A 55,478-nucleotide genomic window follows, 5' to 3' on the forward strand; every position below is an offset into this window, starting at 1 on the left:
CTGGGCGAGACCGGCGAGCCGCAATATCTCATCAAGACCTATGAGGACGTCACAGACCGGCGCCAGACCGAATCGCGGATGGCGCACATGGCCTATCACGACGGCCTGACCGATCTGCCGAACCGCGCCGCGTTCCTGCAGGCCCTGAGCCAGATGATCGAGGCCTGCGCGGATACGGACGAGGAGTTCGCGGTCCTGAACGTCGATCTCAAGGGCCTGAAGGACGTCAACGACGTCTTCGGCCACGCCATCGGCGACAAGCTGTTGATCGAGGTCGCCCGTCGCGTCCATGCCGTTGCCCGGGGCGGGGTGGTCGCGCGGCTCTCCGGCGATGAGTTCGGGCTGATCATCGACGGCAAGCAACCGGAAACGGGCAGGGCGCTGGCCGAGCAATTGGCGGCGGCGATCGCGGTGGACTTCCAGATCGAGGGCAAGTCGATCCGCACCGCGCTGACGACGGGCATCTCGGTGTTCCCGCACAATGGTTCGGATCCGGCGTCGCTGCTCGCCAATGCGGGTGCCGCTCTGTTCCGCGCCAAGGCCAAATCGCGCGGCAGCATCACCTTCTACGAGCCTGAAATGGATCAGCAGATTCGCGACCGCCGCGTTCTGCATCAGGAGCTGTCTGTCGCGATCAAGCATGGCGAACTGTCGCTGTACTTCCAGCCGCAGGCCGTCTCCGGCCGCACGGTCGACGCCAGCGAGATCATCGGCTTCGAGGCGCTGGCGCGCTGGCAGCACCCGGTCCGGGGTTTCGTGCCGCCGAGCGACTTCATTCCGCTTGCGGAAGAGAGCGGCCTCATCGTCGAGATGGGCGAGTGGATCCTGCGCGAGGCCTGCCGCGAGGCGGCGTCGTGGCCCAAGCCGCTGCAGGTCGCGGTCAACCTGTCCCCGGCCCAGTTCGTCCATGGCGACCTCGTTGCGCTGGTCCACTCGATCCTGATCGAGACGGGGCTCGCACCCGGCAGGCTCGAGCTCGAGATCACCGAGGGTGTGCTGATCGAGGATTTCGATCGCGGTGTCGCGCTGCTGCGCCGGCTGAAGGCGCTCGGCGTTCGCGTCTCGATGGACGATTTCGGCAGCGGCTACTCGTCGCTGAGCTACCTGCAGGCATTCCCGTTCGACAAGATCAAGATCGACCGCGCCTTCGTCATGAACATCGGCCGCAATCCGCAATCGGCGGCGATCATTCGTGCGGTCATCGGTCTGGGTCACGGCATGAACATGTCGATCGTGGCGGAAGGCGTCGAGACGCCCGAGCAGCTTGGCTTCCTCGCCGAGCAGGGCTGCGACTCGGTTCAGGGCTATCTGCTCGGCAAGCCCCTGCCGATCAACAAATACGACGGCATTGTCGGTCGCGCTCACGACGACGACGTCGCGTCCGTTCGCAAGACGGGCTGACCAGGCACGCCGGTCAGAGGCTGTTGCGCAACAGCGCGAATTTATCCGCGCGCACGACAGCTCGGCCGCTACGAGAATCATTTCCGCCGGTCTACGATCATTCGCCCTGGCACGCTCGAAGACCTTGCGTATGGCGGACTACGATCTTGCGATCATCGGCGGCGGTCTGAACGGCGTCAGCCTGGCACGCGATGCGGCCGGCCGCGGCTTGCGCGTGATCCTGATCGAGCAGGGCGATCTTGGCGGCGCCGCCTCGTCGGCCACGTCGCGGCTGGTGCACGGGGACCTCGCGGCGCTGGAGCGCCGCGGCTTTCTGCGCGTGCGCCGCGCGCTCGCCGAGCGCGACGTCTGGCTCACGGTCGCGCCGCATCTGGTGCGGCCGATCCGCTTTGCGATTCCGGCTCACGCCAATGAGCGGCCGCCATGGCAGCTGCGCGCAGGGCTCTGGCTCTACGATCGCCTCGCTACGCGCAACCGGCTGCCGGCCGCGTCGGTGCTCGACGTCACGCATCATCCGATCGGCGATGCCCTGAAGCGTCCGATCGGGACGGCGTTCGACTATTCCGACTGCGTGGTCGACGATTCCCGCCTGGTGGTTCTGACCGCGATGGATGCCGCCGAGCGCGGCGCAGAGATCCGCACCGGCGCCCGCTGCGTGCGAGCCGACCGTGACCATCTATGGCGGCTCGCCATCATCGACCGCGGCCATCGCCGCATCGTCACTTCGCGCGCGCTCGCCAACGCCACCGGCGCGTGGAGCGTCTCGACGGCGGAAACCGTGCTGCGTCAGCCGCCGCCGCGGGTCACCGCGCGGCAGGTCAGCCAGATCATCGTGCCGCGGCTGTTCGATGTCGAAGCGGTCTACGTGTTTCAGAATTCGGATGGAAGGCTGATCTTTGCCCAGCCCTACGAGCAAGATTTCACCCTGATCGGCACGGTGGCCCACGGCTTCAAGGGCGACCCAGCCGTGGTGGCGGTGCCGGCGGCAGACGTGGCCTATCTCTGCAAGGCGGCGAACCGCTATTTCCGCTCGGACGTCCAGCCCGCGGATGTGGTCCGGAGCGTGTCCGGCGCCAACATGATGGTGCTGCGTGCTGCCGACAGCGGGGAATTGGAAACGATCGTGAGCCTTGATGCCGGCCGCGCCAAGGAGCCCGCCAAGGCGCCGCTCCTGACCATGTGCGGCGGCGATGTCACGACAGCCCGGTACCGGGCCGAGCGGGCGGTCTCGCGGCTTGCGCGCTTCTACCCGATGTCGCCGCGCTGGACTGCGAGCGCGCCGCTTCCGGGTGGCGATTTCGCCTGGGATCGGTTCGAGGATCTCGTCGACGACGCACGGGAGCGCTGGCGCTTTCTCGGCGAAGCCGAGGCCCGGCGGCTGGTCGGCGCCTATGGCACCCGGCTGGCGGAGATCCTCGGCGGGGCGAGATGCCGGGCCGATCTCGGACAGGCGTTCGGGCCGAAGCTGACGGAGGCGGAGGTCCGCTACCTCATGACGCGCGAGTGGGCGCGGTTTCCCGACGACGTTCTATGGCGGCGGACCAAGCTGGGCCTGACGCTTCCCGCTGCCGAACGCGATGCGCTCGCCGCGTTCATGGCGACGGTCGCCTGTGGCCGGGGCTCGCCGCAGGCCGCTGACGCGAGCGGGGATAGTCCGGCCCGTGCGGTTGAGCTGCAATCCATGGGCGGCTAGCTTGCCGACCGGCCGGGCGTTGTGGCCGGGCAGGGTGATTTGATCAGGACATGGCTGACGACATCGCAAATCCAGCGCCCGCCGAGGAGTCGGCGGCATCACCACTGCCGGAACCGCGCCCCGATCCTCAGCCGCCGATCCTGCGGATCGAGAACGTCGTCAAGACCTTCGGCAGCTTCCGCGCCGTCGACGGCGTCTCGCTCGACATCCGAGCCGGCGAGTTCTTCGCGCTGCTCGGCCCCAGCGGCTGCGGCAAGACGACCTTGCTGCGCATGCTGGCCGGCTTCGAGACGCCGGATGAAGGGCGCATCCTGCTATCGGGCGAGGAGATCGCGCAGGTGCTGCCGCATCAGCGGCCTATCAACATGATGTTCCAGAACTACGCGCTGTTCCCGCATCTGAACGTGCGCGACAACATCGCCTTCGGCCTGAAGCGCGCCGGCATGCCGCGCGCCGAGATCGCCACCCGCGTCGCGGAGATGGTGGCGCTGGTCCGGCTCGAAGGCCTGGAGAAGCGCAAGCCCGATCAACTGTCCGGAGGACAGAAGCAGCGCGTCGCCCTGGCACGCTCGCTGGCGCGCCGGCCGAAGGTGCTGCTGCTCGATGAGCCGATGGCGGCGCTCGACAAGAAGCTGCGCGAGAGCACGCAGTTCGAGCTGATGGAGCTGCAGCGCAAGCTCGGCATGACCTTCATCATCGTCACCCACGACCAGGAGGAGGCGATGACGGTGGCGAGCCGGATCGGGGTAATGAACGCGGGAAGGCTCGAGCAGGTCGCTGCACCGCGCCGCCTGTATGAAGAGCCCGTGTCGCGGTGGGTCGCGGAGTTCGTCGGCGACATCAACCTGTTCGAGGGCGAGGTGACCGCGCGTGAGTCGCACCGGCTCCGGATCACGACCGCCGCTGCCGGCGAGCTCGCCGCAGCGCAACCCGTCACTCCGATCAGCGAGAGCAAGGTCGCAGTCGCGATCCGTCCCGAGAAGATCCGCCTCGCGCTTCGCCGGCCGGCGGCTGATGCCGCAGCGATCAACTGTGTCGAGGGCGCCATTTCCGATGCGAGCTATCTCGGCGGCAAGACCGTGTACAAGATCAAGCTCGACGGCGGCGCTGTCCTGCACGCGTCGCAAGCCAACACGGCCCGGCTCGACGCCGACGGCTATGGGCTGAACCAGCGCGTCGTGGCCTGGTTCACGCCCGATGATTGCGTGGTGCTGGAGCGATGAGCGCGCGCCGCATCTTCTCGCGTCCGGCGCGATTTGCGGCGATCGCGCCTTACGTCTGGATGGTGCTGTTCTTCCTGGTGCCGTTCGCCTTCGTCGCCAAGATCAGCCTGTCGCAGACTGCGATCGCGCAGCCCCCCTATACGCCGGTGTTCTCGCTGGCTGATGGTTTGTCGTCGCTTCGGGATGCATTTGCGGCGCTGTCGCTCGACAATTTCCGTCTGCTGCTGTCGGACGATCTGTATCTCGCGTCCTATCTGCGCAGCGTCGTCGTCGCGGCGACGTCGACCGCGATCCTGCTCCTGATCGGCTACCCGATCGCCTATGGCATGGCGCGGCTGCCCAGGCGTTGGCAGGGCATCGCGATGATGCTGGTCATCGTCCCGTTCTGGACCTCGTTCCTGATTCGCATCTATGCCTGGGTCAACATCCTGCAGCATGACGGCCTGTTGAACCAGATCCTGCTCGCGCTGCATCTGGTGTCCGCGCCGGTGGTGTGGCTGTCGACGGACAGCGCGATGTATGTCGGGATCGTCTATTCCTATCTGCCCTTCATGATCCTGCCGCTGTTTGCGACGCTGACGAAGCTGGAGCCGGCCCTGGAAGAGGCCGCCGCCGATCTCGGCGCCTCGCCGCGCCAGACCTTCTGGCTGGTGACGTTTCCGCTGTCGCTGCCGGGTGTCGGCGCCGGCGTGCTGCTGTGCTTCATTCCGATCGTCGGCGAGTTCGTCATTCCCGATCTGCTCGCCGGCTCGAAATCGCTGATGATCGGCCAGACGCTGTGGCTTGAATTCTTCACCAACAAGGACTGGCCGGTGGCCTCCAGCATCGCCGTGGTCCTCTTGGTCGTGCTGTTGCTTCCGCTTCTGCTCTACGACCGGCTGCAGCGCCGGCAGTTGGAGGAGAGCAGGTGATGGATGGCGTACAGCAAGGCACGTTCTCTCGCTCCCCTCCCCCTTGCGGAGAGGGGTTTGGGGGTGGGGGTCCGCATCGGCGGTCTTTGCTGGGTGCCCCCCTCCCTGACCCTCCCCCACAAGGGGGGAGGGAACGGAGAGGGTTTCACTGGGATTGAGGGAGGAGGAGATCGTGCCTAATCCCTCCCGCCTGTCGCGCTTCAACGTCGCCTCGCTGACGCTTGGGCTCGCCTTTCTTTACCTCCCGATCCTGATCCTGGTGATCTATTCGTTCAACGCCTCGCGGCTGGTCACGGTCTGGGGCGGCTGGTCGCTGCGCTGGTATCACGAGTTCTTCAACGACCGCGCGATGATCGATGCAGCCTGGATGAGCCTGCGCGTCGGCGCCACCTCGGCGACGGTGGCGACCTTGCTCGGCACCCTTGCCGCGGTGGCGCTGTCGCGCGGCCAGGGATTTCGCGGCCGCATGCTGTTCTCCGGCATGCTGTATGCGCCGCTGGTGATGCCCGAGGTGATCACCGGCCTGTCGCTGCTGCTGCTGTTCGTGGCGCTGGAGGCCGAGCGCGGCTTCTGGACGGTGACGCTCGCCCACACGACCCTCACGATGTGCTTCGTTGCGGTGATCGTACAGTCGCGGCTGGTCTCGCTCGACCGCAGCCTGGAGGAAGCCGCGATGGACCTCGGCTGCGATCCCTTGCGCGCGTTCGTGATGGTCACCTTGCCATTGATCGCCCCGGCGGTGGTCGCCGGCTGGATGCTCGCCTTCACGCTGTCGCTCGACGATCTCGTGATCGCGAGCTTCACCACCGGCCCGGGCTCGGCGACATTGCCGATCCGGATCTATTCGGAAGTACGGCTCGGGGTGAAGCCGGAGATCAACGCGATCTGCACGCTGGTGATCGGGCTGATTGCCGTGGTGATCGTCGTGGCGTCGTTAGCTTCAAAGCTGTCGAGTGATCGCGGCGAGAGCGCTGCGCCATTATAGAGGTCGTCATTGCGAGCGTAGCGAAGCAATCCGGGCCGCGCCAGGACTCTGGATTGCTTTGCTACGCTCAAAATGACGGAGAATGCTGCGGCAGCGTCGCTCAGGCCTCGAACAGCCGCAACGCGGCGGCCACAACCGTGCGGTGGATCGCGCCGCGGTCGACCGACGGCGGATCGACGCAGCACGCCGGGTCGGCGCTGCGTCCGAGCGCGGTGCTCTTCGGCAGGAACACATAGTGGCCGGCCTCGTCGGCAACGACATCAAAGGTGCTGCCGCTGAGCCGCTCATGCAGCCAGCGCGCGGATGGCAGCAGGGCGTCCCCACCGCCGACCATGATGCGTGCGGGTACGCTGATCGCGGCGACGCTCTCGTCGGAGAAGCCCTGCACCGATCGGCCCGGCGCCAGCAGCAGCGCGGCCTTGATGCGGGGATCGCGATAGGAGGCCGACATCCGCCCCCAGGAGTCGCGGAAGATCTGGCTCTTCTCCATCAGCCGCGGCAGATGATCGACGAGATCGGGAAACTCGCGCGGTCCGCGGCCCAGATTGGCGCCCGGCTCGAACGGCGAGCGGAGCATGATGGCGCCGAGCAAGGCGGTGGCGGTGACGCCGCCGAGCGAATAGCCGACGGCGTAGATGCGGTCGGGGTTGATACGGCCTTCGAAATCGGGATGAGCGGCGATGTGGTCGATCAGCGAGGACACGTCGCGCGGGCGTTCCCATGAGCAGAGGAAGCCCTCTGCCCGGTAGGGTTCAGCGTTGCTGTTGCCATGATGATTGACGGCGACCGCGACAAAGCCGCGGGACGCCAGCTCGCGCGCCAGCCATTCGAACTGCAGGCCGTTGCAGCCGGTGCCATGCGAATACACGACGAGCGGGCAAGTCCCGTTGGGACCGAGCGGCGCATCCAGCGCCGCAGGTCCCGCCTCGAACCATCCTTGCGGCCATGGGGCGACCGGAAGCGCTGCTTCGATCGCGCTATCCGCGGCCGGATACCAGGCGAACCAGTCGATGGGCCGCGGCCCGTCGTCGTCCCAGTTCGGCCGCGAAGCGTCGGCGAACCGTCCCTGACGAAATCCGACCCTCATCGCTCCGTCACGACTTCACGGCGCCGGCGGTCAGGCCGCCCACCATGTAGCGCTTGAAGGCATAGTAGACCGCCGCGGGCGGCAGCGCGTAGATGAAGCCGGTGGTCATCAGGAGCTCCCACGGCGAATCGTCGGCGGCCAGGAAGTTGCCGAGCGCCACGGGCAGCGTGATATCCTTGTCGTTCGACAGCAGGAGGAACGCGTAGAGGTACTCGTTCCAGGCCAGCAGCACCGCATAGGTTCCGATCGCGACCAGCGAGGGCATCATCAGCGGCACATAGACGAGGCGGAAGATCTGCAGCGGGCTGGCGCCATCCATGACGGCGGCCTCGTCCAGCTCGACCGGCAGCTTGTCGGAGGCCTGTTTCAGCACCCAGATCGCGTAGGGCGAGGCAATCGTCACCATCGCCAGGATCAGCGACCAGTCGTTGTTGAGCAGGCCGTATTTGCCCATGGTGCGATACATCGGCACCGCGAGGAACGCCGCCGGGATGAAATAGGTGAACAGCGCGAGGTTCATCACCACCCGGCTGCCGGGCACGCGCAGGCGCGAGATGGCGTAAGCCGCGCAAGTCGCGATCACCAGGGTCAGCGCGCCGACGGCGGCGGCAATGATGACGGAGTTGCCGAACTGGATCCAGAAGTCGCGCAGGAAGTAATGCTGCTGATGGAACACGATCGAGAAATTGTGCAGCGTCGGATGGTCCGGCCACAGCTTGCCCGAGAACGCGTCCTCCTTCGGCGAGATCGCGAACAGGAACATGTGGTAGATCGGGATCATCGTCCAGATGAAGACGGGGATGCCGATCAGCAGCAGCCGGGCCTCGGTGCCGACTTCGCGCAGGGTGGGGAGCTTCATCGCGACAACCGCTTCATCATGAAATAGACCAGGGGGAGCACCAGCGGCATCGCGCAGACGATCGAGGCCATCGCGAGGCTGAGCTGATCGAGCCGGAGATAGCGGATGCCGAGTGTCGCCAACACGTGGGTGAGATCGGCCGGACCGCCGCCGGTCAGGAGATACACGCTGTTGAAGTCGCCGAGCGTCCAGATCATCGAGAGCAGCGTGCAGGTGATGTAGAGCGTCTGCATCGACGGCCAGGTGATGAAGCGGAACTTCTGCCACCAGGTGGCGCCGTCGACCTCGGCGGCCTCGAACAGGTCCTGCGAGATCGCCAGCCGCCCGGTCATCAGGATCAGGGTCCAGAACGGCAGCGATTTCCAGATGTGCATGCCGATCGCCATCGACAGCGCGACCGTCGGATCGTTCAGCCAGTTGGGGCCATCTTCGCCGGTGAACTTGAAGATCAGCTGGTTCACCACGCCCCATTCGGGATTGAGCATGAAGCGCACCGACAGGATGGTCGGGATCGAAGGCACCGCCCAGGGCAGGATGAAGATGACCGACAGCCATTTGATCCAGCCGCGCTGCTGAATGAAGAATCCGGACAGGAACAGTGCGATCACCATCTTCAGATTGATGCCGACCACAAGGAAGATCAGCGTGTTGACGGCGGCGCGCGCGAAGATGGGGTCGTTATACAGCGCGACGTAGCTGGCCGGCTCCCGGGCGAGCCACAGGCCGTAGCCGACGGGATAGACGACGAAGGCGAGGAAGACGAGCAGATAGGGGGCAAGCATGACGATGCCCCACACCTGTGACGGTGTCAGCAGCACCGGGCGCGGCGCCTCCGCGAGTGCGGAATCGGAAGCTGAGAGCGTGATCGCCATGGTCGTTTTTCCCGGGTCGTCTCTTCCCGCCTATAAGCCATCCCGGCCGCATGCGCTGCGGCCGGGTTTTGTTGTCGTTGTCAGGATCTCGAGCTAGTGCCTCGCGAGGCGAGAGACTAGCCGGCGACCTCCTTCAGCCGCGCGATCAGCTCGTCGACGGCCTTCTCGACCGGCACCTTCTCGCTGACCACGCGGTTCATCGCCTTGGCCCAGACGTTCTCATTGTTGAGGATCGTGAACTTGTAGTTCTTGGTGAAGTCGAACGGCGTCGTGCCGCCGGTGAACTGGGTGTACACGGCCTTGCGATGGCGGTCGGCCTGCCAGAACGGGCTCTTCTGGCCTGCGGTCGTCACCGGGAACCAGCGGCCCAGCGCGCCCTCGATGTAGGGGCCGAGGTTCTCCTCCTGCATCAGGAACTTGATGAATTCCTTGGCCTGCGCCTTGTGAGGAGCATTGGCGAAGATCAGTCCGGTCTTGACGTCGGAGCGGTACTTGATCGGCGTGCCGTCCGGCTTGTTGGGGAAGGACGCGGTGATGATGTCCTCCTCATAGGCCTTCTTGCCGGCCGCGCGCTGCTCGGGCGTCAGCGCCGGGTTGGTGGAGTCCTCGAACCACTTGGCCGCGATCGAGATCGTGAAATTGTGGGTCATCACGATCGTCTTGTTGTGGAACGCGACGTTGTTGTCCGGATCCTTCCAGGTCGTGGACGAGGGCGGCGTGCAGCCCTTGATGTAGGTGTCGGTATAATCCTTCATCGCCTTGACGAGGCCGTCGCGCACCTTGGGGTCGTCGACCAGCAGCTTGCCGTCGTCGTCGACCAGCTTGACGTTGTAGGCGTCCATGAAGGTGTAGAACGACTGGAACGAGTCGGTGGATTCCACGCCCATCGGCTGACCGACGCCATACATGCGCTGGCCGGTGGCCTTGCGGACCGCCGGCTGCACCTTGTCGCACCAGAACGTCCAGTAGTCTTCCCACTTGGTGGGGATGTCGCTCTGCTTGAAGCCGGCCTTGCTCAGCAGGTCGCCCCAGATCTGGACGTGCATGCTCTGCTGCTTCAGCGGGAAGCCGTAATAGGCCTTCTTCTTGGTGACGTTGTTGTAGAGGTAGGCGGTCTCGAGCGTGTTCGGAGCGAATGCCGACTTCATCGGCTCCAGGATGTCGGTGAGATCCTCGAGCTTGCCTTCGTAGGCCCACTTGCCCTGGGCCTGAACGTCGTAGGTGTCGGCGTAGGCCACGTCGGGCACGGTGCCCGAATCGAGCGCGGCGACCGTCTTCGGAATCATGTCCTGGATCGCGTATTGCGACAGCTCGACCTTGATGCCGGTCTTGGCCTCGAACTTCTTGACGACGTTGAGCAGCGCATCGTCCTCGGACTTGTAGAAGCCCTTGCTCCACCAGATCGTGATGGTGTCCTGAGCGATGGCTGGTGCTGCAGCGCAAAAAAGCCCGGCGGCTGCGACTGCGATCGAAAGCGCACCCATTCCCCTGGATTTCACGTGTCTCTCCCTGATCCGCCGATCTTGCTTGATCGGTTGCGGCCGGACACTAGCCCAGGGACCCGACGTGATCCAGAAGTAATATATCAGACATAGGTCGTGACGGCGGCCGCGTATCGGCACGCGAAGCAAGCCGCGTCGGTCAGTTCTGCTTGGTGGGAGGGTCGCCCGTCGGGGCGTCAGCCGGCGGCGCAGTGTCCGGCTGCGCCGGGCGCAATCCGCCGCCGGTGAATCGTTCCAACACCGAGCGCACCGCATCCCTCGTCTTGCGGTCCTTGACCGCATCGAGCAGAGGGGCGGCGGCCGGAGCGCGGCGGATCAGGCTTTCCGGATCGGGAAAGATCAGCGGATCTTCCCAGGGGCCCTGGACGACGAAAGGCAGTTCGAAACCGTTGCTGCCGTTGCCGGACGACAGCAGGCTCGCGACGCCCTTGAAATCGTATTCCCGTGTCGGCACCGAGGCCGTACCGGTCATCGTGATGCGCGCGGTCGGGCTCTCGACGCGGATGTCCTCCGCGGTCGCGATGCCCTCGGAGAACTTGACCGCGATCGTCAGCGAATCGTAAGGCGTCGAACCGGAGCGGAAATTGCCGCCGCGCGACAGCGGGCTGCGCTCGAGGCGCTTCAGGAGCTGCTCGACGTTGAAGCCGGAGATCGCGCCATCGCGGCCCTGCAGGTTGGCGCTGCCGTCGAGCGACTGGGCGAGCCCGAACGGGCTCGAGCCCGAAGCCGTCAGCGAGACGTTGAGATTGCCGCGTCCCGACAGCGACGACACGCCGAACATCTCGTTGGCGCAGGCCTGCAGATCGACATCGTTGAATTGCAGCTCAGCCTTCACGTCGGCCACGGTGTCGGCGCGGGCGATTCCGAACGAGCCGCGCACGACGCCGCCATACATCTGCGCCTCGCCGACCGAGAGGGCGAGCACGCCGTTGCGCAGGTTGGCGCCGAAGGCCGTACGTCCGATTTTCGAGGAGCCGACCGTGACCTTTGCGGCCGATAGCCGCATGTCGAGGTCAGTGGTGGACAAGGCCTTGAGGTCGAAGAGTTGCCGATTCCAGTCGCGGGCCCCATTGGCCAGCAGCCGGACCGTCGAGATGTAGGGGGTGAAGTCGAGCGCGTCGGCCGCCAGCGTCGCCTGCAGCGTCTGCCGGCCGTTATTGGCGTAGGTCATCACGCCTTCGGCGGTGTTGCCGTCGAGTTCGACGTTGACATTGGTGAGAGCGATCGAGGCGCCGACCACGTTGGCACGGGCGCGCAAGGCGAAGCGCCCGAAGCCGCCGCCGCCGAGCGGCGTCTGCCCCGTCCAGCGCAGCGCATCGCGGAGCGAAGGGCTATCCACCGTCAGCATGCCTTCCATCAGCGCGCTGGTGCGGTTCGCGACCGTGCCGTCGAAGGCGACTTTCAGCGGCGCGCTGGCGAGCCGCATCTTCAAGCCGGACCGGTCCCCCGACAGCGCAGCCAGGAAGTCGCTGACGCTGATGGAGCCCTCGATGCGCTGGCCGCGCCAATCGAACTGCCCGGTCGCCGCGAACGAGCGCGAGATCGACGGCCAGGCGAGCGACAGGTCGATATCGTCGAGCCGCTCGGAAGCGTGGTGGTCGGTGTCCTCGTAGACCAGGATGCCGTCCTGGATGCGGATCTCGGAGAACGACATCTGGCTGTCGGGCCCCGGACGCATCGTGCGCGCGATGGTCTCGATGAAGGGCGTCCAGTTGCTGTTGCCGTCGGCCTCGCGGGTGACGTTGATCTGCGGCCGCAGCATCATGACATCGGCGATTTCGAACCGCTGCAGCAGCAGCGGCAACAACTGCAGATTGGCGGTCAGCACGTCGACGCGCAGGGCCGGATCCTCGGTGCCGCTGCCCTTCAGGCCGACATCGTGGAACGAGACATAGCTGCCCGGAAACAAGGAGACGTCGATATGTCCCTTGACGACGAGCTCGAGGCCGGTCACCGCGCGGATCTGGCTCTCCACCGCCTGCCGCAGTGCCTCGCGATTGACCAGCCAGGAGCTCGCGAGCAGAGCCACGAACGCGATGCCCAGCAGCGCCGCGATCGGTGTGCCGAGGCGCCTCATTCCTTGGGCCATGGTCACGGACATGTCCTGGGATCGTCGGATCGCTGGTTACGCGGGATGGGCAGGGTGCGCCGAAAACCCCTGCCAACATCAACAACTTGATGCGCTTTCTTGACGCTTTCAAGGCCACGCCGCCGGTGTGGCCGGATTGCGGCGGAGCCCTGATATTCCGGACTCCGGATCGCCACGGAGGCGCAGGCTGGTGCGACAGCTAAAGCAGGATGTGCGCGTTGGGAAGGCATCATTGACGCATTGCGAAGATTTCGCCTAATAATCCGGTCGATATCCGCGCGGTCGCCGCTCTCCATCAGGTCATTCCCGTATGAACAAGGTCTATCCGGACGCCAAATCCGCCCTTGCCGGCCTCCTCAAGGACGGCATGACCATCATGTCGGGTGGGTTTGGTCTTTGTGGCATCGCAGAAACCCTGTCCGACGCCATTCGCGAGTCCGGGGTGAAGGACCTCACCGTCATCTCCAACAATGCCGGGGTGGACGGCATCGGCCTGAGCCGGCTGCTGGAGACGCGGCAGATCAAGAAGATGATCTCGTCCTATGTCGGCGAGAACAAGCTGTTTGCCCAGCAATATCTGGCCGGCGAGCTGGAGCTCGAATTCTGCCCGCAGGGCACCCTGGCCGAGCGCATCCGCGCCGGCGGCGCCGGCATCCCGGCCTTCTTCACCAAGACCGGCGTCGGCACGCTGGTCGCGGAGGGCAAGGAGGTGCGGGAGTTCGACGGCGAGAAATATCTGATGGAGCGCGGTCTGTTTGCCGATCTGGCGATCGTGCACGCCTGGAAGGGCGACACCGCCGGCAACCTCATCTACCGCAAGACCGCGCGCAACTTCAATCCGATGATGGCCACTGCGGCCAAGGTGACGGTCGCGGAGGTTGAGCATCTGCTGCCGGCCGGCCAGATCGATCCCGACCACATTCATACGCCGGGCATCTTCGTGAAGCGCATCATCCAGGTCGGAACTGCGCTCAAGCGCATCGAGCAGCGCACCGTGCGCAAACGTGAAGCCGCCGCCGCAGCCGGGGAGGAAGTCTGATGGCCTGGACGCGAGAGCAGATGGCGGCGCGCGCCGCCAAGGAGCTGCGGGACGGCTACTACGTCAATCTCGGCATCGGCATTCCGACGCTGGTCTCCAACTTCATTCCGCCGGGCGTCGACGTCGCGCTGCAGAGCGAGAACGGCATGCTCGGCATGGGTCCGTTCCCCTATGAGGGCGAGGAGGATCCCGACCTCATCAATGCCGGCAAGCAGACCGTTACCGAGCTGCCGATCACCAGCTATTTCTCGTCAGCCGAATCCTTCGCCATGGTCCGCGGCGGCCACATCGACCTGTCGATCCTCGGCGCCATGCAGGTCGCCCAGAACGGCGATCTCGCCAACTGGATGATCCCCGGCAAGATGGTGAAGGGCATGGGCGGCGCGATGGATCTCGTCGCCGGCGTCAAGCGCGTGGTCGTGGTCATGGAGCACAGCGCCAAGGACGGCCCGAAGCTGCTCAAGCAGTGCACCTTGCCGCTGACCGGCGAGCGCGTGGTGGACATGGTGGTGACCGATCTGGCGGTGTTCACGATCGACAAGCACGGCAATGACGGCATGGCCCTGATCGAGCTCGCCGACGGCGTGACGCTCGACGAGGTCAAGGCCAAGACCGAAGCCGAGTTCCGGGTCGCGCTGAAGAATGCCTGAGGGCGCGGCTACCAGCGCCGGCACAGTATCTCCGCGACCTTGACGGCGAGCCGGCATGCCGCTCGCCGCGGCGGGCTCGCAGCAGTGGACTGCGCGGTCTCCGCCAGCCCCTGAATGATGAGACACGGCACACTGCGGCTGAGGCAGATCAGCCCCATCGCATAGGCCATGTTATCCGTCGCAAGCGCGCCTGGAAACGCTGCCGAGATCTCGGCATTCGTGCCGTCGCCATCGCACGTCACCGTCATTCCTTCGAAGAACACGCCGATGTCATCCAGCATGCCATCCGCGGCCTCGTGCGCGAGGCGGCAAAGCTCGGGATCGGCCGGAATGATCATTCCGCTGTCATCGACCAAGGGCGGCTCGGCAATGCTGAGCGCGTCGCGCAGCTTGATCTGAATCCGGAATGGCGCGACCGAGGTGGCGATGACGAGATCACCGGGGCCGGCGCCGACGAATCGCGGGCCGCGGGCCGCGTGCGGAAGATTCGGGCCCAGTGCTTCGGCCCGTCCCGGCATGATCAGCCACTGCGCCCCATGCTCTTCGATCGCCACTGCGGCCGCGCTCGCCACCTCGGCCATCGATCGCCCGAGGCACACGACCGCATGGAAGCAGGAATGCCTGATGATGGCGCGCGCCGCGTTGCGCTGTTCAATCAGTGTGCCCGGGCCCATGGCCTGGACCAGGGCTTCGATATCCTCCGGCGTTTCGACCAGGAAACCGATCGTGTTGGCTTTGGCATGGAGAAATCGCAGCGCGTCGAGCATCGCGTTGATGCTGGCCTTCTCCCGACCATCGAGCTGCTGCCACAGCGCTTCCAGCACGTCCAGAGAGGCCTCGATGCCGGCGCCGATCACGCCCTGGCCGAGCGGCCGGCCGGGTGTCTCGCAGCGATAGAGCTCTTCGAAGGCCTGCAGGACGGTCCTGCGGTCCTTGACGGCGTAGGCTCCTTGCAGGATGCGCGCGAGAACCTGGGCGCGCTTGCCAAGTTCGAGCGGAACGGCGAGCCAGGCAAAATCAGCCAGCTCGGCCGCCTGCTCGCTGGCGGCGCGCTGGAATTCGCCGACGACCTGACCGTAGTGCCAGCTCAATTGCCACGGCGTCACCTGCCGTCCGCGATACCTGCCGCGCTCGATGCGTTCGAGCGATTGCGCCTGCAACTCGTTGCGCAGGTCGGGATCTATTCCCGATGCGCGGGAATCCAGCAGACGATAGGCGCGTGTTGCGATCGCCGGTCCGAACCATTCGTGCTCGGGGTCGCCGACCGAGAGACCGCTCGGCATGCGGATGTGGACGGTCCTGCGAAACTGGTCGAGCTCGCGTCTTGCGACCTGGGCCGCGGTCACCGAAACCTGCTGCACCTCGCACAAACCGTCGACCACACTGGCCCAGTCCCAGAAGTCGTCGCCATAGAACGGAATGCGATATTGGCGGCTCGCGACGATCCGTGCGCAAGCCTGTTCGATGGCGGGAGCCACGCGATCGAGAATATCCTTGCGCGCCAGCGCGCCGTCCGTGAGACATTGGTGCACGAGACGCGCCGCGCCCGCATTCACCACGTGCCAGTCCCTGGCGGCGAATTTAGGCGACGTCCGCAGATATTCGAGCGCGTCGATGAGGCAGCGTCCAGCCAGTGCGCGGGGCGAATCGTCGTCGAACCAGCTGGTGTTGCCAATTCCGTAACCATGCAGGTCGGACGTGAAGAAGACCGGCGGATGTCGAGAATTCACACTCGCCTCCTGGTCCGCTTATCGCGTCTCTCAACGAAAATTGTCTAACGTTTGTAGCTTGCATCTCGCAATCGAAAGTTGATTTTGCGTGACTGTCATTTGTGCCAGTGTCAGGGCACCGCCGATCCGGCACCGGCGTGGGTTGCTGTCGAGCGTGCTTAACGCTGAGCACGCCGCGTCAGGCGCGAATGGCGCCGAGGAGCCGGCTGAGACGCTGCGTCATGCTGCGGCTCCATGAGGGCTGTTCGCGGACCAGCCGGAAGCCGAGATTGGCAGGTGGCGTGCCGGAGGCGCAGCCGCCGGCGCGCGCGTCGCGGATGAAGTCGGTCACGTAGGCTCGATGCGCGCCTTCGGCCAGCCGCACGCCGCAATTGCTGACGGTCTTGGTGACGCGACCTGCACTATCCTGCATCTTGCGTGTGAAGCAGGTCGAGGTCCACTCCCAGACATTACCCGCGAGGTCGGCAATGCCGTGCTCGTTGATGCCGAAGCTGCCGAAGCCGCGCGTCTCGGAGTCCTCTTGCAGCGCGGCTTCCCGCTCGTAGCGGGCAATCCAGCGTCGGGAGGGATCGGCGTCGTCGATCGAGACGCCATCGTCCTTGAAGCGGCTGCCCGCTGCATAGGCCCACTCGGTATCGGTCGGCAGACGATAGCTGTGGCCGGTCCGGTGTGAGAGCCATTCGGCGTAGGCCACCGCGTCATGCCAACTCACCTGCACGGCCGGGCGATCGCTGGCGATGGGAACGTTGCGATCGAGCGCGCGGCACGCATGCGCTTCGACGCAGGCGTGGTAGTCCGCGGCACTGACCTGGTTCGTCATGATCGTCAGCGGATGATCAAAGCGGACCGTCGTGATGGGCGCTTCGGCCTGCCGCCCGCTGCGGAGATGGTCACCGGAGTCGCGGTAGCTGATCGTACCAGGTGCGATCTCGGTGAGGGCGGGGCCGTCGAAGTCCGCAACGCGGTTTGGCAGATCGGCAAGGATCGGTGCCATTGCGGTCGGGCCAGCCAATCCGACGACGCAGGCGATGGTGAGCTTGAGCTTGAAAGCGAGCAGCATGGCAGCACACTCAGGAGAGTGGGGGCCGGATACGCCGGCCCCCAGGGCCGATCAGTTCGTCGTGCCGGTCGGAATGTCCGCCGGGGCCTTGACCTGCGTCATCAGGTCGTCATTCCACTTGCCTTCGACCTTGAAATGGGCCGTCGCGCCGAGATTGGCCGCCTCGATCAGGTTGTGGGTGACGTAGGCGTAGATGCCGGGCTGCAGGAATTTGTAGAGCGCGGCGCCTGCCGAGCCGCCCCGGATGAACCAGGTCTCGAGCCCGGTCTCCGGCGCGTTGGAAAATTTGCCGGTCTCCCAGACATAGTCGCCGTGGCCGCCGATCAGATGCGGACGACTGTCGCGGTTCGCCTGCGAGTGCACGATCAGAACGTTCTCGCCGACATTGGCCGTGAGCGCATTCTTTCCGGTGAGCGCGCCGGCCTTGCCGTTGAACACCACATGGGTCGGCGTGAGCTTGCGCATGACCTCCTCGGTGTCGCTATAGGCTTCGCCGGGCGAGTCGTAGGACTTGAAGTTTCCCTTCTCGTCGCGCGGGACGTAGAGGTCCTGCTCGCCGATGTAGTAGACGCGATCGTAGCGCAGCGCGTGTCCGCGGCCGTCATTGAGACCGTCGCGCGGCAGCACCATCACGGCGCCGTTCATGCCGGAGACGACATGCCAGGGGATCATCGGTCCGCCGGGGGCGCAGTGATAGACGAACACGCCGGTCCGCGTCGCCTTCCAGCGTAGCACGACCTGTTCGCCCGGATTGACCAGGGTCAGCGCGCCGCCGCCCAGCGCTCCGGTCGCAGAGTGGAAGTCGATGTTATGCGGCATGCTGTTGGTCGCGGGATTGACCAGGGTCACCTCGACATAGTCGCCCTCATGGACCACCATCAGCGGGCCTGGCATCGAGCCGTTGAACGTCATGGCCTGGAAGGTGGTGCCCTTCTCGTCGATCACCATCTTCTTTTCCTGGACCACGAGCTTGAACTCCATGATCTTGGGCCCCTGCTTCGTCGCCTGCTCGTGCGCATGCACGAACGGCGGAGCCACCAGATCGACCTTCTGGCGCGGCAGCTTGAGGTCCTCGGCCATCGCGGGAGCCGCAAGCATCATCGCGGCGATGGCTGCACTGAACATGGCGGTGCGGCGGGTCAACATGGATCGCTCCTTCATTGGATCTGTTGTAGTGCCGCAATCATCATGCTCCCGTTGGAACTCGGCTTGTTTGTGCTGCAACAAGCAACTTCGCAATTGCGGAATCAGGCGGCAGATCTTGAGCGAATTTGGCGCGGCTGCGCCCGCGCAGCGCGCGAATGAGTTGCATCGGCGCGCAGTTTCGTGGGAGGCCGGACAGGGTGCGGAGCAAAGCGGGCCGGACTGTCCCGCGCGACGACGCGATAAGATGATGGGATCTGTCCGTCTGCCCATACGGCACGAGAATCGCGGGCGCTATGATGCGCGCTTCAGAGCGCAGCTCTGGACCGATCGACGATGGGCTCCCGAACTCGTCAGCTCAGCCAGCGCACCGCCAGCAACACGACGAAGGCCACTGCCGCCGCGATGCAAAACACCGTGGTCATGAACATGGCGATGTTGCCGAGCAGGCCTGTCGGCCCCGACTCGTCGCGGAACGATTCGAAGCCGTCGGACTGGGGGATATGGCCGCGGATGCCGGCGAGGAGAGCAAATGAACGGATCAGCAGTTGCACAGCTTCCATTGCGATTTCCTCGAATCGTCGATGATTCGATGATGACGGGAAATAAGCCGGCCACTTTGAGGAAGCGCAAAGTCCGCGGTGATCACCGGCGTTCTACTGCTCCAACAGGGTATCTGCCGGCCGCGCCTTGAGAAAGCTCAAGGTCGTCCCTCTTGCCTTGTGTCAAGAACCTCCGAACCCCAGGTCGACACGCTCAGGTGACAGGCAGGACATGAGACCAGATCTTGCAGCATGCTACGGACAGGAGCGCCTCCCGCGCTACACCAGCTATCCCACGGCGCCTCATTTCTCCAACGCGGTCGGCCCGTCCACCTACGCAGAATGGCTGCGCGCGATACCAGCAAGCGCGACGGCATCGTTGTACCTGCACGTGCCCTTCTGTCGCTCGATGTGCTGGTATTGCGGCTGCAACACCATGGTTGCCAAACGCGACGAGCCGATTGCGGTCTACGAATCGGCACTACGTTGCGAGGTCGACATGGTGGCGCGCCAGATCGGCCGGCGGCTGCAGGTCGGGCACATCCATTTCGGCGGCGGCACGCCGACCATCATGGCGCCGGAGCCCTTCGTCGATCTCGTCGGATCTCTGCGCCATTCCTTTTTCGTGTTGCCATCGGCGGAGATCGCCATCGAGATTGATCCGCGCACGCTGACGGCGGAGATGATCGCGGCGCTGGGGGTGAGCGGGGTCAATCGCGCCAGTCTGGGCGTGCAGAGTTTCGATCCGCGGGTGCAGCAGGCGATCAACCGGGTGCAGAGCTTCGAGCAGACTGCGGCGGCCACGAACGGGTTGCGTCAGGCCGGCGTTGCCGGCATCAACTTCGACCTGATCTACGGACTGCCGCATCAGAACGTCGAGTCGTGTCTCGACACCGTCCGGCGCGCCATCGACCTGCGCCCCGACCGGCTCTCCGTGTTCGGCTACGCTCATGTGCCATCGTTCAAGACGCACCAGCGCAAGATTCAGGACTCGGCGTTGCCGGACAGTCTGGAACGCTACGATCAGTCCTGCGCGATTGCTGACGCGCTGAAGGACGCAGGCTACGTCCAGATCGGGCTCGATCATTTCGCCTTGCCCACGGACCCGATGACCATCGCGTTCCGCGAAGGCCGGCTGCATCGTAATTTCCAGGGCTACACGACCGATGCCAATGATCTGCTGCTCGGCTTCGGCGCCTCGGCGATCGGACAGCTGCCGCAGGGCTATGTCCAGAACGCGCCGCAGGTCCGGGCCTATGAGCAGAAGATCGCGTCCGGCAGCCTCGCGACCGTGAAAGGCTATGGACTGACCGATGACGACCGCCTGCGGGCGGACATCATCGAGCGCATCATGTGCGACTACGGCGTGGATCTCGACGTCATCTGCACTCGCCATGGCACGGACACCGACGACATGCTGAGATCGGCGCCGCGGCTGCAATCGCTGATCTCCGACGGTGTGGTCGAGCTCAACGGCGGTGCGCTCGCGGTGACCGAGCATTCCCGGTTCCTGGTGCGCAGCGTCGCTGCGGCGTTCGATGCGCATCTCGACGCGTCGAAGCAGCTGCACAGCCGGGCGGTCTGACTGTCGAGGTGCCGCGGTGCTTGTGCCGCGACAAAGACCGCAAAGGGCATGCCCGCTACCGTTCGCGCTGGAATGGAGGCGCGCATGCCAATCTCCTTCGATGAACTGGTCGACGATGTCATGCGGCGAAGGCCGGAGACGATCGGCGTCTTTCTTGCTTTCCAGATGCGTTGCGTCGGTTGCCCGATCGCCTGTTTTCACAACGTCGCGGATGCCTGCCACGAGCATGCCGTCGATCCCGACGCCTTCCTCGCGGCCCTGTGTGCCTGCACGTGATCAGGTGCGGGATGCGGCCGCGTCGCCGGCGCCCTGCTGCGCCAGCAGCACGATCTTGTGCGGCTCGCGCAGGACGATCTTCTGACGGCCGCTTTCGACCAGGCCGAGCTGCTCCCAGCCGGAGAGGATGCGGCTCACCGTGTGCAGCGTCGTCCCGGTCATCTGCGCAATGTCCTGCCGGCTGATCGGGAAATCGATCTGCACGCCATGATCGAGCTTGCGGCCGGCCTGGTTGGCGAGCCGAAGCAGCGCATGCGCGATGCGCTGCTCCACCTGCTGCGTCGACATTTCGATCACGCGCGCGTGGGTTTCCTGCAGCCGCTGGCCGACCGTCTGCAGCGTGTTCGCCGCCAGCGATGGGAACTTCGCGACCAGCCGCGGCCATGAGGCGGACGGCCAGGCCAGCACGATGCTGTCATCGACGGCGGTCGCTGTCGCCGGATAATGTTGGAGTCCGATGGCGGGGGCGACGCCGAACGTGTCCCCTGGCACGACATAGCGCACCACGATCTGGTCGCCGGTCGGTGTCGTCTTGCTGGCGCGGACATGACCGTGGAGCAGCAGGAAGAACGAGGTCGCATCGGCGCCCTGCTCGAACACCGCGCCGTTGCGGGGCACGCGAAGGGAGCGGGCTTCCCGCAGCACGTCCGTGAGATCCTCAGCGGACAGCCCTGCAAACAGCGGCAGATGCGCGACCAGCGAACGGTCGATGGAAGCCATGGTGTTCTCCGGGGCCGGATTCGGCTCAATTTTGCGGCGCTCAATAGCACGTTTTTGCGATCCGTCGGAAGTTTGTGCTGGCGCAAGCCATGGTGGGCGACCCGCAACTACATGTTAAGCACAGCGCCGCGATCGGTGCGGTTCCCGTCCTTCATCGAGCGAGCATGCACATGGCCATTCCACGCAACTATCAGGGCTGGACCGTCCTCGCCAACGGGTTCAGGCCGTTCTTCCTGCTCGGCGCGCTCCAGGCTGCGCTGGCGATCCTGATCTGGCTCCCGGCCTTTTACGGTGAGCTGAAGCTGAGCTCGGGCTTTGCCCCCCGAGACTGGCACGTGCACGAGATGCTCTACGGCTACCTGCCGGCCATCGTCACCGGCTTCCTGTTCACGGCGATCCCGAACTGGACCGGACGGCTGCCGATCCGGGGCCTGCCGCTGCTCACCCTGGTGCTCGTATGGACAGCCGGACGACTGGCCGTCACGGTGTCTGCGCTGGGTCCCTGGTGGGCCGCGCTGCTGATCGATGCGAGCTTCCTCGTGCTCGTCGTCCTGGCCGCGGCGCGCGAGATCGTCGCCGGGCGCAATTGGCGCAATCTGCCGGTGGTCGCGATCGTCACGGTGCTGTGCGTCGGCAACATCGCCTTCCACGTCGAGGCCCATCTGCGTGGCTCGGCCGATTACGCGATCCGCGTCGGCGTTGCCGTGATCGTGCTGCTGCTCGCGCTGATCGGCGGCCGCATCACGCCGAGCTTCACGCGCAACTGGCTGGTCAAGCACAATCCCGGCCGGCTGCCGGCGCCGTTCGGCCGCTTCGACATCGCGGTCGTGCTGTTCAGCGCGCTGAGCCTGCTCGGCTGGATCCTGGTTCCTGAGAGCGCGCTGACCGCGCTCGCGCTGGCTGCGGCCGGCATGTTGCATGTGGTGAGGCTCGCGCGCTGGGCCGGCGATCGCACCTTGCGCGAACGGCTGCTGGTCATCCTGCATGTCGGTTACATGTTCGTCCCGCTCGGCTTCCTGCTCACGGCGGCCGCCAGCCTCGGATGGATTCTGCCAAGCGCCGGGCTGCATGCCTGGATGGTCGGAGCCGCAGGCATCACGACGCTTGCCGTGATGACGCGGGCCACGCTCGGCCACACCGGCCAGGCGCTGACGGCCGCACCCGCGACCCAGGCGATCTATCTGGCGATCATCGTCGCAGCGGTGACGCGGGTCTGCGCCGCAGTGGCGCCGGCGCACGGCGAGGTGCTGCTGCACGTCGCGGCGTTGGCCTGGATCGTCGCATTCGCCGGCTTCGTCCTGGTGTTCGGTCCGCTTCTGCTCGGTCTCAAGCGTCGGTCACTGGCCGTGCGGCGGGCGGGATCGGCTCAGCCGGTGCTCTGATTGCGCGCCACGGCGCGGGGAAACACCACCTCGATCAACGTGCCGGATTTCGGCGCTGCCTTGATATGAAACTGCGCCCGGTTGGCTTCGACCAGCGCCTTGGTGAGCGACAGGCTGAGACCGGCGCCATCGGGGCCTTGCTCGGAAGCCGAGGGCGCACGGAACGGTTCGAGCGCGGCGGCCACCTCCTGATCGTTCAGGCCATGACCGGTGTCGCGCACGCGCAGGGCGACCTCGCCGAAATCGGTCAGCGCGGTCGAGACGATGACCTGGCCGCCGGGATTTGCCAGCGAGATCGAGGCCGAGATCAGGTTCATCGCGATCTGGCGCAGCGCCCTTGTGTCGGCGATGACCGGCGGCAGCAGTTGCGACAGCGAGGTGCGGATGATGATGCGGGCGCGGTTGGCCTGCGGCTGCATCACTGCGACACAGCTCTCCACCAGCTCGTTGAGGTTCTGGCTGGTGAAGGTGAGCTCGAGCTTGCCGGTCTCGATGCGCGACAGCTCCAAGAGATCGTCGATCAGGGAGACGACGCGCTCGCCCGAGGCGCGGATGTCCTTCATGTATTCGGCGTAGCGCGTGTTGCCGATCGTGCCGAAACGTTCGCCGATCATGACCTCGGCAAAGCCGATGATCGCGTTCAGCGGCGCGCGCACCTCGTGGCTGATCCGGGCCAGCATGTCGGCCTTGGCGTTGGCGGCCCGATCGGCCACGCGACGAGCCTGCAGCAATTCGCTGTCGCCGCGATGCAGTTGCGACAGGTCGCGGAAAACGGCAAAGAAATTCGGACCGTCGGGCCGGGTCCGGCCAATTGCCATCGACAACGGAATGACGCCGCCCTGAGCGACCTTCCCGAGCACCTCGCGGCCCTGATCGAGCCCGCTCGACGCGCCGGCCTGCTGCACGCTGTCGAGGTCATCGAGCACGAGGCGGGCGCTTTCCGGCGCGAACAGCTCGATCAGGTTACGGCGCACCAGCGCCGCGCCATCGTAGCCGAACAGCGCCTCGGCGCTGCGGTTGCAGGCGTGGATGTTGCCGCCGGCGTCGAACATCAGGATGCCCTCGGCTGTGACGTCGAGGATCGCCGCAAGATCTTCGGCTTCGGCGTGGCCGGCGGCCGGAGGCGGGGCCACGACCAGGGGGGCCGGTGCAGCCGAGGCCGGCGCCGACATCGGTGCGGCGTCGGCCGCCGTCGGAACCGCGGCTGCGGTTCCGGGCACCGGGGCGAAGATCAGGGCATGGGCGGTATCGCCGTCCCAGGTGATCGTGAACAGGCGAGCTTCCGCCTTCACCTCCTCGCTGGAGGAGCCGTCGGCGGCCGAGATCGTGACGGGGGTGCCGGCCTCCGACTTGTTCGACGCGGACGACACGCCTGGCTCGACATAGAGCGCATCGAGCCCGCCTGCCTGCTCCAGGGCCGCAAGATCGGCGTAGCCCATCTGCCTGAAGAAGGCCGGATTGCCATAGAGCAGACGATCGAGCCGGTAGATCAGCATGCCCGTCGGCAGCAGGTCGAGCAGGATGCGGTCGCGCTGGCTGTCGCCCTGGGCCGGCGGCTCCTCGGGGCTGAGCCATTCGGTCTGCAGCTCCGCGCCATGATCGGTCGCCGTTTCCGTCGCCGACGGAATCTGCTGCTGCGGCGGGACCAACGGATCGCTCACGCGCGATCCCGGCTCGAGTGCCGCACTCGCGACGCCCGCGGCTGAGTTGCGGATCTCGCCTTCGAGCCGGGCCGACAGCTGACGCGCGAGTTCATGGAACGCACTGTTCTCCACCGGCGTGAGCACCGGATGCTTGGACTCGCCCGGAGCGCGGAACGGGACCACGTTCCCGGTCGTTTCGAGCCCGATGCCGTCGATGTGGTGTACGTCCGGCGCAATGGAAGCCTCACGCGATGACGCAGTGACGTTGTCCTGCTGCGGCGGCACATCTGCGGCCTGCACATGGTCGGATTGAGCAGGTTCGGTTTCGTCGGCGTCCGGAGCATCGATCGCGGCTGCATCGGTCGATGCGGGGCGACGCAGTGCGGCCAGCCGGTCCAGGGCGTCGAGGTCGCGACAGACGCCGAAGCCGCGATAGCCGGCATGGGTCCGTTCGTCCGTCAGGACAGGCAGTCCCGACAATTCGACCGCAAGCCGCTCGCCCTCGGCGGGCCAGCTGACGACGAGCCCGCTCCAGGTCTCTTTCGTTTCGATCGCGGCACCGACCCGCCCTTCGGGATCGAGGCCTAGCGATGCAGTGAGCTCATGCCAGGGACGGCCGAGCTTGGCGGCGCTGTGCCGCCCGATCAGGCGGGTGAATTCATCGGAGCCGATCGAGAACCGTCCCTCGGCATCCATCTGCCAGGAAAATCGGAGCGGATGGCGGCGGCCGACTGAAGGGTCCGCCGCGCCGGAATCGGCAGGATGCGCGTGATCTTCCGTTTGCGGCGCCGACGCCTTGAACAGGTCGGCCTCGGCCGGATCGTCGATCAGCAGGAACTCGGCCGGCGCTTCGTTCGACAGCGCGGGGGATTCGTCGTCGGTTTGGCGTTCAGTCATTGCATCCATCGGAAGAGGAGGCGAAGTCGCGACCGCGGGCCCAGCGGCAACGTCCACGGGGGCTGGTGATGCCGGGGCGGCATCTGCGGTTGGCTCAGGTATTGGCGCCGTGCCCGGCGCCTCGATCTCCTCGGCAGGGGCCGGCATCGGGACGGCCACCAGCCCAACCTGGTTGCCGCTGCCGATGCGGTAGAGCGCTGCGCGCTCCGTGCCGAACGTCACCTCGGCCATGCCATCGGCCAGCGCCGCCCTGCGTATCCCGACGAAATCCGGCTCGCTCAGGTCGCGCATGCCAAACAGGCGCCGTCCGGCTGAACTGATGCCGGCGAACTGACCGTCCTGGGTGAATGCGATCAGCGCATGCTCACTCGTCTCCACGAGCCGCTTCAGGCGATCCGCCAGGGGGAAGCTACGTCCACCCCCGTCGGCGCCGGTGATCAGCACCGCGCGCGTGCCATCCGGCAGATCGATCCGAGCGCAGCCGCAGGTCGCGAGCGTGCCGAGCGGCGCGCCGAAACCACGGAGGCGTTCGAGCCGCAAGGCGCCGGTCTCGGGCAGCCGCCGTCCCAATTGAGCGACCTGGCGACGATGCGCGTCGGCAGGGCCGAGCGTCTTAGCAATCAGCGCCGCTGCGCTCGCCGCGCCGAGGGCGCGCGCACCGGCCGCATTGGCCCACAGCACACGGCTGCCATCGGCCGACCATAGCCAGGCCGGCAGACTGCCGGCGGCGTGGACGGCCAGCCGGGGGTCGCTGAGGGCCTGCAATTCGAGATCGGCGTAGGTCATGGGCGACGACGGCAAACGGCTCTTGTGATGTTGATCGGCCGACGGATCGGCGGTCGGAACTGGTCGCGTTAAGAATTCGTTACTATCGCGCGTTTTGAGGGCCGAGGTCCACGGCGGGGCCGCGCTCCTGTCCTGCTAAAGCTTGGATAACCTTAATGTGTTCCTCGTGAGCCGCAGCGCGCGGAATCGCGGCGCCCCCCTGTTGGGGACCACGATGATACCTGGGCAGGTCGAGAGCTGCGCGGGCAACGGGACGGTCACCGCGAGGACGAGGCGCTAAGGGCGCAGCCAATCGTGACGTCAGAAGGAGGGAACCATGACCGACGACGGGCGACGATTCGAGATTCCGAAAGACATGCGGGCGATGGCGGAGGCAGGCTTCAACCAGGCACGTCAGACGTTCGAGAAGTTCCTGGCTGGAGCGGAGGCGACGGCCGGCTCGCTCGAACACCGCAGCACGACGGTGCGGGCCGGGGCCAAGGACATCGGCGCCAAGGTCTTGTCCTACGCTGAAAAGAACGTCGAGTCGTCGCTCGACTACGCCCAATCGCTGGTGCACGCCAAGGACCTGCCCGAGGTACTGCGGCTGCACGGCGAATTTGTTCAGGGCCAGATGCGGTCGCTCGCCGAGCAGGCAAGCGAAATGGGGCAGGCCATCGGCAAGGTTGCGATCGACGCCACAAAGCCTAAGGCCTGACCGAACGTTCTCCGCTCCCGAAAAATCTGGAAGCGGGTGCGGCAAACAGTTCCTGATAGTGGAATTTCCGTTGCGTTGCACAAAAGCGCCACGATATAGCTCTACGCGAGGTTGTTACCTCCCAGGGGCGGTTCCTCTGCGTGATCCGAAGTGACGTCCCGATTGCCGGGACGGTCCAGTCTCAATGTTTCGAAGGATGCATGCCATGACCAATGCCACCGATCCTTTCTCCGCGTCCATCATCCCGTTCGAGGTTCCCGAACAGATGCGCGCGTTCGCCGAAAAAGGCGTGTCCCAGGCCCGCGAGAACTACGCCAAGTTCAAGGACGCAGCGGAAACCCACAATTCGGCCATCGAGGCCTTCTTCGCCAACGCCAGCAAGGGCGCCGGCGCCTACTCGTCCAAGGTCATGGAATTCACGAAGGCCAATACCACGGCTTCGCTCGACTTCGCCCAGGAGCTGTTCGGCGTGAAGTCGCCGTCGGAGGCGATGGAGCTGTGGACGGGCTTCGCGCGCAAGCAGTTCGAGACCTTCACAGCCCAGGCCAAGGAGCTCGGCGAGCTCGGCCAGAAGGTTGCGGCCGAGACGGTTGAGCCGATCAAGGAAAGCGCCACCAAGCTGTTCAAGACGGCGGCCTGAGGGCCAGCCTCAAGTCTCGCCGGGTGCGCGGTACGGGCCGTGTGCCGGCATGGACGGCGGGAGACCATGACCCGGGCGCGTTCGCGGCCGGGTTTGCTTTCTGGGGCTCGCCGTTTGCACGGGGGCTCGTTCGGGCCGAAGCGGCGTCAAAAAACGCCGTCACGGCAGGGGACTTTATCCGTTCTCGGCCTTGCCAAATTCGCCCGTTGCACCTAGTTTCCGGCCCGTTCGGACGCCCCCTCGTGGGCCGTCCCATGCGGATGCAGTTGTAGCTCAGTTGGTTAGAGCGCCTGTCTGTGGAACAGGAGGTCGGTGGTTCGAGCCCACCCAACTGTACCATGGCCACGCCCATCGCTGTGCCGTTCGCAAGCTCACCTCCATCCGTGCTCCGCGCCCCATTGATACTGCGCCGTGATTTGTAGCCCCGTCGCGACCTCTCGCGCAGGGCCGGGGCGTGGGCGCAGAGCTTTGGTCGCGGAAGCCCGAGCCCGGTCTCCGTATTTCGACGGATATATCGCCGGGTCGTGCGCTCGCTTGCGGTTTTGCTGCGCCGGATCGGTAGCACGGCGTGGCGCCGTTGCTTGCGAATCCGGTCTCCTTCAATCACAGTTGGCGGCAACGAGGGGGAGGGGGCGATGAGAGGGATTGATCTCGATCCATGCATCTCTGCCGTACTGATCGCTATAGCCGCGCTGTTAGTCCCCGTAACCGCACGGGCCTATACCGCCGAGCAGGAGCAGGCGTGCACAGGCGATGCGTTCCGGCTTTGTAGTTCCGACATTCCCGATGTCGATCGTGTCACCGCCTGCATGGTCCGCCGCAAGGCCGAGCTGTCGCCGCCATGCCGCGCCCAATTCGGGCCGCCAGAGCGCCAGACAGCGTCATCGGGCCGCGCGGAGCGGCCGATGAGCATTCGTCCTGTCACCAGGAAGCCGATCACTGCGCGCGCCGGCAAATCGAAGAAGTCGACGCGACCGGACGCGACCTGAGCGATGCCGATGGCCGCATTTGGCGGCACCGGGAATGGCGGCGGTTCTCGACGCGCAGCCTCAACATGTAAATGCGATGGGGCATGACCGGATGTTGTCGAACATCGCGGCCTGATCTGCTGTTTTGCCTGCTTTGGTGTGACTCAAAAACCAATGCGTTTCGGCAATCAGGAGTTACGTCTTATCGATCGCTAAATTTATCTTCCGCGAATCAGTCCGCTGATTCATTTTCGCTGCCGGGGTCAATCTGGAGGCCAAGGTATGAACGTTATTGTTTTCGCATCGCGTAAGGGCGGTTCAGGCAAGAGCACCCTGGCCGCCCATCTCGCTGCGCAGATCAAGTCGAGCAAGTCTTGTCTGCTCATCGATGCCGACCCGCAGGGGTCGCTGACGCTTTGGCACAAGCTGCGCGGCACCAACGAGCCGCCGATCAAGACGGCCGTGAACTCGGTGAGCGCGATCGTGTCCGCCGCCCGCCGCGACGGCGTCGAATGGGTGCTGATCGATACACCGCCGACCATCTCGGCCGTCGTCGAGGATGCGATCAAGAACGCGACCATGGTGATCATCCCGGCCCGCCCCGGCGTGTTCGACGTCAACGCGGTACAGGAGACGATCCAGACCTGCCGCGCCGCGCGCAAGCCCTACGCGGTCGTTCTCAATGGCGCGCCGGCGCGCCGCGACGATGCCGAAAGCCCGATCGTCACCATCGCCCGCGAGGCGCTGGCGAAGTTCAAGGCCCCGGTGTGGGGCGGCCAGATCACCAACCGCGCCGATCTGCTGATGGCGCTGGGCCAGGGTGAAGGCGTGCGGGAATATTATGCGGAGGGCCGGGCTGCGGCCGAGATCGCACGCCTCTGGGCTGCGATCGAGCGTTCGGTGCGGGCGATTCGCGGGACTGTGTCGGCCAACGGCGCCATGCACAAGCAGGCGGCCTGATCGCGGCATCAGATGAGGCATCGACGCGCGGTCTTCCGCGCGTTTTTTGCGTCGGGTCACACGATCTGGCGTGAGTGCCGACCTCGCGCCGCGCGCGAGGGCGCGGCGAGGTCAGGCAACCATCAGGAAATAGAAGGCGATTGCCGGCGTCAGGGTCAGGATGACGGACCAGATCCCGACCGCCCAGAGAATGTCTTCGACGCTGAACCCCTGGTGCTCAGGGTATGGATGATCCTGCAAAGCCACGACGCCCTCGCGCTCTTTGATGTTTTCAACATCCATAGCGGAACATCTTTAAACACGAGGTTGCGGACTGCGCCGCTTTTGATCGCGTTTGTTAGCTCGGATTAACCAGGGAGATTCTGCTCCGGCTCCGCAGCGGCGGCGCGGCTCTGCCTGGCCGTTCCGATCGGGAAGGCAAGGCAGAGCCGGCGAATAGGTTGGGGCGTGCTCAGGCAACGCGGTTCTGCGTGGTCGTCGGCTGGCGCCGCTCGATCTGCTGATCCAACCGTGCGGCGAGGTCGTCGCCAACCTCCACCATCGGCAGCCGCACTTCGGGGCTCGCAATGACGCCGGTGCGCGCCAGCCAGTACTTGGCCGGTGCGGGGCTCGGCTCGGTGAACAGCAGCCGCGTCAGATGCTCGACCTGCGCCCAGCACGCTGCTGCCGCGTCGTGACGGCCGGCCTTCACGTGCTGCAGGATTGCGACAAACGTCTCGGTCTCCAGATGTGCCGAGAGCAGGATGGCGCCGTCGGCACCGGCCTGCAGCGCATCGAAGCTCTGGGCGTCTTCACCCGTCAGGATATGAAAGCCAGCGCGCCGGCGCGTGATCAGGTCGCGCGTCTGCGTGCGGTTGGCGCAGCAATCCTTGAGCCCAGCGATGGCGGGATGCTCGGCGAGCTGCAGCAACGTCTCGTTGTCGAGGCCGACCGCCGACCGATAGGGAATGTTGTAGAGCACGATCGGATGGGCGGTGCGGTCAGCCAACGCGGTGAAATGCGCCAGCAGGCCGCGCTGCGACGGACGCACGTAAGGCGGACTCGAGATCAGATAGAAGTCGATCGGCCATGACGCGGTTCGGTCGAGCGCTTCGATCACCTCGGCCGTCGCCACGCCGCCGACACCAAGACAGATCGGCAGCGACCGGCCGGTGGTGTCGAGCTCGTCCCGGACCACGCTGATCAGACGGGCGCGCTCGTCCCATGACAGCGCCAGTCCTTCTCCTGACGTGGCACCGAGCACCAGTCCATCGATCCGCTTGGCAGCGTAGTGCCGAACCAGACTGCGTAAGGATGGTTCGTCGAGCGCGCCATCGCGGAACGGCGTGATCAGGGGCAGCCAGAGGCCCTGCAGTCGGGTCGTAACGTCGGTCATGGTCCATCTCCTTGGGTTGGCAGGAGCCGGAGACGGGACACGCAAAAAAGCCCCGTCCTCGCGGCGGGGCTGGTGATGCGGCGGTGAATTCGAGAGATTCTAGCGCGCGCGTCCACATGTCCCCGGGAGGGGAGCTTTTTTCGACGACAACTTGGCGTGCGAAGACGTGGACATAAGATCTAGATGCGCGGTGCGGGCGATGCTGTCAACGCCGCATCGGGCACGACACGGAAACATTCGGCAAAAAAATAGCCGGGCCCAAATGAGCCCGGCTGGAGGTATTGGCCAAAGCGGCCGACACAATCACCTTCCAAGAGGGATTTCTGAACGCTCGCGCCACTGGAGGAGGGGGACAATGCGCAACGCCAACGCTCAGCACATCCTCAGTATGGGCTCTCGCATGGCGTCGCAGCAACCATGCAAGCCGCATGTCAGACATGCACAATCTTACGCCGGCCAGCGCTGCGCTTTGCTCACGACGAAGTCACGGAACACTTGAACGCGAGCGACCGTTTTCAATTCCTCGGGATAGACGAAGTAGGTGTCGAGTTGGATCGAATCCGACTCCCCAAACAATTGCACGAGACGGCTGTTTTCCTCGACGAGGTAGTCCGGCAGCGCGGCGATGCCGAGTCCTTGCTGGCAGGCGCGGACCAGGCCGAGAATGTTGTTGACCCTGAAATAGGCCTCGCGCGGACCGGAGCCGTTGCGGCCGGCATCGACCAGCCAGCTGCGGTTCTGGAGATGCGGCGCGACTTGGCCGTCGGCCAGCATGATGATGCGATGATCATCGAGCTCGTCGAGCGTGCGCGGCGTGCCGAAGCGCTTGACATATTCCGGTGAACAATAGGCGTGGAAGCTGATCGCGAACAGCTTGCGCTGGATCAGATCGGGCTGGGTCGGCTTGCGGGTGCGGATCGCCACGTCCGCCTCGCGCATCGACAGATCAAGCTCCTCGTCGGTGACGATCAGCGAGATCCGGATCTCCGGATAGAGCGCGGTGAATTCTCCGAGTCGCGGGATCAACCAGTTGATGCCGACGCCCGGCGTGGTCGTGATCTTCAGGTCGCCGCTCGGGCGCTCGCGGCTATCGGTCAGCTTGGCGCGCGCCGCCTGCAGCTGCATGAAGACGTCATGCGCGGTTCGGAACAGGAGGTCGCCTTGCTCCGTCAGGATCAGCCCGCGGGCGTGGCGGTGGAACAGCGAGACTGCGAGCTCCTGCTCGAGCGCGCTGACCTGGCGCGACACCGCCGATTGCGACAGCCCGAGCTGCTCCCCGGCATGCGTGAAGCTGCCTGCTTCCGCCGCTGCGTGAAACACCTTCAGCTTGTCCCAATCCATATCCGTAAATCCATCCCGTGATCGTGGCATCGTCAGTTCATTCCGCCGCGGCGCGTTCGCTCGCGGCGTGGGCGAGGAAGCGTTCGGCCTCGAGGGCGGCCATGCAGCCCATGCCGGCTGCGGTGATCGCCTGCCGATAGGTTTCATCGGCGACGTCGCCGGCCGCAAACACGCCGGGAACGGAGGTCGCGGTCGAGCCCGGCGCCACCTCGACGTAACCGGAAGGCTTCAGTTTCAGTTGCCCCGCGACCAGCTCGGTTGCCGGCGCGTGGCCGATTGCAACGAACACGCCATCGGCGGGCAGCTCGGTGAGCGCGCCGGTCTTGACGTTCTTGAGCCGGACATGCGTGACCTTGGATGGCGAGCTGGCGCCGCAGATCTCATCGAGGGCGCTGTCCCAGACGACCTTGATCTTGGGATGCTTGAACAGCCGCTCCTGCAGGATGCGCTCGGCGCGGAAATGGTCGCGCCGGTGTACGACGGTGACGGTCGATGCGAAATTGGTCAGGAACAACGCTTCCTCGACCGCGGTGTTGCCGCCGCCGACGACGACGACCTCCTTTCCGCGATAGAAGAAGCCGTCACAGGTCGCACAGGCCGAGACCCCGAAGCCCTTGAACGTCTCCTCCGACGGCAGCCCGAGCCAGCGCGCCTGGGCGCCGGTCGCCAGAATGACGGTCTCGGCGAGGTAGACGTCACCGGAGTCGCAGGTCAGGCGGAACGGACGCTGTCCCAGCTCCAGCTTGGTCACGAGGTCCGTCTTGATCTGGGCGCCGACATGCGTCGCCTGCTTTTCCATCTGCTCCATCAGCCAGGGACCCTGGATGACGTCGGCAAATCCCGGATAGTTCTCCACGTCGGTGGTGATGGTGAGCTGGCCGCCTGGCTGGATGCCCTGGATCAGCACCGGCTCCAGCATAGCTCGTGCCGCGTAGATCGCCGCCGTATAGCCAGCAGGGCCGGAACCGATGATGACGACTTTGGCATGGATCGGAGCTTGCATGGGGCCGAAGACTCGCTGGAAAAGGGAGGATTACCGACGCAGCGAGCGGAATGCGCGGAAGAAACGCTCCGAAGCCCCATCGAAAATGTCAAATCCAAGTCTAAGCCATCTGGCAAGCTATGCAAGAATTGCAACGCATCTCGGCGAATTTTCCCTTCACGAGCCGGTCAACAGGGGAAATCTAAAGTAATAAAATTGCGTGGATTGACCGGCTTGCGCTAAGAGAGTTGCCCATCGTCGCCCGGCGCCCCTGCGCCTCCTCCTGTTCCGCCAGAGCCCACAATCCCCGTGTCCAAGAATCTTGATGAGATCGATCTCAAAATCCTGAGCGAAATTCAGGCCGACGGCAGGATCACCAATGTCGAGCTCGCCAAGCGGGTCGGCATCTCGCCGCCGCCTTGCTTGCGCCGCGTGCGGACCCTGGAGGAGGAAGGCTACATCACCGGCTACCGGGGCCTGCTCGACCCGCGCAAGCTCGGCTTCGACGTGACTGTGTTCGCCTCGGTCCACCTGTCGAGCCAGGCGGACGCCGACCTGAAGGCGTTCGAAGAGTTCGTGCGGTCCGAGCCGCTGGTGCGGGAATGTTGGATGCTGTCCGGCGAGGTGGACTTCATCCTGAAATGCGTGGCACCGGACATGGCAACGTTTCAGGAGTTCGTGACCCACCTGACAGCGGCACCTCACGTGCGCAACGTGCGAACGTCCCTGGTGCTGCACAACTCGAAATACGAGGCGGCGGTGCCGCTCGAGGTCAAGGGACGCAGCTAGGCCCACCGCCATTCCGGGTTCGCCTCTTTCGAGGCGCCCCGGAATGACCGTGAGTGAAAGCCTACGCCTTCTTACGCAGCATCGCGTCGAGGCTGATCGGACCCCCGCCGGCCGTCGCCAGATAAAGGCATGAGAAGCAGAATGCGATTGCCGCGGTGCCGTTGTTCAGGAGCGGCAGCCACACCGGTTCACCTGTCTTGAACATGTGACCGAGGAAATAGGCGAAGGCCATCTGACCCGACAGAATGAACGCGACGGGCCGCGTGAGCAGACCCACCATCAGCAATCCGCCCAGCACGAGCTCGATCAGGCCGGCCGTATAGATGAGCGGCGGAATGTTTGCGAAATACGGAATCACTGGAAACTTGAAGATCTTCGCCACGCCGTATTGAAACAACAACAGGCCCGTGACGAAGCGAAACAGGCTGAGTACAGCCGGTTGCCATTTCGAGAACATCTGCTCCATGTCGATCATCCCCCAATCAAAGCCATCATGATGCGACGGACCGGACCCATCCTCCCGGCACGGCTCGTCGGTTCTGCACTAGCTCATTCCCGAAAGCCCGTCACCGGCGTGTGGCCTGCAGCCCGATGAATTGACCGTGTGCTGCCGAACGCCATTGTGCCGCAGTGCGGCCGGCCAAACGACGAAGGGCCGCGCCTTCGCGCAGCCCTGGTTTCGTCCGAACGGTCACAGGCACCGCTCCGGTGCCTCGGGTCCTCAGCGCCACTCGACCTTGGCGATCTCGTAGGACTTGGCGCCGCCGGGCGCCATGACCTCGACGGTGGTGCCCATCTTCTTGCCGATCAGCGCGCGCGCCAGCGGCGAGGTGATCGAGATCTTGCCCTTCTTGGCGTCCGCCTCGACCTCGCCGACGATCTGCCAGACCGTCTTCTTCTCGGTGTCCTCGTCGATCAGGGTCACCGTCGCGCCGAACTTGATCGTGTCGCCGGAGAGCTTGGTCACATCAATGATGTCGGCGCGCGCGAGCTTGTCCTCGAGCTCGGCGATGCGGCCCTCGTTGTGAGACTGCTCTTCCTTGGCGGCGTGATATTCCGCGTTCTCGGACAGGTCGCCATGCGAACGCGCTTCCGCGATATGTTCGATGATGCGCGGACGGTCCACCGATTGGCGCTGCTTGAGCTCGTTCTCCAACGCGGCGTAGCCCATCGAAGTCATGGGAACCTTTTCCACCATCTCTTCTCGTCCTTCAGTCGTGCGGGCGGGGGCGCGCACGATCAGCATCTTCAGAATAGGCCTTTGCGGCTCAAAGCAAAGCCTCAAGGCCCGGCAAGACCGTCCCGTCAAAGGCCGGTACAACATCGAACGGGGCGGCGAGTTCCTGAAAGCTTCTATTGCCGATTGTTGCCAACCGCTTAGCGGGCGTACGCCCGCGCGCTGCGATTAGTTTTCGGAAAAGTAACTCTGCAGGGTGCGGACCTCAAGGTCTCCCCCGAGATAGGCACGGATGCCTTGCGCGGCCGCCACGGCACCCGAAAGAGTGGTGTAATACGGCACTTTATGCAAGAGGGCAGCGCGCCGCAGCGAGCGGCTGTCGGCCAGCGCCTGCGGGCCTTCGGTGGTGTTGAAGACCAGCTGGATGTCGCCGTTGGTGATGGCGTCCACGATGTGCGGCCGGCCCTCCAGCACCTTGTTGATCTTCTCGGTCGGCACGCCCTGGTCGGTCAGGAAGCGCTGGGTCCCGGATGTCGCCACCACCTTGAAGCCGAGTTCGTGCAGCATCCGCACCACCTCGGTGATGCGCGCCTTGTCGCTTTCACGCACCGACACGAACACCGTGCCTTTGCGCGGCACGCGTGTGCCGCCCCCGAGCTGGCTCTTGGCGAACGCCACGGCGAACGAGCGGTCGATTCCCATCACCTCGCCGGTAGAGCGCATCTCCGGGCCGAGCACGGTGTCGACGCCGGGGAAGCGGGCGAACGGGAAGACCGATTCCTTCACCCCGACATGCTTGAGCGCGCGCTTGGTCAGCCCGAAATCGGCGAGCTTCTCGCCGGCCATGATCCGGGCCGCGATCTTGGCGACCGGCGTGCCGACCACCTTGGCGACGAAGGGCACCGTGCGCGAGGCGCGCGGATTGACCTCGAGCACGTAGATCGTGCCGTCCTTGATCGCATATTGCACGTTCATCAGGCCGACGACGTCGAGCCCGAGCGCCAGCTCGCGGGTCTGCCGCTCCAGCTCGGCGATGGTCGCCTCGTCGAGCGAATGCGGCGGCAGCGAGCAGGCGGAATCGCCGGAATGGATGCCAGCCTCCTCGATGTGCTCCATGATGCCGACGATGAAGGTGTCCTTGCCGTCGGAAAGGCAGTCCACATCGATCTCGGTGGCGTCCGACAGGTAGCGGTCGAACAGCAGCGGGTTCTTGCCCAGCACCGTGTTGATCTGGCCGGTCTTGTCGTTGGGATAGCGCGCCTTGACGTCGGCCGGCACCAGCTCCGGCAGGGTGCCGAGCAGGTAGTCGCTGAGCTGGTTGTCCTCGCGGATGATCTGCATCGCGCGGCCGCCGAGCACATAGGATGGGCGCACCACCAGCGGCAGGCCGAGATCGGCCGCCACCAGGCGCGCCTGCTCGACCGAATAGGCGATGCCGTTCTTCGGCTGCTTCAGATGCAGCTTGTCGAGGATGCGCTTGAAGCGGTCGCGGTCCTCGGCCAGGTCGATGGCTTCCGGCGAGGTGCCGAGGATCGGTACCTCGGCGGCTTCGAGCGCGCGCGCGAGCTTCAGCGGCGTCTGGCCGCCGAACTGCACGATGACGCCATGCACGGTGCCGTTCTTTCGCTCGGTGGCGATGATCTCGAGCACGTCCTCGGCCGTCAGCGGCTCGAAATACAGCCGGTCGGCGGTGTCATAGTCAGTCGAGACCGTCTCCGGATTGCAGTTGACCATGATGGTCTCGTAGCCGGCATCGGCCAGCGCGAAACAGGCATGGCAGCAGCAATAGTCGAACTCGATGCCCTGGCCGATCCGGTTCGGACCGCCGCCGAGAATGATTACTTTCTTCTTGTCCGACGGCGCGCTCTCGTCGCCGAGAGCGCCGGCAAACGGCGTCTCATAGCTCGAATACATGTAGGCGGTCGGCGAAGCGAACTCCGCTGCGCAGGTGTCGATTCGCTTGAACGCCGGACGGACGCCGAGCGCCTGCCGCTTGGCGGCGACCTCGGCTTCGGTGGTGTTGGCGAGCACCGCGAGCCGCGCGTCGGAGAAGCCCATCGCCTTCAGCGTGCGCATGCCGCTGGCATTCGGCGGCAGGCCATGACGGCGAACCTTGTCCTCCATCTCGACGATGCCGCGCATCTGCGCCAGGAACCACGGATCGATCTTGCAGGAGTTGAAGATGTCCTCGTCCGACCAGCCGAGGCGCATCGCCTGCGCCACCTGGAGCAGGCGGTTCGGGGTCGGCGTGCCCAGGGCGGCGCGGATCGCATTCTTGTCATCGCCGCGGCCGAGCCCCTCGATGTCGATCTCGTCGAGGCCGGTGAGGCCCGTCTCCAGGCCGCGCAGCGCCTTTTGCAGGCTTTCCTGGAAGGTGCGGCCGATCGCCATGACTTCGCCGACCGACTTCATCGAGGTCGTCAAGGTGGTCGAGGCGCCCGGGAATTTCTCGAAGGCAAAGCGGGGGATCTTGGTGACGACGTAGTCGATCGTCGGCTCGAACGAGGCCGGGGTCGCGCCGCCGGTGATGTCGTTGGCGATCTCGTCCAGCGTGTAGCCGACCGCGAGCTTGGCCGCGACCTTGGCGATCGGGAAGCCGGTCGCCTTGGAGGCCAAGGCCGAGGAGCGCGACACGCGCGGATTCATCTCGATCACGACCATGCGGCCGTCGGCCGGGTTGACGCCGAACTGCACGTTGGAGCCGCCGGTCTCGACGCCGATCTCGCGCAGCACCGCCAGCGAGGCGTCGCGCATGATCTGATATTCCTTGTCGGTCAGCGTCAACGCCGGCGCCACCGTGATCGAGTCGCCGGTGTGCACGCCCATCGGATCGAGGTTCTCGATCGAGCAGACGATGATGCAGTTGTCGTGTTTGTCGCGGACGACCTCCATCTCGTACTCCTTCCATCCGAGCACCGATTCCTCGATCAGCACTTCGTTGGTGGGGGAGGCATCGAGACCGCGCTCGATGATGTCGAGATACTCTTCCTTGTTGTAGGCGATGCCGCCACCGGTGCCGCCCATGGTGAAGGAGGGACGGATGATCGCGGGCAGGCCGATCTCGGACAGCGCCATCAGCGCCTGTCCCAGCGCATGCTCCTGATAGCGCTTGCGGCGCTCGTTCTCGCCGAGCGTCCATTGCCGGTCGAGCTCGTCGCGCGCGGCGCCCGACAGCGTCTCGCGCTCGGCCAAGTATTTGTCGCGATACTGCTTCTTCAGCGCCGACGCATTGGCGAGCCGCGACTTCGGGGTCTGCAGCCCGATCTTCTCCATCGCATTGCGGAACAGCTGGCGGTCCTCGGCCTTGTCGATCGCGTCAGCCGTCGCGCCGATCATTTCGACGTCGAACTTCTCCAGTGTCCCCTGCCGGCGCAGCGACAGCGCGCAGTTCAGCGCGGTCTGCCCGCCCATGGTCGGCAGCAGTGCGAAGCCGCCGGGGATGACGTGGCGTTCCTTCTCGATGATCTTGGCGACGATCTCCGGCGTGATTGGCTCGATATAGGTCGCATCGGCCAATTCCGGATCGGTCATGATCGTGGCCGGATTGGAATTGACGAGGACGACGCGATAGCCCTCCTCCTTCAGCGCCTTCACCGCCTGCGTACCGGAATAGTCGAATTCGCAGGCCTGGCCGATCACGATCGGACCGGCGCCAATGATCAGGATGGTCGAGATGTCGGTTCGTTTCGGCATTCAAGCTCACGGGCAAGAAACGGGCAGGAATTGGGCACAAAAAAAGGGCGCGCGTGCCGCGCGTCCCCGAAGGCCAAGGCGCGACCATTGCTCGCGCGCGAGCGGTCTTTAGACCAGTTTCCTCTGAGCGAAAAGGGTTTTGGGCCGAAATCAACGGCCAATTTGGCCGAAGAGGGTCTGAGGGGCGCGGCGCCGTCGCTGGCTCGCCGAGCCGAAGCTGCGCGGCAGCGACGGCTGGAGGCCCGGCCTGGACTTGAACCAGGTTCAAGAGCGTTGCACCGCTCTTCGCGTCGTAGCTTCCGCCACCGGGCCGGGGGTGATCTTACCTCTCAGGGCCGCGTGAGCCAGCCCGTGTTTCAGTTAACCCTAATCCGGTTGCTCGATGTTGGGCCACGGCGTGGGCTGGTCGGCTCGGCCGGTCACACGGTTCCCATTGCCGGCTGCGCCACGAAGGTCATGCGCCAGGGATTGTGGCCGATATTCTTCGGCGCCCGGACGGCAGAGAGGCCGGCCTTCTTCAGCCGTGCCAGGATCTCGGCCTCGCTGTAGCGCTGCAGGCCGACCTTGGTCCGCAACTGCCGGTAATCGGACAGGGCAGTGGCGACCAGCCCGACCAGGGCATCCTTGAGGAAGCCGTCCCGCGCCGCGAACATCAGCAGCGCGAGCACGTCACGGCCCATGCCGACGTCCGGACGCAGGACGTCGCCGAGGACGAACTTTCCCGACGGCTTCAGCAGCCGCCTGATCACGGCCAGGGCTGCATCGAATTCCGCCTCGCTCATGTACTGGGCCACGGAGTTCATGACCACGAGGTCGATCGAGCCTTCCTGCATGTTGCGCAGCTCGTCCAGCGACCGCACGCGGATCTTGGTGTTGGGGGCGAAGCGCGCGATCAGCCGGCCGCGCACGCCCGGCGCCGGCTCGGCCAGGATGAGCGTCATGCAGGCGTCGGCGACCTTGGCGGCCGACAGGGCCTCTCCGCAGGAATAGTCGAGAACGACTGCGTCGGGCGAGGGAATATAGCCGACGATGTCGCGCGCGATCCCCTCGAAGTGCAGGTCGCGATGCAGCTTGCTCGCATAGATCGTGTGCGTGGAATCGTAATAATCGATCCAGTCGTCCATGGCGGGTTCCGGCAAACACAGTTCCTTGATCGGAACTGGAGGGGTCAGCGAGCGTTAACGGGTCCGATCATCCGTGTCCATCGCTGCTTCTAACAGGAAGGCCAAGCCGTGAGTAAAGCAAAGACCGACAAGACCGCCCCCGAGCTCGATACCCCGACCGATCTGTCCCCGGATGCCGTGAACAAGATCTCGACGGCATTGAACACGCTGCTTGCGGACGCCTTTGCGCTCTATCTGAAGACCAAGAACTTCCACTGGCACGTCAGCGGACGGCATTTCCATGACTACCACGAAATGCTCGACGAGCAGTCGGACGCGATCTTTGCCACCACGGACCAGCTCGCCGAGCGCGTGCGCAAGCTCGGTGGCACCACGCTGAAATCGATCAGCCAGATCAGCAAGCTGCAGACCATCAAGGACAACAACGAGGAGTATGTGCCGCCGCGCGAGATGTTGCGGGAGTTGATGGAGGACAACAAGCACGTCGCGGCTGCGATGCGGAAAGCGCACGGGCTGTGCGACGACAATGACGATCCCGCCACCGCGGGACTGCTGGAGACCTTCATCGACGAGACCGAGCGCCGCACTTGGTTCTTGTTCGAAGCCAGCCGCCAGGAAGGCAGCAACGCGGCGTAGGCGGGCCAGCGTCGAGTTGAGGTCCGGGCGCGCTGCGAGGACGTGGCGCGCCGGTCCGGCCTCGATGCCGGCCTCCGGCTCATACCATGCCAGGCTATGCGGAGTGGCCGAGTGCCGACCAGCTCCGATAGATCATGTAAGCCGCCACCACGAATACCACCGTGGCAAACACCTTGTTCAGGGTGCCGCGCGTACCGGACAGGCGAGCCGCCAGCTTCGCACCGACCAGGCCACCGGCGATGCCGGCGACGAGAAAGGTCGCCGCCAGCGCCCAGTCGACCAGTCCCGACAGCGCGTAGTTTGCTGCGGTCGTCAGTCCGAACGCCGTGACGGACACGAGCGAGGAGCCGATCGCGTAGAGGATCGGCATGCCCGTCGCAAACATCAGAGCCGGAACGATCAGGAAGCCGCCGCCGATGCCGAAGAAGCCGGACAGTGTTCCCGTGCCGAAACCGAATGCCAAGAGCGGCAACAGATTGTCGCGCGAAAGCTTGACGTCCAGCTGGCTGTTCGTGCCGCGCCTGCGCAGCATCAAGAGGCCGATCACGATCATGACCAGGGCGAACAGCAGCAGCAGCTTCTGACCGTCGACCATCTTGCCGAGCGTCGAGCCAGCGAAGGCGCCGACCACGCCCGTTGCAGCAAACACCAGCGCGCAATGCCATTTGACGTTCCCGGAGCGGGCATGATTGGCGAGATTGGCCGCCGCGTTGATCGCCACGGCGACCGCGCTCGTGCCGATCGCGACGTGGGGATTGCCGACGCCGACCAGATACACCATGAGCGGCACGGCCAGCACCGATCCGCCCCCGCCGATCAGGCCGAGCGTGAATCCGACGAAAGAGCCGGACAGCGAGCCGAGCGCAAGCTGGGCAGCGGACAAGGTCATCCTGCGATGCTCCGGACTGGCGTGCCGCGCCGGTGCCCGGCCGTTGCCAAATGGGAAAGCCGAGCCGCGACGTCTGCCGCGTGCTCGGTGGGGCGAGGGGTGTCCTAGAGTGCGTTGAGCGGGACTTTCAGGAAGCGCCGGCCGTCCTGATCGGGCGTCGGCAGCCGTCCCGCCTTCATGTTCACCTGCAGGGAGGGGATGATCAGCTTGGGCATGTCCAAGGTGCGGTCGCGCGCCTCGCGGGCGGCGACGAACTGATCCTCGGTGATGCCGTCGCGGACGTGGATGTTGTGCGCGCGCTGCTCGGCCACCGTCGTTTCCCAGCGGATGTCGCGGCCGTTTGGACCGTAGTCGTGGCACATGAACAGCCGCGTCGCGTCAGGCAACTCCAGCACCCGGCGGATCGAGCGATACAGCGTGCGGGCATCGCCGCCAGGAAAGTCGGCGCGTGCCGAGCCGCCGTCCGGCATGAATAGCGTGTCGCCGACGAAGGCGGCGTCTCCGATCACATGAGTCATGCAGGCCGGCGTGTGCCCCGGCGTATGCATGGCGAAGGCGGTGATTGCGCCGATCCGGTAGGTGTCGCCATCATGGAACAGGCGGTCGAACTGGCTGCCGTCGCGCTGAAACTCGGTGCCTTCGTTGAAGATCTTGCCGAACGTCTCCTGCACCATCCTGATGTTGGCGCCGATGCCGATCCTGCCGCCCAGCCTTGACTGGATGTAGGGCGCCGCCGACAGATGGTCGGCATGGACATGGGTCTCGATCAGCCAGTCCAGTTGCCAGCCGCGATCCTCGATCAGGCGAATGATCTCGTCGGCCGAATGCGGTGCGATGCGCCCCGATGCATAGTCGATGTCCATGACCGAATCGATCACCGCGCAGGCCCGCGAGCCTGGGTCCTTGACCACATAGCTGACGGTGTTGGTGGCGCGATCGAAGAACGGTGTGACCTCGGGTTTCACTGACAGGTCGACCGGATGAGGAATGCCGGACATTCAAGCCTCCCTCATTCTGAAGCGACTGCGGCGAGCGAGGGCCGGCGGCTCGCGAGCATGCGGGCTGCGGCCATTCCGATCATCATGGCCGTGACGAACAGGACGATGGCAGGCGAGCCGTAGCCGAGCGCCACGAAGGCCGGGCCCGGGCAGATGCCGGCGAGGCCCCAGCCGATGCCGAAGATCGCAGGGCCGGTTGCGATCCGCCAATCCAGCGTCTGAAAGGATGGCAGGTGGAATTGGTCACCGAGGACGGGACGCCGGCGCCGGAAAACCAGTCGGAAGCCGGCGAAGGTGACCCCCACCGCTCCAGCCATCACGAGGATCAGGCTCGGATCCCAGCCGCCGAAGCGGATCGCCGCGAAATCGAGGAAGTTGAGCACCTTCTCTGGATTGGACATGCCGGAGAGCAGCAGCCCGAGTCCGAAGATGAGGCCGACGGTGAACTGGACGAAAATGATCATGGTGCCTCACAGCACGTGGCGAACGAGGAAGGTGGTCGCGACCGCGGTGGCCATGAACACCAGCGTGGCGACGATCGAGCGCGGCGAGAGGCTGGCGATGCCGCAGACGCCATGACCCGAGGTGCAGCCGTTGCCCCAGACCGCCCCGAAGCCGACCAGCAGCCCGGCTGCAACCATATCGATCGGACCGACCTCCAGCTTCAGCGGCGGCAGGCTCCCGCTGACGATGCGGACTGCAAGGGCGGCCGCGACCAGCCCTCCTATGAAGGCGAGCCGGCCAGCGAGCGCACCGTCCCAGGGCGGCAACAGCCGCGCGGCAATGCCGCTGACGCCGGCAATACGGCCGGTCAGGCCCATCAGCATGACGGCTGCAGCGCCGATGAGGGCGCCGCCTGCGAGCGCCGTGACCGCTGTATACTCCGTGATCATATCGTCCTTGATTCCCTCGTCCGGGGGCATGTTGCAATCGGCTATCATGTGCATTATTGCATATATACGAAAATGAAGAAGTAACAATCATGACAACGCAGGCCAGGCGCAAAACCCGTGAGGCCATGGTGGCGGCGCTCGACGACAAGGCGGAGGAGGCGGCGGGCCTGCTCGCTGCCATGGCGAATTCGAAGCGCCTCATGGTGCTCTGCAACCTCATCGACGGCGAGCGCGCGGTCGGCGATCTCGCCGAACAGGTCGGGTTGCGACAGGCGGCGCTGTCTCAGCATCTCGCGAAGATGCGCGCGCTCGATCTCGTCGCCACTCGGCGCGATGGCCAGACCATCTACTATCGGCTGGCGAGCCGGGAGGTCCGCGAGATCCTGCAGACGCTGTATCGGCTGTATTGCGCCTGATCAGCGCGCCTGGTGCCACAGGCGCGTGAGCGGGCCGCCCGCGCCGAGCACAGGATCGGTCGCGGGCAGCGGCACCTCCGGAATGGTTTTCGATGCGCGGGCGTGGTTCTCCGGCGTCGGCCGCGTGATCTGCATCTTCGGTCCGGGCGGATAGGCGCCGACGATGCAGAAATCGCTGCTGGCAGCAATGCATTGATGTCCAGTGCCGGCCGGCAGGATGGCGACGTCACCCGGCCTGAGCTCCAGCTCCCGGCCCTGATCGCCGCCGAAGCGGACCCGCGCCGTTCCGGCGGCGACACCCAGCGCCTCATGCACGGTCGCATGATAGTGCAGATAGTCGTAGACGCCGTTGCGCCACATGTCGCCCCAGCCATTGGCCGCGAACACGCGCTCGACACTGGCGGCCGAGATCAATGGCGTTCTTGTAGACCAGAAACGGCATCGGATTGTTCGGCACCAGGCCGTCATCTTCGAACACGATCGCCAGCGGCTCAACCCCCTCCTTGATCGCAGACATTGGAGCCTCCGGTGACCCGAGCATAAGCTAAAATTCAACGGCGGCAGAGGCCGCGAGCTCCGTGCTCACCCAAGTAGGTTGTCTACTTCACTAGGCCATCAAGAATGCTAAAGCCTTTGCTCTTGAGCCAGTTGAGAAGAGAATCTTTGGCAACGAGAGCTGCCACCCCAATTGCAGCTTTGCCGAACTGCTGAATCAAAGCCCCCAATGGCTTGAGAGCGAATTCGTTCAAGTACATCCAAGTAATCTGCTTATCTTCCTTCAGCCGTCTCGCGGCCATCGAAAGTTTGTCCAGGATAAATGTCTTTTCCTCCGGACGGGTTGCGGCGTAGCCATTGTCGCCCCGGAGTTTCTCAATCACGTCATCTAATTTTTCAACAGCTCTTCGTTGGGCTTCATCGGAGCCATCAAGCGGTATCGGCTCCCACAAGTCACCTTCCGACCCAGCGGGAAGCGTCAACTCATCGAGGGCTAGATCGCGCTGCAATTTTGCGTAGAATTCATCTTCGAAGCGGTCGACCTTAATAAGTCCGCTTTTCGATATTCTGTAGCCATCCAAGGCAACCTCGTAAGTCGCGCCTCCTTGAATCGCTATACCAGCAAAAGTCGATTTTTCACGCGTTTCAGTCCGCTGCTCCACGTCTCGCTGACTTACTAGTTGAGTCAACTCCATTCTGATCGCGTTTGCTGGCTGTGCCGCAAGCGCCGACCTAATTTGTGCGAACGTAAGATAGGTCGTTGTGTCGTCGAAGAAACGATGATGCAGGATCATCAAGATCTGGTCAGAAATCGACTGTAGATCCAATCGACGCCGCATCATTGTTTCCTTAGGCGCGCTTCTTCTCGCGCATCAGCTCGGCGAAGCGCTGAAAGAGGTAATGCGAGTCGCGCGGGCCGGGCGAAGCTTCCGGGTGGTACTGCACCGAGAACACCGGTTTGCCCTCGAGCTGGATGCCGCAATTCGAGCCGTCGAACAGCGAGATGTGGGTCTGCGTCGCGCCCGATGGCAACGTGTCCTGGTCGACCGCGAAGCCATGGTTCATCGAGGTGATCTCGACCTTGCCAGTGGTCTCGTCCTTGACCGGATGGTTGGCGCCGTGATGGCCCTGGTGCATCTTCTTGGTCTTGGCGCCGACCGCAAGCCCGAGCATCTGATGGCCGAGGCAGATGCCGAAGGTCGGTGTGCCCGACGAAATCACCTGCTGAATGACCGGCACGGCATATTTGCCGGTCGCCGCGGGATCGCCGGGTCCGTTCGACAGGAACACGCCGTCCGGCTTCATCGCCAGGATGTCCTCGGCCGGCGTCGTCGCCGGCACCACCGTCACCTTGCAGCCGACGCCGGCGAGCAGGCGCAGGATGTTGCGCTTGATGCCGTAGTCGATCGCGACGACGTTGAACTCCGGATTGACCTGTCGGCCGAAGCCCTCGTTCCACACCCAGGGGGTCTCGTCCCAGGTGAAGCGCTGGGCGGAGGTCACCATCGGCACGAGGTCCATGCCCTCCAGGCCGGGCCATTCCCGCGCTTCCTTCTTCAGGGCGTCGAGGTCGAAATTGCCGTCCTTGGCATGCGCGATCACGGCGTTCGGCATGCCCTTGGAGCGGATCAGCGCGGTCAGCGCCCGGGTGTCGATGCCGGACAGCCCGATGATCCCGCGCGCACGCAGCCACTGGTCGAGATGGCGGGTGGCGCGGTAGTTCGACGGATCGGTGATCGCGGTGCGCAGGATCACCCCGCGTGCGCCCGGCGTCGCCGCCATGTTCACCGTCTCGATATCCTCGTCGTTGGTGCCGACATTGCCGATATGCGGGAAGGTGAAGGTGATGAGCTGGCCGGCATAGGACGGATCCGTCAGGATCTCCTCATAGCCGGTCATGGCGGTGTTGAAGCAGACCTCGCCCACGGCGTGGCCTTCGGCGCCGAGGCCGTAGCCTTCCAGCACCGTGCCGTCGGCGAGCACGAGGAGCGCGGTCGGTTTATGGTCCGGCCAGGCGGCGTCAGTATCGATGTGTGTCATGAGGCCCCTACATAGTGCCCCAGGCGCGCGGCGTCAAAGCGGGAAGCGGCCGATTCACATGCGATTTCGGTCAATTCGGCCGGAGTTTCGAGGCATCCGACCGGAACGGATGTGGAACCGTGTTGTTTCGGGTGGGCGAACCGCCTAGACCAGCGCCAATGGATTTTGAGAGGGCGAGAGCATGCTGCGCGACGACATCAACAATGCGGTCAAGGAGGCGATGAAGGCCAAGGACGAGCGCAAGCTGTCCACCCTTCGCATGGTGAACTCGACCTTGAAGAACGCCGACATCGCCGCGCGCGGCGAAGGCAAGCCGCCCTTGACCGACGCCGACGTGCTCGCGGTGCTGCAGAAGATGATCAAGCAGCGTCAGGAGTCGGTCGAGCTGTATGAAAAGGGCGGCCGCGCCGAGCTCGCCGCCGGCGAGCGCGAGGAGATCGCGGTCATCTCGGCCTATCTGCCGAAGCAGATGAGCGACGACGAGGTGAAGACCGCCATCTCCGCTGCAGTCGCCGAGACCGGCGCCGCCGGCATGAAGGACATGGGCAAGGTGATCGCCGTGCTGAAGGCCAAGTATACCGGCCAGATGGATTTCGCCAAGGCGAGCGCGCTGGTGAAGGCGGCGCTGTCGGGCTAGGCCGCGCGACGCGAAGCGCCGAGCCATCCCCACATCGTCATGCCCGGGCTTGTCCCGGGCATCCACGTCTTTAAGACTGTCATCAAGAAGAAAGACGTGGATGGCCGGGCCTTCGCCGCGCCGAAGGGGCTTCGGCCCCGCAGGCGGGTCTTCGCCTGGCCATGACGGAGAGAACGATGCTCAAGGAAACGTCCGACTACGACCAGCTCACTCGCGACTTCCGCTGGGACATCCCGGCGCAGTTCAACATCGCGGTCGCGACCTGCGATCGCCACGCCGACGGCTCGGGGCGCCTGGCGCTGATCGTCGTCGAAGAGGACGGCGCCGCACGGCGCGTCTCATTCGATGAGCTGCGCGATTACTCCTGCCGCTTCGCCAACGTATTGAAGGCCGATGGTCTCGCGCAGGGCGACCGCGTCGCGGTGTTCCTGTCGCAGTCGCTGGAGCTGCCGATCGTCCATCTGGCGGCGTTCCGCGCCGGTCTCGTCTCGGTGCCGCTGTTCACGCTGTTCGGCGAGGACGCGCTGCAATTCCGGCTGCAGAACTCCGGCGCCAAGGTCGTCGTCACCGACGCCACGGGCCTTGCGAAGCTCGCGCGCATTCGCGACCGCCTGCCGGAACTCAAGACGATCTATGTCACTGACGGCGACGGCCTCGGCGCCCAAGCCTTCTGGCCGACGCTGGAGCGCGCCTCCGATCAATTCCCGACCGTCGCCACGTCGAGCGACGACCCTGCCATCATCATCTATACCTCGGGTACGACCGGAAATCCCAAGGGCGCGCTGCACGCCCATCGCGTACTGCTCGGCCACCTGCCCAATGTCGAGATGGTGCACGGCTTCCTGCCGAAGCCCGGCGACGTCATGTGGACGCCGGCGGATTGGGCATGGATCGGCGGCCTGTTCGATGCGCTGTTTCCTGCATGGTATCACGCGATCCCGATGATCGGTTATCGCGCCAGGAAATTCGAGCCGCAGGCCGCAATGCAACTGATGGCGGACTACGCCGTCCGCAACGTGTTCCTGCCCCCGACCGCGCTGAAGTTGATGCGCCAGGCCAATGTCAAGCACGAGGGCGTCAAGCTGCGCAGCATCCTCACCGGCGGCGAGTCGCTCGGCGCCGAGCTGCTCGACTGGGTGCGCGCGACCTTCGGCATCGATGCGCACGAGATCTACGGCCAGACCGAATGCAATCTCGTCGTCGGCAACAATGCGAGGCTGTTTCCGATCCGGCCGGGCTCGATGGGCAAGGCGACGCCGGGCTTCGAGGTGCTGATCGTCAACGACAAGGGCGAGGAGCTGCCGCGCGGAGAGAGGGGCATCATCGGCGTGCGCCAGCCCAATCCCTGCACCATGATCGAATATTGGCGCAATCCGGAGGCGACGCAGAAGAAGTTCGCGGGCGACGTGCTGCTGACAGGCGATCTCGGCACCCAGGATGACGACGGCTATTTCTGGTATGCGAGCCGCGAGGACGATGTCATCACGTCGGCCGGCTATCGCATCGGCCCGGCGGAGATCGAGGACACGCTGCTCAAGCATCCGGCAGTCGCGCTGGCGGCCGTCGTCGGCATTCCCGACCCGGTGCGCACGGAGGCCATCAAGGCGTGGATCGTGCTGCGCCCTGGCTTCGTTGCAAATGACACGCTGTCGCGAGAGATCCAGGACTTCGTCAAAGTGAAGCTTGCCGCGCACGAATACCCGCGCCACGTTGAATTCACCGACACCCTGCCGATGACGGCGACCGGCAAGGTGCTGAGGCGGGAGTTGCGGGCGCGGGGGTAGGGGGCTCCCGTTCGTGGGTGCCCAATGGTGCGCCTGGCTCCCTCGCCTCGCTGGCAGTCCCGCGCGGCACGACGGATGGCGACAGACGAGTGCAAAACTGCATCGTCATATGTGATCGCTCCGCCCCTCTGCCCACAAGTTGAAATTGAAATCCCCGCCCTCCCGCTGTTAGCATCACGGCAACAACAACATTCAGGAGGGACCGCCGATGACCGCATCCGTCTCGGGACGATCCGATCCCGTGGTGCGCCGCATCACCACGGCCGATATTGCCGAAGCCTTGACGCAAGGCCTCCGCGATTTTCAGGCTCAGCCCATGTTCGGCCTTGCTTTCGGGCTGATCTATGTACTCGGCGGCATCAGCATCGTGCTGTGCGTCACCGCCTTCGGGATGGTCTACTTGGCCTATCCGCTGGCCGCAGGGTTTGCGCTGATCGGCCCGTTCGTCGCGATCGGTCTCTACGAGGTCAGCCGCCGCCGCGAACTCGGCCAGCCGATTTCCTATGGCGGGATCTGGCGCACGATCACTTCGCGCGGCGAGATCGGCTGGATGGCGTTCGTGACGCTATTTTTCTTCATCATCTGGATGTACCAGGTGCGCCTCCTGATCGCGCTGCTGCTCGGGCTCAATGCCTCGTTCTCCAGCATCAAGGAGTTCATGACCGTGGTGCTGACGACCAACGAGGGTCTGCTCTTCCTCGCGATCGGCAATCTCGACGGCGCCGCTCTATCGCTGGTGCTGTTCTCGCTCACGGTCGTGTCGTTTCCGCTGCTGCTGGAGCGCGACGTCGATTTCGTGACGGCGATGATCACCAGCGTGCGCGCGGTCGTGACGAGTCCCGGCCCGATGATCGGCTGGGCCGCCGTCATCACCGTGCTGCTGATCATTTCGGCATTACCGTACTTCCTCGGGCTGCTGGTCACTGTGCCGGTGCTGGGCCATGCGACCTGGCATCTGTACCGCCGGATCGTAGCTCCGGCATAAGGCAAGGGCGAGCCGCGACGTAGGTTCGATGGCGCATGGACGCCGTCGAACGGGCTCGTTTCGAAACGCGGCTCGCCGGTGGTCCGGCCGGCCCCAATGTCGGAGGAGGATGATGCCGGACAACATCGCGTTGTTTGCCACGATCGTCTTGTTGCTGCCGATGTTCTATCTGCTGCTGGCCGCGCCGGCCTTTCTGCTGGTGCGGCTCGACATCGTGCCGGTCACCCGGCTCCTGCGCGGCATGTTCGACTCCTACTTCGTGGCGCTTTCGATCGCTGGCGGCATCGGCGCGCTCGCCGTGCTGGCCGACGGCCGCCCCGTTCTGGGGCTGGGCATTGGGCTGATCGCGGCGTTCGCGCTGCTCTCGCGCCGCTGGTTTCTGCGGCAGATGGACGCGCGTATCCGCGACAGGGATTCTGGCGATGCGACGGCCCTGCGTCGGCTGCGTTGGTTACATTGGGGTGGCATGCTGAGCAATGCGGTCCAGGTCGGCGCCGTCCTCGCCAGCATCCCACAGATCGCCGCGGTGTCGTAGCAGGCCTTGTCGTTTAAGGTACTGCAATCCCCATCGCCTTCAGGGCCGCCAGCATGCGCGTCGGCGGCGTCATCTTCACCGCGAGCGGCTTGCCCGTCTCGAGCACGCTCTTGAGGCTCGACAGGATGGCCGGCCAGCCCTGGCGTCCGCCAGACAGGATGTCGTCGGAGAGCGGCCGCTCATGCGCTTCAGTCATCGTGAGACGGACGGCGTCGCCGGCCGGTTCGATCTCATAGGTCACGAGCGTGCGGCCCAGTGCCTCGACGAGGCCGGGCCAGTTGACGTCCCAGGTGACGGTCAGCCGGTGCGGCGGCTCGCAGACGATCACCTGGCCGCTGATGTGTTCGGAGCCGTCCGGCGCGCGCACGATGAAGGCGCCGCCCGCCCTCAGTTCGGCTTCCACGGCGAAGCCGAAGAAATATTGCCGGCTGAACTCGGCGGAGGTCAGCGCCTGCCACACCTTCTCAGGGCTGGCGGCGATGTAGATCGTGTAGACGGTGGCGGGCTTGAACTTTGCAAGATCCATCGCTCAGACTCCCTTGCCGAGCGCTGACATCGGGATCACCAGCGCCGTTCCGGTCTCAAGCAGACTTTTTAGGCCGGACATGATCGCGGGCCAGCCGTTGGAAACCGCATCGAGCAATCTCCGTGCCCCTTCGAAGCCTTCATGCGTCAGGGTCAGCTTGACGGAGTTGCCGTGCTGTTCGATCGCGAACACGACCTTGGTCGGCTGCTCGTTGCGAAACTCGTCTTTCAGGACGTGCTGGAAGGTGTAGGAGAGCCGGCGTGGCGGATCGAACTCCAGAATCTGGCCGACATCCGTCGCCATCCCGTCGGTCACCAGCGTGAACGGCGAGCCGACGCGCCAGTCGGAATGCAGTTCGGTGCCGAACCAGTAGCGCTTTGCGAATTCGTTTGATGTCAGCGCTTCCCACAATTTCTCGGGCGTCGTCGCGATATACGTGACGTAGACGAATTCGGGCTTACTCATCGCGCTCCTCCAATTGCCGCTTCAACTCGCTGAGCGCGGCGAGCTTGCCGCGCTCGAATTTCCTGATCCAGCGCTCCCCGATGTGATGGATCGGCACCGGATTGAGATAGTGCAGCTTCTCGCGGCCATGCCGGATCGTCGCGACCAGATTGGCCGCTTCCAGAATGGCAAGGTGCTTGGTCACGGCCTGTCGCGTCATCGCGAGGCCGTCGCAGAGTTCGGTCAGGGTTTGCCCGTTCCGCGCGTGGAGCCTGTCGAGCAGGGCGCGTCGTGAGCCGTCCGCAAGCGCCTTGAAGACATCATCCATGTGAGAAAGAATAGGCAACCAAATGGTTGCGTGTCAAGAACGCTGCGCTGTGGATCGCGCGAGGACAAGCGGGCTTTCCTCTGCAGACATGTCGTGCATTAGTGAGCGCCTCATTCGCATCGAGGCGCCTCATGTCCCTGCAAGTCTATCTCGCCTTCGTCGCCGCCTGTATCGGGCTGGCGCTGCTGCCGGGTCCCGTCGTGACGCTGCTGATCGCCAACGGTCTGCGCCACGGGACCCGCGCCGCGCTCATCAATATCGCCGGCGTGCAGACCGGGCTGGCGATCGCGATCGGCATCGTCGCCGTCGGCCTGACGTCGCTGATGGCCACGATGGGCTATTGGTTCGAATGGGTGCGGCTGGTCGGTGCGGCCTATCTGGTGTGGCTCGGAATTCAGCTCATCCGCTCGCCGATCGAGGGGATCTCTGCGGGCGAGGCGCCGCCACCGCCGCCGCGCGGCGGCTTTTTCCTGCAGGGGCTGCTGGTGCTGCTCTCAAACCCGAAGGTGATGGTGTTCTTCGGCGCGTTCCTGCCGCAGTTCATGGACATGAGCCGGGATCACGTGCCGCAGGTCGGTTTGCTCGGCGTCACTTTCATGGTGATCGCGGGTCTCACCGACGCGATCTATGCGCTGCTCGCGGGCCGTGCGCGAAAACTGTTCTCGGCCAGGCGGACGCGGCTGGTGTCGCGCATCTCCGGCGGCTTCATGATCGGCGGCGGCGTGTGGCTGGCGCTGACCCGGGCACGGTGAGCACGCGTTCGGCCCCGCGGCCGCATCGCCGTCTGCTGACGCGCGCTACAGGCTGATCGTCCCCTTCACCACCGGCGCGACGTCGCCGCCGATCCAGATCGTGTCGCCGTCCTGCGCGACATGGACGCGGCCGGCGCGACCGAGCACGGTGCCCTGGGAGGCGACATATTGCTTCGGAGCAATTCCGGCTCCGATCAGCCATTGCGCCAGACTTGCATTGAGGCTGCCCGTCACCGGGTCCTCGCCGCCGCCCCACATGAAGCCGCGGACCTCGTAGTCGGCATCTGTGCCATCTTGCGCCCGATCCCATGGCGCAACAACGCCGATCGGCTGTTGCGGCAGCGACGCCGGATTGTAGCGGATGTCGAGCAGCGCGCGGCGCGAGTCGATCAGCACGCCGATCCAGCCCGGGCCGTTGTCGATCCACTGCACGGCGCGCATCGTGCTCGTTGGGATGCCGAGCGCTGCTGCGATCCTGCTCGTCAGCTCGGCATCGACGGCGCCGGAGCGGCGGAGGGGCGGGGCGGCGAAGGCGAGGCGATCTCCGTCACGCTTGATGCGCACGAGGCCCGCGCCGCATTCCTGCACCACATGCTCGCCCTTTGGCCGGCCGCCGAGCGCGAGCCATACGTGGCATGAGCCGAGCGTCGGATGGCCCGCAAAAGGCAGTTCGCGCTGCGGGGTGAAGATGCGCACGCGATAATCAGCGCCCGGATTCTGAGCGCGTGACAGGAAGGTCGTCTCGGACAGATTGGTCCAGTTGGCGATCGCCTGCATCGCTGCATCGTCGAGGCCGTCGGCCTCGGCGATCACGGCGAGCGGGTTGCCTTTGAAGGCGACCTTGGAGAACACGTCGACTTGATGGAACGGAAGCGCGAGCATTGCGGTGCCCTCCTCGATGTCGGCGTCAGTCGCGCCAGAACGGCTTGTTGGCCTCTTCCTGCACGACCACGGGATCAAGGCCGCAGTCGCGCATCTGCTCGCGATCGAGCATCGCCAGTTCGGACCGCCAGAACAGGCGCCGCAGCCAGAGTTGCGGGACCTGGAGCAAATTGCTCTTTCCGTGGGCAACCTGCGGAGTTGCCCAACGCTGCGCCAGGGAATATGCCATGAGTCACCTATCGCTCTTCAATTGCGTTGTTCGAAGAGCAATCGCGCAGTACATATCTCGGTGCAATCGAAACATTGCTCTCGGTGCAATATAGCATGAATGCTTCGTATACGGCCCTGGTGGACGACATTGCCGAGGACATCGCCAACGGCAGGCTGAAGGCCGGCGACCGGCTGCCGCCGCAGCGTCAGTTCGCCTATGAACGGGGAATTGCCGCATCCACGGCAGCGCGCGTCTATGCCGAATTATTGCGCAGGGGTCTGGTCGTGGGCGAGGTCGGGCGCGGCACCTTCGTCGCGGGAGAGGCGGTACCGGTACCACCCTCGCTGCGGCTGGAGCCGTTCGATGGCCGCATCGATCTCGAGTTCAATTTCCCGACCCTGCCGGATCAGGCGGCCCTGATCGCGAAGTCGCTTGCCGCATGGCAGCGGCCGGAGAAGCTGGCGCCGGTGCTGGCGCCGATCACGCAGCGGCGGCTGGCCGAGGCCGGGCGCACCGCCGCGGCCTTCTTCGCCAGCGAGCGCTGGCGCCCGCGCGCGGAGAACTTCGTCTTCGCCGGCAGTGGTCGGCAGTCGCTGGCTGCGGCGATCTCGGCGCTGGTGCCGGTCGGTGGCCGGCTCGGCGTCGAGGCCGTCACCTATCCGATGATCAAGGGCATCGCGGCGCGGCTGGGCGTGACCCTGGTGCCGCTCGCGATGGACGGCGAGGGCGTCCGCCCGGATGCCCTGACCAAGGCGCACCGCGCGAGCGCGCTCAACGCGATCTACATCCAGCCGGTGATGCAGAATCCGCTCGGCCTGACGATGAGCGAGGCGAGGCGCGAGGAGATCGTGCGTCTGGTGCGCAAGCACGAGCTGATGATCATCGAGGACCTCGTCTACGGCTTCCTCAGCGATCAGGTCTCGCTGGCGACGCAGGCCGAGGAGCGTGTCGTCGTGGTCGACAGCCTTGCCAAGCGGCTCGCGCCGGGGATTGCGGTCGGTTTTCTCTACGTGCCGGGAAGCATGCGCGAAAAATTCGCCGCCACGGTGCGCACCGGGGCCTGGTCGGTGACGTCGCTGGCGCTGGCCGCCGGCATGGGGCTGCTCGCCGACGGCACGGCGGCCGAGATCACCAGGCGCAAGCGGGCCGACGCGCTGGTGCGGCAGGCGATCGTCGCCGAGTGCCTCGCCGGCCATCACATCGAGGCCGATCCGCGCTCCTACCATGTCTGGCTGCATCTGCCGGAGGGCTGGCGCGCCGAAGCCTTGACCGCCGCGGCCGCGCGCGCCGGCATCGCGATCACGCCGGCGAGCGCGTTTGCGGTGGCGCACGGCCATTCACCGAACGCGGTGCGGCTCGCGCTCGGCCTGCCGAGCCATGACGATCTGCGCACGGCGCTGTGGCGGCTCGCGGGCCTGCTCGCCCATCACGACGCCTCCGACATGACGGAGTAGCGGGCTAAGCGAGACCCTTGCTGCGCAGCTCGACCTCGATCTCGCCGAGAATGCGGATCAGCCGCTCGGCCCAGCGCTGCTGGTCCTCGGGCTCGGCGATTTCGTTCTGACGAATCTCGATGCCGGAATTGATCAGCCCGCGCGCCTCGCCATGCACGGGGATGGTGTAGTCGGTGCCGTCGCCGACCGCATAGGGCTGATTGTCGCCCACCACGAGATCGGGCTCGGCCCGCAACGCCCTCAACAGCAGCGGCGGCAGCACACGGTCGTGCTGATACAGCGTGCCAATGTGCCAGGGCCGCGCGATGCCCGCATAGACCGGCGTGAAGCTGTGCAGCGAGACGAGGATGGTCGGCCGCCCCGCGGCCTTGCGCGCATCGAGCACCTCGGTGATGCGGTCGTGATAGGGATCGAAGATCGCGCGGCGCCGGAGCTCGGCGTCCTCATGCGTCAGACCCTCATTGCCGGGGATCGTGGTGCGCTCGCTGATCATCGGAATCGCGTTCGGCGCCTTCGGCGAGCGGTTGCAGTCGATCACCAGCCGCGAATAGCGCTGCGCGATCAGATGCGCATCGAGCGCCCGCGATACGGCCTCCGCGACGCCGGCGATACCGATGTCCCAGGCGATGTGCCGCTCCAGTTCGCTTTCGGGCAGGCCGAGATCGCCGAGTGCGCGCGGCAGCAGGCGGCCATAGTGATCGCACGTGAAGAACAAGGCCGACGCCCCATCGGCGTTGCGCTCGAGCACGGGT

Annotated in this window: 54 protein-coding genes, 2 tRNA genes and 1 pseudogene (2 of these 57 running past the window's edge); 24 read left to right on the forward strand and 33 right to left on the reverse strand. The window is 65.2% G+C overall.

Annotated elements, in window-relative coordinates; translation table 11 throughout:
* The 5 genes from QX073_RS29140 to QX073_RS29160 all read left to right on the forward strand — a co-directional run.
* Positions 1-1,401, forward strand: partial view of an EAL domain-containing protein gene (locus QX073_RS29140; protein ID WP_315753902.1) — the 3' portion only. The gene continues 1,305 nt to the left of window position 1, outside the view; only the last 1,401 of its 2,706 coding nucleotides appear in the window; its start codon lies off the left edge, out of view; the stop codon is at positions 1,399-1,401.
* A 130-nt stretch (positions 1,402-1,531) separates the two neighbouring features.
* Complete coding sequence (locus tag QX073_RS29145; RefSeq protein WP_316226772.1) at positions 1,532-3,094, forward strand: glycerol-3-phosphate dehydrogenase; 1,563 nt, start codon at positions 1,532-1,534, stop codon at positions 3,092-3,094.
* Between the two features lie 50 nt (positions 3,095-3,144).
* Positions 3,145-4,317, forward strand: coding sequence for an ABC transporter ATP-binding protein (locus tag QX073_RS29150; RefSeq protein WP_316226773.1), 1,173 nt, complete (start codon positions 3,145-3,147; stop codon positions 4,315-4,317).
* Complete coding sequence (locus QX073_RS29155; RefSeq protein WP_316226774.1) at positions 4,314-5,228, forward strand: ABC transporter permease; 915 nt, start codon at positions 4,314-4,316, stop codon at positions 5,226-5,228. The genes QX073_RS29150 and QX073_RS29155 overlap by 4 nt, the downstream gene beginning before the upstream one ends.
* A 172-nt stretch (positions 5,229-5,400) precedes the next feature.
* Positions 5,401-6,213 carry an ABC transporter permease gene (locus tag QX073_RS29160; RefSeq protein ID WP_315753898.1) on the forward strand — a complete coding sequence of 271 codons (813 nt, stop codon included), beginning with the start codon at positions 5,401-5,403 and terminating at the stop codon, positions 6,211-6,213.
* Positions 6,214-6,313: 100 nt separating this feature from the next.
* On the opposite strand, the gene QX073_RS29165 is transcribed toward QX073_RS29160, so the two are convergent.
* The 5 genes from QX073_RS29165 to QX073_RS29185 form a co-directional block, all read right to left on the reverse strand.
* On the reverse strand, positions 6,314-7,300 hold the full coding sequence (locus QX073_RS29165) for an alpha/beta fold hydrolase (RefSeq protein WP_316226775.1): 987 nt from the start codon (positions 7,298-7,300) through the stop codon (positions 6,314-6,316).
* A 7-nt stretch (positions 7,301-7,307) separates the two neighbouring features.
* Positions 7,308-8,159, reverse strand: coding sequence for a carbohydrate ABC transporter permease (locus tag QX073_RS29170; RefSeq protein ID WP_315717543.1), 852 nt, complete (start codon positions 8,157-8,159; stop codon positions 7,308-7,310).
* The gene (locus QX073_RS29175) at positions 8,156-9,031 is read right to left on the reverse strand and encodes a sugar ABC transporter permease (RefSeq protein WP_315810585.1); all 876 of its coding nucleotides are present in this window, start codon (positions 9,029-9,031) and stop codon (positions 8,156-8,158) included. Before QX073_RS29175 ends, QX073_RS29170 begins: the two co-directional genes overlap by 4 nt.
* A gap of 116 nt (positions 9,032-9,147) precedes the next feature.
* Positions 9,148-10,530 (reverse strand): ABC transporter substrate-binding protein, encoded by a 1,383-nt coding sequence (locus QX073_RS29180; RefSeq protein ID WP_315717541.1) that lies wholly within the window; start codon positions 10,528-10,530, stop codon positions 9,148-9,150.
* Between the two features lie 142 nt (positions 10,531-10,672).
* Positions 10,673-12,622 carry an AsmA family protein gene (locus tag QX073_RS29185; protein ID WP_316226791.1) on the reverse strand — a complete coding sequence of 650 codons (1,950 nt, stop codon included), beginning with the start codon at positions 12,620-12,622 and terminating at the stop codon, positions 10,673-10,675.
* A gap of 310 nt (positions 12,623-12,932) precedes the next feature.
* Between QX073_RS29185 and QX073_RS29190 the strand changes: the two genes are divergently transcribed.
* The gene (locus tag QX073_RS29190; protein ID WP_316226776.1) at positions 12,933-13,661 is read left to right on the forward strand and encodes a CoA transferase subunit A; all 729 of its coding nucleotides are present in this window, start codon (positions 12,933-12,935) and stop codon (positions 13,659-13,661) included.
* Positions 13,661-14,311, forward strand: coding sequence for a 3-oxoacid CoA-transferase subunit B (locus tag QX073_RS29195; protein ID WP_315717539.1), 651 nt, complete (start codon positions 13,661-13,663; stop codon positions 14,309-14,311). The genes QX073_RS29190 and QX073_RS29195 overlap by 1 nt, the downstream gene beginning before the upstream one ends.
* An 8-nt stretch (positions 14,312-14,319) precedes the next feature.
* Here the strand turns inward: QX073_RS29195 and QX073_RS29200 are convergent, their stop codons facing one another.
* The 4 genes from QX073_RS29200 to QX073_RS29215 all read right to left on the reverse strand — a co-directional run bounded on the left by QX073_RS29200 (position 14,320) and on the right by QX073_RS29215 (position 18,807).
* Positions 14,320-16,041 (reverse strand): hypothetical protein, encoded by a 1,722-nt coding sequence (locus QX073_RS29200; RefSeq protein ID WP_316226777.1) that lies wholly within the window; start codon positions 16,039-16,041, stop codon positions 14,320-14,322.
* 178 nt (positions 16,042-16,219) lie between these two features.
* A complete protein-coding gene (locus QX073_RS29205) occupies positions 16,220-17,101 on the reverse strand; it encodes a formylglycine-generating enzyme family protein (protein ID WP_315754989.1) in 882 nt (293 codons plus the stop codon).
* A 51-nt stretch (positions 17,102-17,152) separates the two neighbouring features.
* Positions 17,153-18,247: a copper-containing nitrite reductase gene (gene nirK / locus QX073_RS29210; RefSeq protein ID WP_315754991.1), complete on the reverse strand. Its 1,095-nt coding sequence runs from the start codon at positions 18,245-18,247 to the stop codon at positions 17,153-17,155.
* Between the two features lie 350 nt (positions 18,248-18,597).
* Positions 18,598-18,807 carry a hypothetical protein gene (locus QX073_RS29215; RefSeq protein WP_315754993.1) on the reverse strand — a complete coding sequence of 70 codons (210 nt, stop codon included), beginning with the start codon at positions 18,805-18,807 and terminating at the stop codon, positions 18,598-18,600.
* A gap of 211 nt (positions 18,808-19,018) precedes the next feature.
* On the opposite strand from QX073_RS29215, the gene hemN reads away from it, so the two are divergent.
* Together hemN and QX073_RS29225 are read left to right on the forward strand one after the other, a co-directional pair.
* Entirely contained in the window at positions 19,019-20,371 is a 1,353-nt protein-coding gene (gene hemN / locus QX073_RS29220) for an oxygen-independent coproporphyrinogen III oxidase (protein WP_316226778.1), read from the forward strand.
* Positions 20,372-20,443: 72 nt separating this feature from the next.
* Complete coding sequence (locus QX073_RS29225) at positions 20,444-20,647, forward strand: DUF1858 domain-containing protein (RefSeq protein ID WP_410052398.1); 204 nt, start codon at positions 20,444-20,446, stop codon at positions 20,645-20,647.
* On the opposite strand, the gene QX073_RS29230 is transcribed toward QX073_RS29225, so the two are convergent.
* Positions 20,648-21,367 carry a Crp/Fnr family transcriptional regulator gene (locus tag QX073_RS29230; RefSeq protein WP_315754997.1) on the reverse strand — a complete coding sequence of 240 codons (720 nt, stop codon included), beginning with the start codon at positions 21,365-21,367 and terminating at the stop codon, positions 20,648-20,650.
* A gap of 170 nt (positions 21,368-21,537) precedes the next feature.
* On the opposite strand from QX073_RS29230, the gene QX073_RS29235 reads away from it, so the two are divergent.
* A complete protein-coding gene (locus QX073_RS29235; RefSeq protein WP_316226779.1) occupies positions 21,538-22,749 on the forward strand; it encodes an NnrS family protein in 1,212 nt (403 codons plus the stop codon).
* On the opposite strand, the gene QX073_RS29240 is transcribed toward QX073_RS29235, so the two are convergent.
* Positions 22,734-26,075 carry a PAS domain-containing sensor histidine kinase gene (locus QX073_RS29240; RefSeq protein ID WP_316226780.1) on the reverse strand — a complete coding sequence of 1,114 codons (3,342 nt, stop codon included), beginning with the start codon at positions 26,073-26,075 and terminating at the stop codon, positions 22,734-22,736. The genes QX073_RS29235 and QX073_RS29240 overlap by 16 nt on opposite strands.
* A gap of 316 nt (positions 26,076-26,391) precedes the next feature.
* Here QX073_RS29240 and QX073_RS29245 point away from each other — a divergent pair, with 316 nt between their 5' ends.
* The 5 genes from QX073_RS29245 to QX073_RS29265 all read left to right on the forward strand — a co-directional run bounded on the left by QX073_RS29245 (position 26,392) and on the right by QX073_RS29265 (position 29,340).
* The gene (locus tag QX073_RS29245) at positions 26,392-26,772 is read left to right on the forward strand and encodes a phasin (protein WP_316226781.1); all 381 of its coding nucleotides are present in this window, start codon (positions 26,392-26,394) and stop codon (positions 26,770-26,772) included.
* Between the two features lie 205 nt (positions 26,773-26,977).
* Complete coding sequence (locus tag QX073_RS29250) at positions 26,978-27,412, forward strand: phasin (RefSeq protein ID WP_315755004.1); 435 nt, start codon at positions 26,978-26,980, stop codon at positions 27,410-27,412.
* A 262-nt stretch (positions 27,413-27,674) separates the two neighbouring features.
* A tRNA-His gene (locus QX073_RS29255) sits at positions 27,675-27,751 on the forward strand.
* A 296-nt stretch (positions 27,752-28,047) separates the two neighbouring features.
* Positions 28,048-28,401 carry a hypothetical protein gene (locus QX073_RS29260; RefSeq protein WP_316171507.1) on the forward strand — a complete coding sequence of 118 codons (354 nt, stop codon included), beginning with the start codon at positions 28,048-28,050 and terminating at the stop codon, positions 28,399-28,401.
* Between the two features lie 261 nt (positions 28,402-28,662).
* Entirely contained in the window at positions 28,663-29,340 is a 678-nt protein-coding gene (locus QX073_RS29265) for a ParA family protein (protein WP_231327589.1), read from the forward strand.
* 111 nt (positions 29,341-29,451) lie between these two features.
* On the opposite strand, the gene QX073_RS29270 is transcribed toward QX073_RS29265, so the two are convergent.
* From QX073_RS29270 to trxB, 4 genes are all read right to left on the reverse strand, one after another.
* Positions 29,452-29,622 carry a hypothetical protein gene (locus QX073_RS29270; protein ID WP_315717524.1) on the reverse strand — a complete coding sequence of 57 codons (171 nt, stop codon included), beginning with the start codon at positions 29,620-29,622 and terminating at the stop codon, positions 29,452-29,454.
* 169 nt (positions 29,623-29,791) lie between these two features.
* A complete protein-coding gene (gene dapA / locus QX073_RS29275) occupies positions 29,792-30,715 on the reverse strand; it encodes a 4-hydroxy-tetrahydrodipicolinate synthase (RefSeq protein ID WP_315826719.1) in 924 nt (307 codons plus the stop codon).
* 447 nt (positions 30,716-31,162) lie between these two features.
* Complete coding sequence (locus QX073_RS29280; RefSeq protein WP_315717522.1) at positions 31,163-32,086, reverse strand: LysR family transcriptional regulator; 924 nt, start codon at positions 32,084-32,086, stop codon at positions 31,163-31,165.
* Positions 32,087-32,093: 7 nt separating this feature from the next.
* A complete protein-coding gene (gene trxB, locus QX073_RS29285; protein ID WP_315717521.1) occupies positions 32,094-33,059 on the reverse strand; it encodes a thioredoxin-disulfide reductase in 966 nt (321 codons plus the stop codon).
* A 288-nt stretch (positions 33,060-33,347) separates the two neighbouring features.
* Here trxB and QX073_RS29290 point away from each other — a divergent pair, with 288 nt between their 5' ends.
* A complete protein-coding gene (locus QX073_RS29290; protein ID WP_015664493.1) occupies positions 33,348-33,827 on the forward strand; it encodes an Lrp/AsnC family transcriptional regulator in 480 nt (159 codons plus the stop codon).
* Between the two features lie 61 nt (positions 33,828-33,888).
* On the opposite strand, the gene QX073_RS29295 is transcribed toward QX073_RS29290, so the two are convergent.
* The 5 genes from QX073_RS29295 to QX073_RS29315 form a co-directional block, all read right to left on the reverse strand.
* Positions 33,889-34,293: a DoxX family protein gene (locus tag QX073_RS29295; protein ID WP_316171512.1), complete on the reverse strand. Its 405-nt coding sequence runs from the start codon at positions 34,291-34,293 to the stop codon at positions 33,889-33,891.
* Positions 34,294-34,548: 255 nt separating this feature from the next.
* Entirely contained in the window at positions 34,549-35,025 is a 477-nt protein-coding gene (gene greA, locus QX073_RS29300; protein ID WP_315717519.1) for a transcription elongation factor GreA, read from the reverse strand.
* A gap of 207 nt (positions 35,026-35,232) precedes the next feature.
* The gene (carB, locus tag QX073_RS29305; RefSeq protein ID WP_315717518.1) at positions 35,233-38,697 is read right to left on the reverse strand and encodes a carbamoyl-phosphate synthase large subunit; all 3,465 of its coding nucleotides are present in this window, start codon (positions 38,695-38,697) and stop codon (positions 35,233-35,235) included.
* 235 nt (positions 38,698-38,932) lie between these two features.
* Positions 38,933-39,009: transfer RNA gene (locus QX073_RS29310), tRNA-OTHER, on the reverse strand.
* A gap of 107 nt (positions 39,010-39,116) precedes the next feature.
* A complete protein-coding gene (locus tag QX073_RS29315; RefSeq protein WP_315717517.1) occupies positions 39,117-39,821 on the reverse strand; it encodes a class I SAM-dependent methyltransferase in 705 nt (234 codons plus the stop codon).
* A 108-nt stretch (positions 39,822-39,929) separates the two neighbouring features.
* Here QX073_RS29315 and QX073_RS29320 point away from each other — a divergent pair, with 108 nt between their 5' ends.
* Entirely contained in the window at positions 39,930-40,457 is a 528-nt protein-coding gene (locus QX073_RS29320; protein ID WP_315717516.1) for a DNA starvation/stationary phase protection protein, read from the forward strand.
* A 94-nt stretch (positions 40,458-40,551) separates the two neighbouring features.
* Here the strand turns inward: QX073_RS29320 and QX073_RS29325 are convergent, their stop codons facing one another.
* The 4 genes from QX073_RS29325 to QX073_RS29340 form a co-directional block, all read right to left on the reverse strand.
* Positions 40,552-41,346: a sulfite exporter TauE/SafE family protein gene (locus QX073_RS29325; RefSeq protein ID WP_316226782.1), complete on the reverse strand. Its 795-nt coding sequence runs from the start codon at positions 41,344-41,346 to the stop codon at positions 40,552-40,554.
* Between the two features lie 104 nt (positions 41,347-41,450).
* The gene (locus QX073_RS29330; protein WP_315717514.1) at positions 41,451-42,344 is read right to left on the reverse strand and encodes an MBL fold metallo-hydrolase; all 894 of its coding nucleotides are present in this window, start codon (positions 42,342-42,344) and stop codon (positions 41,451-41,453) included.
* 11 nt (positions 42,345-42,355) lie between these two features.
* A complete protein-coding gene (locus QX073_RS29335) occupies positions 42,356-42,808 on the reverse strand; it encodes a DUF6691 family protein (RefSeq protein WP_315717513.1) in 453 nt (150 codons plus the stop codon).
* Between the two features lie 6 nt (positions 42,809-42,814).
* On the reverse strand, positions 42,815-43,237 hold the full coding sequence (locus tag QX073_RS29340) for a YeeE/YedE family protein (RefSeq protein WP_315717512.1): 423 nt from the start codon (positions 43,235-43,237) through the stop codon (positions 42,815-42,817).
* An 89-nt stretch (positions 43,238-43,326) separates the two neighbouring features.
* Between QX073_RS29340 and QX073_RS29345 the strand changes: the two genes are divergently transcribed.
* Complete coding sequence (locus QX073_RS29345; RefSeq protein WP_315717511.1) at positions 43,327-43,653, forward strand: metalloregulator ArsR/SmtB family transcription factor; 327 nt, start codon at positions 43,327-43,329, stop codon at positions 43,651-43,653.
* On the opposite strand, the pseudogene QX073_RS29350 reads toward QX073_RS29345, so the two are convergent.
* The 3 genes and pseudogenes from QX073_RS29350 to carA all read right to left on the reverse strand — a co-directional run bounded on the left by QX073_RS29350 (position 43,654) and on the right by carA (position 46,188).
* A pseudogene (locus QX073_RS29350) lies at positions 43,654-44,170 on the reverse strand (cupin domain-containing protein).
* An 82-nt stretch (positions 44,171-44,252) separates the two neighbouring features.
* Positions 44,253-44,987, reverse strand: a complete 735-nt coding sequence (locus QX073_RS29355; RefSeq protein ID WP_316171514.1) for a hypothetical protein — start codon at positions 44,985-44,987, stop codon at positions 44,253-44,255.
* Positions 44,988-44,997: 10 nt separating this feature from the next.
* The gene (carA, locus tag QX073_RS29360; RefSeq protein ID WP_316171516.1) at positions 44,998-46,188 is read right to left on the reverse strand and encodes a glutamine-hydrolyzing carbamoyl-phosphate synthase small subunit; all 1,191 of its coding nucleotides are present in this window, start codon (positions 46,186-46,188) and stop codon (positions 44,998-45,000) included.
* A 181-nt stretch (positions 46,189-46,369) separates the two neighbouring features.
* On the opposite strand from carA, the gene QX073_RS29365 reads away from it, so the two are divergent.
* The 4 genes from QX073_RS29365 to QX073_RS29380 all read left to right on the forward strand — a co-directional run bounded on the left by QX073_RS29365 (position 46,370) and on the right by QX073_RS29380 (position 50,129).
* Complete coding sequence (locus QX073_RS29365) at positions 46,370-46,825, forward strand: GatB/YqeY domain-containing protein (protein ID WP_315717508.1); 456 nt, start codon at positions 46,370-46,372, stop codon at positions 46,823-46,825.
* 176 nt (positions 46,826-47,001) lie between these two features.
* A complete protein-coding gene (locus QX073_RS29370) occupies positions 47,002-48,609 on the forward strand; it encodes an acyl-CoA synthetase (protein WP_315717507.1) in 1,608 nt (535 codons plus the stop codon).
* 208 nt (positions 48,610-48,817) lie between these two features.
* On the forward strand, positions 48,818-49,594 hold the full coding sequence (locus tag QX073_RS29375; protein ID WP_315717506.1) for a DUF2189 domain-containing protein: 777 nt from the start codon (positions 48,818-48,820) through the stop codon (positions 49,592-49,594).
* A 112-nt stretch (positions 49,595-49,706) separates the two neighbouring features.
* Positions 49,707-50,129 (forward strand): hypothetical protein, encoded by a 423-nt coding sequence (locus QX073_RS29380; RefSeq protein WP_315826724.1) that lies wholly within the window; start codon positions 49,707-49,709, stop codon positions 50,127-50,129.
* A 13-nt stretch (positions 50,130-50,142) separates the two neighbouring features.
* Here QX073_RS29380 and QX073_RS29385 read toward each other — a convergent pair whose 3' ends face one another.
* The 3 genes from QX073_RS29385 to QX073_RS29395 are packed head-to-tail and all read right to left on the reverse strand — an operon-like array spanning position 50,143 to position 51,427.
* On the reverse strand, positions 50,143-50,655 hold the full coding sequence (locus tag QX073_RS29385) for an SRPBCC family protein (RefSeq protein WP_315717504.1): 513 nt from the start codon (positions 50,653-50,655) through the stop codon (positions 50,143-50,145).
* A 3-nt stretch (positions 50,656-50,658) separates the two neighbouring features.
* Positions 50,659-51,120 (reverse strand): SRPBCC family protein, encoded by a 462-nt coding sequence (locus QX073_RS29390; RefSeq protein WP_316171518.1) that lies wholly within the window; start codon positions 51,118-51,120, stop codon positions 50,659-50,661.
* Complete coding sequence (locus tag QX073_RS29395; RefSeq protein ID WP_315754598.1) at positions 51,113-51,427, reverse strand: helix-turn-helix domain-containing protein; 315 nt, start codon at positions 51,425-51,427, stop codon at positions 51,113-51,115. The genes QX073_RS29390 and QX073_RS29395 overlap by 8 nt, the downstream gene beginning before the upstream one ends.
* A gap of 131 nt (positions 51,428-51,558) precedes the next feature.
* On the opposite strand from QX073_RS29395, the gene QX073_RS29400 reads away from it, so the two are divergent.
* A complete protein-coding gene (locus QX073_RS29400) occupies positions 51,559-52,179 on the forward strand; it encodes a LysE family translocator (RefSeq protein ID WP_316171520.1) in 621 nt (206 codons plus the stop codon).
* Between the two features lie 45 nt (positions 52,180-52,224).
* Here the strand turns inward: QX073_RS29400 and QX073_RS29405 are convergent, their stop codons facing one another.
* Together QX073_RS29405 and QX073_RS29410 are read right to left on the reverse strand one after the other, a co-directional pair.
* Positions 52,225-53,061, reverse strand: a complete 837-nt coding sequence (locus QX073_RS29405) for a PhzF family phenazine biosynthesis protein (RefSeq protein ID WP_316171522.1) — start codon at positions 53,059-53,061, stop codon at positions 52,225-52,227.
* Between the two features lie 25 nt (positions 53,062-53,086).
* Positions 53,087-53,230, reverse strand: a complete 144-nt coding sequence (locus QX073_RS29410; RefSeq protein WP_315717499.1) for a hypothetical protein — start codon at positions 53,228-53,230, stop codon at positions 53,087-53,089.
* Between the two features lie 86 nt (positions 53,231-53,316).
* Between QX073_RS29410 and QX073_RS29415 the strand changes: the two genes are divergently transcribed.
* A complete protein-coding gene (locus QX073_RS29415; protein ID WP_315754592.1) occupies positions 53,317-54,726 on the forward strand; it encodes a PLP-dependent aminotransferase family protein in 1,410 nt (469 codons plus the stop codon).
* 4 nt (positions 54,727-54,730) lie between these two features.
* Here QX073_RS29415 and QX073_RS29420 read toward each other — a convergent pair whose 3' ends face one another.
* Positions 54,731-55,478: the 3' portion of an N-formylglutamate amidohydrolase gene (locus QX073_RS29420; protein ID WP_315810603.1), read on the reverse strand. Its footprint extends 56 nt past the window's final position; the window shows 748 of its 804 coding nt (coding positions 57-804); its start codon lies beyond the right edge, outside the window; it ends in the stop codon at positions 54,731-54,733.

This window comes from Bradyrhizobium sp. SZCCHNS3052, assembly GCF_032484495.1.
In the GTDB taxonomy this organism is placed as follows: Bacteria; Pseudomonadota; Alphaproteobacteria; order Rhizobiales; family Xanthobacteraceae; genus Bradyrhizobium.

Excerpts from the sequence above, each read along its gene's own strand:
- QX073_RS29145 (WP_316226772.1), top strand. The coding sequence starts at position 1,532 with ATGGCGGACTACGATCTTGCGATCATCGGCGGCGGTCTGAACGGCGTC.
- QX073_RS29150 (WP_316226773.1), top strand. The coding sequence starts at position 3,145 with ATGGCTGACGACATCGCAAATCCAGCGCCCGCCGAGGAGTCGGCGGCA.
- QX073_RS29155 (WP_316226774.1), top strand. The coding sequence starts at position 4,314 with ATGAGCGCGCGCCGCATCTTCTCGCGTCCGGCGCGATTTGCGGCGATC.
- QX073_RS29165 (WP_316226775.1), bottom strand. The coding sequence starts at position 7,300 with ATGAGGGTCGGATTTCGTCAGGGACGGTTCGCCGACGCTTCGCGGCCG.
- QX073_RS29170 (WP_315717543.1), bottom strand. The coding sequence starts at position 8,159 with ATGAAGCTCCCCACCCTGCGCGAAGTCGGCACCGAGGCCCGGCTGCTG.
- QX073_RS29175 (WP_315810585.1), bottom strand. The coding sequence starts at position 9,031 with ATGGCGATCACGCTCTCAGCTTCCGATTCCGCACTCGCGGAGGCGCCG.
- QX073_RS29185 (WP_316226791.1), bottom strand. The coding sequence starts at position 12,622 with ATGGCCCAAGGAATGAGGCGCCTCGGCACACCGATCGCGGCGCTGCTG.
- QX073_RS29190 (WP_316226776.1), top strand. The coding sequence starts at position 12,933 with ATGAACAAGGTCTATCCGGACGCCAAATCCGCCCTTGCCGGCCTCCTC.
- QX073_RS29195 (WP_315717539.1), top strand. The coding sequence starts at position 13,661 with ATGGCCTGGACGCGAGAGCAGATGGCGGCGCGCGCCGCCAAGGAGCTG.
- QX073_RS29205 (WP_315754989.1), bottom strand. The coding sequence starts at position 17,101 with ATGCTGCTCGCTTTCAAGCTCAAGCTCACCATCGCCTGCGTCGTCGGA.
- nirK (WP_315754991.1), bottom strand. The coding sequence starts at position 18,247 with ATGTTGACCCGCCGCACCGCCATGTTCAGTGCAGCCATCGCCGCGATG.
- QX073_RS29215 (WP_315754993.1), bottom strand. The coding sequence starts at position 18,807 with ATGGAAGCTGTGCAACTGCTGATCCGTTCATTTGCTCTCCTCGCCGGC.
- hemN (WP_316226778.1), top strand. The coding sequence starts at position 19,019 with ATGAGACCAGATCTTGCAGCATGCTACGGACAGGAGCGCCTCCCGCGC.
- QX073_RS29225 (WP_410052398.1), top strand. The coding sequence starts at position 20,444 with ATGGAGGCGCGCATGCCAATCTCCTTCGATGAACTGGTCGACGATGTC.
- QX073_RS29230 (WP_315754997.1), bottom strand. The coding sequence starts at position 21,367 with ATGGCTTCCATCGACCGTTCGCTGGTCGCGCATCTGCCGCTGTTTGCA.
- QX073_RS29235 (WP_316226779.1), top strand. The coding sequence starts at position 21,538 with ATGGCCATTCCACGCAACTATCAGGGCTGGACCGTCCTCGCCAACGGG.
- QX073_RS29240 (WP_316226780.1), bottom strand. The coding sequence starts at position 26,075 with ATGACCTACGCCGATCTCGAATTGCAGGCCCTCAGCGACCCCCGGCTG.
- QX073_RS29245 (WP_316226781.1), top strand. The coding sequence starts at position 26,392 with ATGACCGACGACGGGCGACGATTCGAGATTCCGAAAGACATGCGGGCG.
- QX073_RS29250 (WP_315755004.1), top strand. The coding sequence starts at position 26,978 with ATGACCAATGCCACCGATCCTTTCTCCGCGTCCATCATCCCGTTCGAG.
- QX073_RS29260 (WP_316171507.1), top strand. The coding sequence starts at position 28,048 with ATGAGAGGGATTGATCTCGATCCATGCATCTCTGCCGTACTGATCGCT.
- QX073_RS29265 (WP_231327589.1), top strand. The coding sequence starts at position 28,663 with ATGAACGTTATTGTTTTCGCATCGCGTAAGGGCGGTTCAGGCAAGAGC.
- QX073_RS29270 (WP_315717524.1), bottom strand. The coding sequence starts at position 29,622 with ATGGATGTTGAAAACATCAAAGAGCGCGAGGGCGTCGTGGCTTTGCAG.
- dapA (WP_315826719.1), bottom strand. The coding sequence starts at position 30,715 with ATGACCGACGTTACGACCCGACTGCAGGGCCTCTGGCTGCCCCTGATC.
- QX073_RS29280 (WP_315717522.1), bottom strand. The coding sequence starts at position 32,086 with ATGCCACGATCACGGGATGGATTTACGGATATGGATTGGGACAAGCTG.
- trxB (WP_315717521.1), bottom strand. The coding sequence starts at position 33,059 with ATGCAAGCTCCGATCCATGCCAAAGTCGTCATCATCGGTTCCGGCCCT.
- QX073_RS29295 (WP_316171512.1), bottom strand. The coding sequence starts at position 34,293 with ATGGAGCAGATGTTCTCGAAATGGCAACCGGCTGTACTCAGCCTGTTT.
- greA (WP_315717519.1), bottom strand. The coding sequence starts at position 35,025 with ATGGTGGAAAAGGTTCCCATGACTTCGATGGGCTACGCCGCGTTGGAG.
- carB (WP_315717518.1), bottom strand. The coding sequence starts at position 38,697 with ATGCCGAAACGAACCGACATCTCGACCATCCTGATCATTGGCGCCGGT.
- QX073_RS29315 (WP_315717517.1), bottom strand. The coding sequence starts at position 39,821 with ATGGACGACTGGATCGATTATTACGATTCCACGCACACGATCTATGCG.
- QX073_RS29325 (WP_316226782.1), bottom strand. The coding sequence starts at position 41,346 with ATGACCTTGTCCGCTGCCCAGCTTGCGCTCGGCTCGCTGTCCGGCTCT.
- QX073_RS29330 (WP_315717514.1), bottom strand. The coding sequence starts at position 42,344 with ATGTCCGGCATTCCTCATCCGGTCGACCTGTCAGTGAAACCCGAGGTC.
- QX073_RS29335 (WP_315717513.1), bottom strand. The coding sequence starts at position 42,808 with ATGATCATTTTCGTCCAGTTCACCGTCGGCCTCATCTTCGGACTCGGG.
- QX073_RS29340 (WP_315717512.1), bottom strand. The coding sequence starts at position 43,237 with ATGATCACGGAGTATACAGCGGTCACGGCGCTCGCAGGCGGCGCCCTC.
- QX073_RS29345 (WP_315717511.1), top strand. The coding sequence starts at position 43,327 with ATGACAACGCAGGCCAGGCGCAAAACCCGTGAGGCCATGGTGGCGGCG.
- QX073_RS29355 (WP_316171514.1), bottom strand. The coding sequence starts at position 44,987 with ATGCGGCGTCGATTGGATCTACAGTCGATTTCTGACCAGATCTTGATG.
- carA (WP_316171516.1), bottom strand. The coding sequence starts at position 46,188 with ATGACACACATCGATACTGACGCCGCCTGGCCGGACCATAAACCGACC.
- QX073_RS29365 (WP_315717508.1), top strand. The coding sequence starts at position 46,370 with ATGCTGCGCGACGACATCAACAATGCGGTCAAGGAGGCGATGAAGGCC.
- QX073_RS29370 (WP_315717507.1), top strand. The coding sequence starts at position 47,002 with ATGCTCAAGGAAACGTCCGACTACGACCAGCTCACTCGCGACTTCCGC.
- QX073_RS29375 (WP_315717506.1), top strand. The coding sequence starts at position 48,818 with ATGACCGCATCCGTCTCGGGACGATCCGATCCCGTGGTGCGCCGCATC.
- QX073_RS29380 (WP_315826724.1), top strand. The coding sequence starts at position 49,707 with ATGCCGGACAACATCGCGTTGTTTGCCACGATCGTCTTGTTGCTGCCG.
- QX073_RS29385 (WP_315717504.1), bottom strand. The coding sequence starts at position 50,655 with ATGGATCTTGCAAAGTTCAAGCCCGCCACCGTCTACACGATCTACATC.
- QX073_RS29390 (WP_316171518.1), bottom strand. The coding sequence starts at position 51,120 with ATGAGTAAGCCCGAATTCGTCTACGTCACGTATATCGCGACGACGCCC.
- QX073_RS29395 (WP_315754598.1), bottom strand. The coding sequence starts at position 51,427 with ATGGATGATGTCTTCAAGGCGCTTGCGGACGGCTCACGACGCGCCCTG.
- QX073_RS29400 (WP_316171520.1), top strand. The coding sequence starts at position 51,559 with ATGTCCCTGCAAGTCTATCTCGCCTTCGTCGCCGCCTGTATCGGGCTG.
- QX073_RS29405 (WP_316171522.1), bottom strand. The coding sequence starts at position 53,061 with ATGCTCGCGCTTCCGTTCCATCAAGTCGACGTGTTCTCCAAGGTCGCC.